This window comes from Pseudomonas sp. FW305-25 (assembly GCF_017351415.1).
Classification (GTDB): Bacteria; Pseudomonadota; Gammaproteobacteria; order Pseudomonadales; family Pseudomonadaceae; genus Aquipseudomonas; species Aquipseudomonas chlororaphis.
Window position 1 is genome coordinate 1 of record NZ_JACNDE010000047.1, and the last position, 45671, is coordinate 45671.

At 63.9% G+C, this 45671-nt stretch carries 44 protein-coding genes; 32 read left to right on the top strand and 12 right to left on the bottom strand.

What is annotated here, in order from left to right:
- Positions 1-323, bottom strand: a 323-nt coding sequence (locus tag J4E58_RS28575) for a PQQ-dependent sugar dehydrogenase (RefSeq protein WP_207255346.1), incomplete at its 3' end; no start/stop codon positions are given.
- A gap of 67 nt (positions 324-390) precedes the next feature.
- Positions 391-756, bottom strand: coding sequence for a hypothetical protein (locus J4E58_RS28580; protein ID WP_087091032.1), 366 nt, complete (start codon positions 754-756; stop codon positions 391-393).
- Between the two features lie 216 nt (positions 757-972).
- On the opposite strand from J4E58_RS28580, the gene J4E58_RS28585 reads away from it, so the two are divergent.
- Together J4E58_RS28585 and ligD are read left to right on the top strand one after the other, a co-directional pair.
- Positions 973-1857: a Ku protein gene (locus J4E58_RS28585; protein WP_087091033.1), complete on the top strand. Its 885-nt coding sequence runs from the start codon at positions 973-975 to the stop codon at positions 1855-1857.
- A gap of 31 nt (positions 1858-1888) precedes the next feature.
- Positions 1889-4420, top strand: a complete 2532-nt coding sequence (ligD, locus tag J4E58_RS28590) for a DNA ligase D (protein WP_087091034.1) — start codon at positions 1889-1891, stop codon at positions 4418-4420.
- Positions 4421-4494: 74 nt separating this feature from the next.
- Here the strand turns inward: ligD and lpxO are convergent, their stop codons facing one another.
- Positions 4495-5394, bottom strand: a complete 900-nt coding sequence (gene lpxO, locus J4E58_RS28595) for a lipid A hydroxylase LpxO (protein ID WP_087091035.1) — start codon at positions 5392-5394, stop codon at positions 4495-4497.
- Positions 5395-5928: 534 nt separating this feature from the next.
- On the opposite strand from lpxO, the gene J4E58_RS28600 reads away from it, so the two are divergent.
- Both J4E58_RS28600 and J4E58_RS28605 read left to right on the top strand, forming a co-directional pair.
- Positions 5929-7515, top strand: a complete 1587-nt coding sequence (locus J4E58_RS28600) for an ABC-F family ATPase (RefSeq protein WP_009043780.1) — start codon at positions 5929-5931, stop codon at positions 7513-7515.
- A 226-nt stretch (positions 7516-7741) separates the two neighbouring features.
- Positions 7742-8929, top strand: coding sequence for an MFS transporter (locus J4E58_RS28605; RefSeq protein WP_087091036.1), 1188 nt, complete (start codon positions 7742-7744; stop codon positions 8927-8929).
- Position 8930: 1 nt separating this feature from the next.
- Here J4E58_RS28605 and J4E58_RS28610 read toward each other — a convergent pair whose 3' ends face one another.
- Entirely contained in the window at positions 8931-9968 is a 1038-nt protein-coding gene (locus J4E58_RS28610; protein WP_087091037.1) for a dienelactone hydrolase, read from the bottom strand.
- 227 nt (positions 9969-10195) lie between these two features.
- A complete protein-coding gene (locus J4E58_RS28615) occupies positions 10196-10807 on the bottom strand; it encodes an FMN-dependent NADH-azoreductase (protein ID WP_087091038.1) in 612 nt (203 codons plus the stop codon).
- A 129-nt stretch (positions 10808-10936) separates the two neighbouring features.
- Between J4E58_RS28615 and J4E58_RS28620 the strand changes: the two genes are divergently transcribed.
- Positions 10937-11845, top strand: a complete 909-nt coding sequence (locus J4E58_RS28620; protein WP_087091039.1) for a LysR substrate-binding domain-containing protein — start codon at positions 10937-10939, stop codon at positions 11843-11845.
- Positions 11846-11871: 26 nt separating this feature from the next.
- On the top strand, positions 11872-12216 hold the full coding sequence (locus J4E58_RS28625) for an MmcQ/YjbR family DNA-binding protein (RefSeq protein ID WP_007926440.1): 345 nt from the start codon (positions 11872-11874) through the stop codon (positions 12214-12216).
- On the opposite strand, the gene J4E58_RS28630 is transcribed toward J4E58_RS28625, so the two are convergent.
- Together J4E58_RS28630 and J4E58_RS28635 are read right to left on the bottom strand one after the other, a co-directional pair.
- Complete coding sequence (locus J4E58_RS28630) at positions 12213-12638, bottom strand: DUF1294 domain-containing protein (RefSeq protein WP_009043775.1); 426 nt, start codon at positions 12636-12638, stop codon at positions 12213-12215. The genes J4E58_RS28625 and J4E58_RS28630 overlap by 4 nt on opposite strands.
- Positions 12638-13468 (bottom strand): undecaprenyl-diphosphate phosphatase, encoded by an 831-nt coding sequence (locus tag J4E58_RS28635; RefSeq protein WP_053261582.1) that lies wholly within the window; start codon positions 13466-13468, stop codon positions 12638-12640. Before J4E58_RS28635 ends, J4E58_RS28630 begins: the two co-directional genes overlap by 1 nt.
- A 284-nt stretch (positions 13469-13752) precedes the next feature.
- Between J4E58_RS28635 and J4E58_RS28640 the strand changes: the two genes are divergently transcribed.
- The 9 genes from J4E58_RS28640 (at position 13753) to J4E58_RS28680 (ending at position 21956) form a co-directional block, all read left to right on the top strand.
- On the top strand, positions 13753-15387 hold the full coding sequence (locus J4E58_RS28640) for a methyl-accepting chemotaxis protein (protein ID WP_087091040.1): 1635 nt from the start codon (positions 13753-13755) through the stop codon (positions 15385-15387).
- Between the two features lie 106 nt (positions 15388-15493).
- On the top strand, positions 15494-16060 hold the full coding sequence (gene pnuC / locus J4E58_RS28645) for a nicotinamide riboside transporter PnuC (RefSeq protein WP_053261070.1): 567 nt from the start codon (positions 15494-15496) through the stop codon (positions 16058-16060).
- The gene (locus J4E58_RS28650; protein WP_087091041.1) at positions 16057-16581 is read left to right on the top strand and encodes an AAA family ATPase; all 525 of its coding nucleotides are present in this window, start codon (positions 16057-16059) and stop codon (positions 16579-16581) included. Before pnuC ends, J4E58_RS28650 begins: the two co-directional genes overlap by 4 nt.
- Positions 16582-16935: 354 nt before the next feature.
- Positions 16936-17397: a hypothetical protein gene (locus tag J4E58_RS28655; protein WP_087091042.1), complete on the top strand. Its 462-nt coding sequence runs from the start codon at positions 16936-16938 to the stop codon at positions 17395-17397.
- Between the two features lies 1 nt (position 17398).
- Entirely contained in the window at positions 17399-17977 is a 579-nt protein-coding gene (locus J4E58_RS28660) for a hypothetical protein (protein WP_037004704.1), read from the top strand.
- Positions 17978-18039: 62 nt separating this feature from the next.
- Entirely contained in the window at positions 18040-19083 is a 1044-nt protein-coding gene (locus J4E58_RS28665) for a heme utilization protein (RefSeq protein WP_087091043.1), read from the top strand.
- Between the two features lie 63 nt (positions 19084-19146).
- Positions 19147-19827 carry a C39 family peptidase gene (locus J4E58_RS28670; RefSeq protein ID WP_087091044.1) on the top strand — a complete coding sequence of 227 codons (681 nt, stop codon included), beginning with the start codon at positions 19147-19149 and terminating at the stop codon, positions 19825-19827.
- A 44-nt stretch (positions 19828-19871) separates the two neighbouring features.
- Positions 19872-20618: a hypothetical protein gene (locus J4E58_RS28675; protein WP_172962987.1), complete on the top strand. Its 747-nt coding sequence runs from the start codon at positions 19872-19874 to the stop codon at positions 20616-20618.
- A 45-nt stretch (positions 20619-20663) separates the two neighbouring features.
- Positions 20664-21956 (top strand): transporter, encoded by a 1293-nt coding sequence (locus J4E58_RS28680; RefSeq protein WP_087091046.1) that lies wholly within the window; start codon positions 20664-20666, stop codon positions 21954-21956.
- Between the two features lie 60 nt (positions 21957-22016).
- Here J4E58_RS28680 and J4E58_RS28685 read toward each other — a convergent pair whose 3' ends face one another.
- Positions 22017-23342, bottom strand: coding sequence for a sigma-54 dependent transcriptional regulator (locus tag J4E58_RS28685; protein ID WP_087091047.1), 1326 nt, complete (start codon positions 23340-23342; stop codon positions 22017-22019).
- A gap of 351 nt (positions 23343-23693) precedes the next feature.
- Here J4E58_RS28685 and J4E58_RS28690 point away from each other — a divergent pair, with 351 nt between their 5' ends.
- Entirely contained in the window at positions 23694-23960 is a 267-nt protein-coding gene (locus J4E58_RS28690) for a hypothetical protein (protein ID WP_007926479.1), read from the top strand.
- Positions 23961-24224: 264 nt separating this feature from the next.
- On the opposite strand, the gene paaX is transcribed toward J4E58_RS28690, so the two are convergent.
- The gene (gene paaX, locus J4E58_RS28695) at positions 24225-25148 is read right to left on the bottom strand and encodes a phenylacetic acid degradation operon negative regulatory protein PaaX (RefSeq protein WP_087091048.1); all 924 of its coding nucleotides are present in this window, start codon (positions 25146-25148) and stop codon (positions 24225-24227) included.
- A gap of 87 nt (positions 25149-25235) precedes the next feature.
- Entirely contained in the window at positions 25236-25832 is a 597-nt protein-coding gene (gene paaY / locus J4E58_RS28700; protein ID WP_087091049.1) for a phenylacetic acid degradation protein PaaY, read from the bottom strand.
- 357 nt (positions 25833-26189) lie between these two features.
- Here paaY and paaF point away from each other — a divergent pair, with 357 nt between their 5' ends.
- From paaF to nhaB, 16 genes are all read left to right on the top strand, one after another.
- Complete coding sequence (paaF, locus tag J4E58_RS28705; RefSeq protein WP_087091050.1) at positions 26190-26963, top strand: 2,3-dehydroadipyl-CoA hydratase PaaF; 774 nt, start codon at positions 26190-26192, stop codon at positions 26961-26963.
- A gap of 50 nt (positions 26964-27013) precedes the next feature.
- Positions 27014-27805 (top strand): 2-(1,2-epoxy-1,2-dihydrophenyl)acetyl-CoA isomerase PaaG, encoded by a 792-nt coding sequence (paaG, locus tag J4E58_RS28710; RefSeq protein ID WP_007926486.1) that lies wholly within the window; start codon positions 27014-27016, stop codon positions 27803-27805.
- Between the two features lie 2 nt (positions 27806-27807).
- Entirely contained in the window at positions 27808-29325 is a 1518-nt protein-coding gene (gene paaH, locus J4E58_RS28715; RefSeq protein WP_087091051.1) for a 3-hydroxyacyl-CoA dehydrogenase PaaH, read from the top strand.
- Positions 29318-29767 carry a hydroxyphenylacetyl-CoA thioesterase PaaI gene (paaI, locus tag J4E58_RS28720; RefSeq protein WP_087091052.1) on the top strand — a complete coding sequence of 150 codons (450 nt, stop codon included), beginning with the start codon at positions 29318-29320 and terminating at the stop codon, positions 29765-29767. Before paaH ends, paaI begins: the two co-directional genes overlap by 8 nt.
- Positions 29760-30965: a 3-oxoadipyl-CoA thiolase gene (pcaF, locus tag J4E58_RS28725; protein ID WP_087091053.1), complete on the top strand. Its 1206-nt coding sequence runs from the start codon at positions 29760-29762 to the stop codon at positions 30963-30965. Before paaI ends, pcaF begins: the two co-directional genes overlap by 8 nt.
- A gap of 104 nt (positions 30966-31069) precedes the next feature.
- Positions 31070-32392, top strand: coding sequence for a phenylacetate--CoA ligase PaaK (gene paaK, locus J4E58_RS28730; RefSeq protein WP_087091054.1), 1323 nt, complete (start codon positions 31070-31072; stop codon positions 32390-32392).
- A gap of 178 nt (positions 32393-32570) precedes the next feature.
- The gene (gene paaA / locus J4E58_RS28735) at positions 32571-33560 is read left to right on the top strand and encodes a 1,2-phenylacetyl-CoA epoxidase subunit PaaA (protein WP_007926503.1); all 990 of its coding nucleotides are present in this window, start codon (positions 32571-32573) and stop codon (positions 33558-33560) included.
- A 135-nt stretch (positions 33561-33695) separates the two neighbouring features.
- A complete protein-coding gene (gene paaB / locus J4E58_RS28740) occupies positions 33696-33977 on the top strand; it encodes a 1,2-phenylacetyl-CoA epoxidase subunit PaaB (protein ID WP_007926505.1) in 282 nt (93 codons plus the stop codon).
- 8 nt (positions 33978-33985) lie between these two features.
- The gene (gene paaC / locus J4E58_RS28745) at positions 33986-34747 is read left to right on the top strand and encodes a 1,2-phenylacetyl-CoA epoxidase subunit PaaC (protein ID WP_087091055.1); all 762 of its coding nucleotides are present in this window, start codon (positions 33986-33988) and stop codon (positions 34745-34747) included.
- Positions 34734-35267: a 1,2-phenylacetyl-CoA epoxidase subunit PaaD gene (paaD, locus tag J4E58_RS28750; protein WP_087091056.1), complete on the top strand. Its 534-nt coding sequence runs from the start codon at positions 34734-34736 to the stop codon at positions 35265-35267. The genes paaC and paaD overlap by 14 nt, the downstream gene beginning before the upstream one ends.
- A 24-nt stretch (positions 35268-35291) precedes the next feature.
- Positions 35292-36368: a 1,2-phenylacetyl-CoA epoxidase subunit PaaE gene (gene paaE / locus J4E58_RS28755; protein WP_087091057.1), complete on the top strand. Its 1077-nt coding sequence runs from the start codon at positions 35292-35294 to the stop codon at positions 36366-36368.
- A gap of 172 nt (positions 36369-36540) precedes the next feature.
- The gene (locus J4E58_RS28760) at positions 36541-36849 is read left to right on the top strand and encodes a DUF485 domain-containing protein (RefSeq protein WP_009043750.1); all 309 of its coding nucleotides are present in this window, start codon (positions 36541-36543) and stop codon (positions 36847-36849) included.
- Positions 36846-38492: a cation acetate symporter gene (locus J4E58_RS28765; RefSeq protein ID WP_087091058.1), complete on the top strand. Its 1647-nt coding sequence runs from the start codon at positions 36846-36848 to the stop codon at positions 38490-38492. Before J4E58_RS28760 ends, J4E58_RS28765 begins: the two co-directional genes overlap by 4 nt.
- A gap of 33 nt (positions 38493-38525) precedes the next feature.
- Positions 38526-39779: an OprD family porin gene (locus J4E58_RS28770; RefSeq protein ID WP_087091059.1), complete on the top strand. Its 1254-nt coding sequence runs from the start codon at positions 38526-38528 to the stop codon at positions 39777-39779.
- Positions 39780-39837: 58 nt separating this feature from the next.
- On the top strand, positions 39838-41892 hold the full coding sequence (gene paaZ / locus J4E58_RS28775; RefSeq protein WP_087091060.1) for a phenylacetic acid degradation bifunctional protein PaaZ: 2055 nt from the start codon (positions 39838-39840) through the stop codon (positions 41890-41892).
- A gap of 212 nt (positions 41893-42104) precedes the next feature.
- Positions 42105-43607 (top strand): sodium/proton antiporter NhaB, encoded by a 1503-nt coding sequence (gene nhaB, locus J4E58_RS28780; protein WP_087091061.1) that lies wholly within the window; start codon positions 42105-42107, stop codon positions 43605-43607.
- Positions 43608-43733: 126 nt separating this feature from the next.
- On the opposite strand, the gene J4E58_RS28785 is transcribed toward nhaB, so the two are convergent.
- Both J4E58_RS28785 and zwf read right to left on the bottom strand, forming a co-directional pair.
- Complete coding sequence (locus tag J4E58_RS28785; protein ID WP_087091062.1) at positions 43734-44555, bottom strand: Cof-type HAD-IIB family hydrolase; 822 nt, start codon at positions 44553-44555, stop codon at positions 43734-43736.
- Positions 44552-45671: glucose-6-phosphate dehydrogenase (gene zwf / locus J4E58_RS28790; protein WP_207255347.1), on the bottom strand; the 1120-nt coding region annotated here is incomplete at its 5' end. The genes zwf and J4E58_RS28785, both read right to left, overlap by 4 nt.

A 45671-nucleotide genomic window follows, 5' to 3' on the forward strand; every position in this document is an offset into this window, starting at 1 on the left:
TGCTTGAAGTCCGGCGACAGCACCACATCCAGCAAGCCGCCCTGGCCCTTGGCCCAGACCTGCGGCACGCCGTCCAGGGGCGCCGAGAGCTTGCCGTCGGCGCCGACCAGCCGCAGGTTGCCTGGGCGCTCGGTCACCAGGATGCCCTGGCGGTCCGGCAGGAACGCCAGGGCCCAGGGGTGGTCCAGGCCCTCGACCAGCGGGGTCACGCTGAGGGGGCCCAGCTCGCTCTGCAACGGTTGGCTGGGGGCGGCCACGGCCGGTGGCGCACTGCTCAGAACAAGGCTGGCACAGACGGTTGCCAAGAGGGTTTTACGCAACATGCACAATTCCTTCTGTCGATAAAAAGGGTTCCGCCCGGGGTCGGCATCGGCCTCGGGCGGTCAGCGTTTATCGCTGCTGTTGGTTACGCGGTGGGGTCACGGGTGTCGGATCGATGATCCGTGGCTGGGTGATGGTGCGCGGGTAACCGTTGCCGATGCCGCCGTTCTCCAGGGTCGGAGGGCGTTGCACGGGTACTGGATTAACCCCACGAACAGCCGGTGCACTGGGCTGGGTGCCCTGCATGCTGTTGGGGTTGGCCCGGCGTATCGGGCTGTTGTAGGGGTTGTTGTTACTGCCGGGCAGGTTCTGCGCCAACAGCATGGCGGACGTTGGGCTGCTGTCCGGATGCGCCGCCTGAGGCGCGGCGAACGCCACGGCGCTGGCCCCGCTCATCAGTGCAAAAGCGACAAGAGCGCGAAGCAGATTGTTCATGGCGACCCTCTTGGATGGCGACGAGTTATCGCATTCGAGTCCAGGCTACGTCGCGCGTTCGGCCTTGTTAATTAAATAATCCGCCAGACATGTAACACGAGTTATCGGCTTGCCCTATGCAGGCCGGCACCCCGGGGAAACTTTCGCGCCGCGCCACGGGTCACCTGAAAACCAGTCGCTGCATGGCGATTCCATAGTCAATACGGGGACAGGCTCATGGCACGGGCAATCTGGAAAGGCGCGATCAGTTTCGGTCTGGTTCACATTCCGGTGGCGCTGGTCTCGGCGACCTCCTCCCAGGGCGTCGACTTCGACTGGCTGGACCAGCGCACCATGGACCCGGTGGGTTACAAGCGGGTCAACAAGGTCACCGGCAAGGAAGTCGGCAAGGAACATATCGTCAAAGGCGTGGCCTACGAAAAAGGCCGCTATGTGCTACTCAGCGAGGACGAGATCCGCTCGGCCCACCCGCTGTCGACCCAGACCATCGACATCTTCGCCTTTGTCGACAGCCAGCAGATCCCGCTGCAGAACATCGACACCCCCTACTTCCTGGCCCCCGACAAGCGTGGCGGCAAGGTCTATGCGCTGCTGCGCGAAACCCTGCAGAGCACCTCGAAAGTCGCCCTGGCCCTGGTGGTGCTGCACACCCGCCAGCATCTGGCAGCGCTGATGCCGCTGGAGTCGGCGCTGGTGCTGGTAATGCTGCGTTGGCCGGCCGAGGTGCGCAGCCTCGACGAACTGGCCCTGGGACCGGAGGTGGCCAAGCCGGACCTGACCAAGGGCGAGCGGGACATGGCCAGGCGCCTGGTGGCGGACATGAGCGCCGATTGGCAGCCGGAGGAATACCGCGACAGCTTCACCGACAAAATCATGGCCCTGGTGGAGAAAAAGGCCCGGGCCGGCAAGATCGAGGACGTGGAAAGCGCCGCAGGCGAAGAGCAACGCCAGAGCGCCGACATCATCGACCTGACCGAGATGCTCAAGCGCAGCCTGGGCGCCAAGTCCAGGAGCAAGGCGCCCGCCAGCCCGGACAAACCCGGCAAGGCCGCGGGCAAACCCGCGACAGCCAAGAAAGCCACCAAGCGATCCCGTGCCTGAACCGCCGGCTCGCCATACAAGGTAGTGGGTCATGGCCAAATCCCTGAGTGAATACCAGCGCAAGCGCAACTTCGCGATCACCTCGGAGCCGGCGGCGGACAAAGCCTCCGCCAAGTCCCTCTCGGCCCTGCGTTTCGTGATCCAGAAGCACGATGCGCGCAACCTGCATTACGACTTTCGCCTGGAACTGGGCGGCAGCCTGAAAAGCTGGGCGGTGCCCAAGGGCCCGAGCCTGGACCCCACACAAAAACGCCTGGCGGTGCATGTCGAGGACCACCCGCTGAGCTATGGCGATTTCGAGGGCAGCATCCCCGCCGGGCAATACGGCGCCGGCGACGTGATCGTCTGGGACCATGGCGTCTGGCAACCCCATGACGACCCCGAGGCCGGCTACCGGGCGGGCAAGCTCAAGTTCACCCTGATCGGTGAGAAGCTTGGCGGCGACTGGACCCTGGTGCGCACCCATATGCGCGGCAGCGGCGACAAGGAACAGTGGCTGCTGATCAAGGAGCAGGATGCCCAGGCGCGAGCGAGCGACGAGTACGACGTGGTCCAGGCCCTGCCCAGAAGCGTGCTCAGCGGTGCCACGGTGGGCGACAGCACAGCCGCCAGCGCCAAACCCCAGGCCGCAAAAAAAACCGTGAAGAAGCCATCGGGGAAAAAAGCCGTGGTCCTGCCGCAAAGCCTGGCGCCGCAGCTGGCGACCCTGGTGGACAAGGCGCCCAGCGGCGACTGGCGCTACGAGATCAAGTTCGACGGCTACCGGATCCTGGCGCGGATCCAGGACGACGAGGTGCGCCTGCTGACCCGCAACGGTCACGACTGGACCAGCCGCCTGCCCCAGCAAGCCAAGGCCCTGGCCGCCCTGAAGCTCAAGGACAGCTGGCTGGACGGCGAAATGGTGGTGCTCAACGACCAAGGCCTGCCGGACTTCCAGGCGCTGCAGAACGCCTTCGATATCGGTCGCAGCGTGGACATCATCTATTACCTGTTCGACGCACCCTTTCTGCAGGGCGAGGACTTGCGCGAAACGCCGGTGGAAGAACGCCGTCAGGCCCTCAAGCAGGCGCTCGGGCGCAAATCGAGCAAGGTCCTGCGTTTTTCCGAAGCCTTTGCCGCCCAGCACCACGACATCCTCGAAAGCGCCTGTGCCCTGTCCCTTGAGGGGGTGATCGGCAAGCGAGCCGGCAGCCCCTATGTGTCGCGCCGCAGCAGCGACTGGATCAAGCTCAAATGCCGGCTGCGCCAGGAGTTCGTGGTGCTCGGCTATACCAAGCCGCAAGGTTCGCGCAGCGGCTTTGGCGCCCTGCTGCTGGGAGTCAACGACACTAGCGGGCTGGTGTACGCCGGCCGGGTCGGCACCGGTTTCGACCAGCAGACCTTGAAGCAGCTGCATGAGCGGATGCAGGAACTTGAGCGGGACTCATCGCCCCTGGCCAAGCCCCTGACTGCGGCCCAGGCCCGCGGCGTGCACTGGGTCGAGCCGCAGCTGGTGGCCGAAGTCGAATTCGCCGAGTGGACCCGCGAGCAGGTGGTGCGCCAGGCGGCGTTCATCGCTCTGCGCAGCGATAAGCCGGCCAGGGAGATCGTTCGCGAGCAGCCGCAGACCTCCAAGGCCGTCGAGACGCGCAGCCGGGGCACGGCCTCCCGTTCGGATAAGTCGGCCGCTCACAGCGTCGCCGGGGTCAGGATCACCCACCCGGATCGGGTCATCGACCAGCAGTCTGGCACCACCAAGCTGCAACTGGCGCAGTTCTACGCCAGCATCGACGAGCAGATCCTGCCGCACCTGCGCGACCGGCCGGTGTCGTTGCTGCGGGCTCCTGAAGGGGTGGAAGGCGAGCAGTTTTTCCAGAAACATGCCGAGCACCTGGCCATCCCCCATATCCGCCACCTCGACCCGGCGCTGGACCCCGGCCACGCGCGCCTGATGGAAATCGGCAGCACTGCGGCACTGATCGGCGCGGTGCAGATGGGCACCATCGAGTTGCACACCTGGGGCGCGACCCACGACCAGATCGAAACCCCGGACCTGTTCGTGCTCGACCTCGACCCGGACCCGGCGCTGCCCTGGAAAAGCATGCTGGAGGCCACCCAGCTGACCCTTTCGGTGCTCGATGAACTGGGTTTGCAGGTCTTCCTGAAAACCAGCGGCGGCAAAGGCATGCACCTGATCGTGCCGCTGGCGCGCAAGGCCGACTGGGATACGGTCAAGGGTTTCGCCAAGGCCATCGCGCAATTCATGGCGCAGCAGTTGCCGGAGCGCATCACCGCGACCATGGGCCCGAAAAACCGGGTCGGCAAAATCTTCGTCGATTACCTGCGCAATACCCGTGGTGCCAGCACCGTGGCCGCCTATTCGGTACGGGCCCGCCCCGGGCTGCCGGTCTCGGTGCCGATCGCGCGGGATGAACTGGGCGATGTCCGGCATGCCCAGCAGTGGAACGTGGCGAACCTGAGTCAGCGCCTGGAGGCCTTGACCGAGGATCCGTGGCACGGCTACGCCCATCGGCAGCGGATCACCGCGAAGATGTGGCAGCAGTTGGGAGTGGACAAACCTTGAGGACGTGATCGCGGGCCAGCCTCGCTCCTGCGACGGGCTCGTAGGCGCGAGGCTGGCCTGCGATCAGGGGCGAATCAGATGAAGATGAACAGTAACAACAGCGCAGCGAAGATCGCCCACTTTTCCAGGTAATAAAGCTTGCGGTTGCGCTTTTTCAGCTCTTTACCACGCAGGCGGATCTTGTACAGCTTGGTGAAGGCGCGGTTCAGGCCCCCGGTGCGGTCGCCGACATCGTTGGGCGAACCGGCGGCGGCCATCACGGTGCGGCTGAACCAGCGGTTGAAGGCGGCGGCCCAGCGGTACTTCATCGGCCGCTCGACGTCACAGAACAGGATGATGCGGTTCTGCTCGGTGGTGTTTTCCGCGTAGTGGATGTAGGTCTCGTCGAACATCACCGCTTCGCCGTCGCGCCAGTGATAGTGCTCACCGTCGACATTGATGTAGCAACCGGCGCTGTTGGGCGTTTCCAGGCCCAGGTGGTAACGGTAGGAACCGGCATAAGGGTCGCGGTGGCGCACCAGCTTCGAGCCCGGCGGTAGTTCGGCGAACATCGCCGCCTTGATCGAACCGATGCTTTGCACCAGCTCGGTGGTCCGCGGGCACAGCTTCATCGCCGAAGGGTGGCTGTCGCCGTACCACTTGAGGTAGAAGCGCTTCCAGCCGGTCTTGAAGAACGAGTTGAAGCCAACGTCGTCGTACTGCTCCGAACGCTTGATCTCCCCGGCCCTGAGCAGGCTCTGGCCCTCGGCGCGGATTTCTTCCCAGTGGGCCTGCAACGGGCTCAGGTCGGGAAAGTCGGCCGGATCGAGGTACGGGCGATTGGGGATCTTCGAGAACAGATAAAGGAAGCAGTTGATCGGGGCCAGGAAGGTCGAGTGATCACTCAGCTGGCGGCCCAGTTTATGGCGCACGCGACCACGCAGGTGCACATACGCGATGGATAAAACGTAAACAGCGGCAATGATGAGTTTCACGGAAATCGTCACATGTCAGAAGAGAACATACTGCGCCCCCACGTGGGCCACCTGGGCCGGGGTCATATGCAGCGTCCGAAAGCGATAAGAGGTCCTGAAGGCACGTCCTTGAGCCCATGCCAATGATGGCATGTGGCAACTGGTCGGCATTTTAGCCACAGTTTGTAACCAAAGGTTAACTCCGATTTGTGAAAATGTGTCCGTCCGCTATGCCACAACCTAAGTCGCATTGCCCGGGACAAATCCGCAGCGGCAATTTTTACAACGCCTGACGTTTACCGGCCTGGATGAAAAATCCGTGGGTCACTGTCATACAACTGCCGGCGCACATATGCGACAATGCGCGCCAAATTCCAACATGACCTCCCACCTTTATTGCCCAGCAACTTGGCCATAGCGTCCAGATGTTGCTGTCTACTTATGCTCGCTGGCTCGACCCTGGCTCGACCCTGGCGAAATGGAAAAGCTCCAGAATGCCCCGGGAATGGCCCAAGAGCCCACACGATGCTCGCAACCCCTTGATAGGTAAAGTAATTGATCTCCACAGCTAACATCACGATGCAGTTCGGCGCCAAGCCGCTATTCGAGAACGTTTCGGTCAAGTTCAACGGCGGCAACCGCTATGGCCTGATCGGCGCCAACGGTTGCGGCAAGTCGACTTTCATGAAAATCCTCGGCGGCGACCTCGAGCCGTCCGGCGGCCAGGTCATGCTGGAGCCGAACGTTCGCCTGGGTAAACTGCGCCAGGACCAGTTCGCCTACGAAGAATTCACCGTGATCGACACCGTGATCATGGGTCACGAAGAGCTGTGGAAGGTCAAGGCCGAGCGCGATCGCATCTACTCGCTGCCGGAAATGAGCGAAGAAGACGGCATGGCCGTGGCCGAGCTGGAAACCGACTTCGCCGAGATGGATGGCTACACCGCCGAGTCCCGCGCCGGTGAACTGCTGCTGGGCCTGGGCATTCCCCTGGAACAGCATTTCGGTCCGATGACCGAAGTGGCTCCGGGCTGGAAGCTGCGGGTCTTGCTGGCCCAGGCGCTGTTCTCCGATCCGGAAGTGCTGCTGCTCGACGAACCGACCAACCACCTGGACATCAACACCATCCGCTGGCTGGAAACGATTCTGACGGCGCGTAACAGCACCATGATCATCATTTCCCACGACCGTCACTTCCTCAACAGCGTCTGCACCCACATGGCCGACCTGGACTACGGCGAGCTGCGCCTGTTCCCGGGCAACTACGACGAGTACATGACCGCGGCGACCCAGTCCCGCGAGCAACTGCTGTCGGACAACGCCAAGAAGAAAGCCCAGATCGCCGAGCTGCAGACCTTCGTCAGCCGCTTCTCGGCCAACGCCTCGAAAGCCAAGCAGGCCACCTCCCGCGCCAAGCAGATCGACAAGATCCAGCTGGCCGAGGTCAAGCCATCGAGCCGCGTCAGCCCGTTCATCCGCTTCGAACAGACCAAGAAGCTGCACCGCCAGGCCGTGACCATCGAGCAGATGTCCAAGGGCTTCGACGGCAAGACCCTGTTCAAGAACTTCAGCTTCACCGTCGAAGCCGGCGAGCGCGTGGCGATCATCGGCCCGAACGGCATCGGCAAGACCACCCTGCTGCGCACCCTGATGGGCGAGCTGACCCCGGACGCCGGTTCGGTGAAGTGGACCGAAAGCGCAGAGCTGGGCTACTACGCCCAGGACCACGCTCATGACTTCGAAGACGACGTCAGCCTGTTCGACTGGATGGGCCAGTGGACCCAGGGCGAGCAGATCATCCGTGGCACCCTGGGCCGCATGCTGTTCTCCAACGACGAGATCCTCAAGTCGGTCAAGGTCATCTCCGGTGGTGAGCAAGGTCGCATGCTGTTCGGCAAGCTGATCCTGCAAAAGCCCAACGTACTGGTGATGGACGAACCGACCAACCACCTGGACATGGAATCCATCGAGGCGCTGAACCTGGCCCTGGAAAACTACCCGGGAACGCTGATCTTCGTCAGCCACGACCGTGAGTTCGTGTCGTCCCTGGCCACTCGCATCATCGAGCTGAGCCCGAACGGCGTGACCGACTTCAGCGGCACCTACGACGACTACCTGCGCAGCCAGGGCGTGGTGTTCTAAGGAACGCCAACCAGTTGCCGGCTTGCAAGCCCCGTCCTGGTGACGGGGCTTTTTTTGTACGGCTATAAAAGCATCGCGGGCAAGCCTCGTTCCTACAGACGCAGCGATGACGTCCTCCCACCCCCTATAAATAGCAGGCCATAAAGAAATCGTTAGCCTGCTTCCTTTTATTTCCGGCCCGCGCCATGATGCAGTTCTCCAACCGCCCGCCCGCGAACGAGCCCTCATGTCTGCGCAACAACAGCCCGTGCCCAGCTCCATGGCGATCACCCTGCAGATCGTCTCTATCGTCTTCTATACCTTTATCGCGTTTCTCTGCATCGGCCTGCCGATCGCGGTGCTACCGGGTTACGTCCACGGCGAACTGGGCTTCAGCGCGGTGGTGGCCGGGCTGACCATCGGCTCGCAGTACCTGGCCACCCTCCTCAGCCGGCCCATGGCCGGGCGCCTGTCGGACAACATCGGCACCAAACGGGCAATCGTCTACGGCCTGGCGGGGATTTTCCTCAGCGGGTTGCTGACCCTGGCGTCCAGCCTCCTGCAAACATTGCCGCTGCTCAGCCTGAGCGTCCTGTTGCTGGGACGTTTGCTACTGGGGGTGGCCCAGGGCCTGATCGGCGTAGGCACCATCAGCTGGTGCATGGGCCAGGTCGGCGCCGAGCACACCGCGCGCTCGATTTCCTGGAACGGCATCGCCTCCTATGGCGCGATTGCCATCGGCGCGCCGCTGGGGGTGGTGATGGTCGCCGACTACGGTTTCGAAAGCCTGGGGCTGGCCCTGTCGCTGCTGGCGGCCCTGGCCCTACTGCTGATCCGCAACAAGCCATCGGTGCCGGTGATCCGTGGCGAGCGCCTGTCGTTTCGCGCGGTGTTCGGCCGTATCGCGCCGTACGGCGCCGGCCTGAGCCTGGCGTCCATCGGCTACGGCACCCTGACCACCTTCATTACCCTGTTCTACCTCAGCCGCGGCTGGACCGGCGCGGCCTATTGCCTGACGGTATTCGGCATCTGCTTCATCCTCTCGCGCCTGCTGTTCATCTCCAGCATCAGCCGGTTTGGCGGTTATCGCGCGGCCATCGCCTGCATGAGCATCGAGACCCTGGGCCTGATCCTGCTGTGGCTGGCGCCATCGACGGCGTTCGCCATGATCGGCGCCGGGCTCGCCGGCTTCGGCCTGTCGCTGGTGTACCCGGCGCTGGGGGTGGAAGCGATCAAGCAGGTGCCCAGCACCAGCCGCGGCGCCGGCCTGAGCGCCTACGCGGTGTTTTTCGACCTGGCGCTGGCGATTGCCGGGCCCTTGATGGGCGCGGTGGCGTTGAACCTGGGGTATTCATGGATTTTCTTCTGCGCGGCGCTGCTGTCGCTCAGCGCCCTGGGTCTGACCCTGCTGCTCAAGCGCCGGGCCGACGCCTGAGTCACTGATCCGCGGTCTGCATCCCGGCCCGGCTCGGCTTGCCCAGGGCCTGGGCAAAGAAGCGGCCGGCCTCGGCGATCAGATTGCGGTGAATGTCCTCGCGGTCGACGCCATCGGCGTCGGTGCACAAGGCCGGCATGCTCAGCAACTGCTCCTCGGTGCACGGCGCCATGAACACGAAGTGCCCGGCCCCGGCCAACAGCCTGAAGTCCGGCGCGACCGGCAGCTTGCGGGCCAACGCCGCGGCGTTCTTATCCAGAGCCACCAGCTTGTCGACGTCGCCGCTGTACAGCAGCACCGGCACGTGCACGCCGGACAGGGTCTGGCGCCCGAACTTCAGGCTCAGCGGCGCCATCAGCAGCAACGCATGGACCCGCGGGTCGGCGACCGGTTGCAGGTCGTCGCGATCGACGATCAGTTCGCCCTGGGTATTGCAGGCATCGTGATCGTCGGGGCGCTCCTGGCAGTAGCGGCGCAGGCGCTCCAGGTCGGGGGTCGCTCCAGACAGGATCAACGCCGTTTCACCACCGGCCGAGTAACCGATGACCCCGACCTGCCCGGCGTTGACGAAAGGCGACAGCATCGGGTCGGCCAGGGTCGCGGTGATGGCTTCGGAAATCTGGATCGGCCGGCCATAGAGATTGCTCAGGGTCCCCAGCCGGCTGTGATCCTTGTAGTTGTCGCCCGGATGAATCACCGCCACCACCACGAAGCCCTTGCGCGCCAGCGAGGTGGCCAGGTCGTGCAGGGCCAGCGGCGTGCCGGTATTGCCGTGGGACAGCATCAACAGCGGAAAACGGCCGATGGCGACCTTCGAATCCCGGGAGGCGGCGATCTGATAACCCTCGACCTTGCTGCTGTGTTCGATGCCGGTGGAGGGATAGAAGGCAATGGCGCGCATCGGCTGCTGGTCCAGCGGGTCGAGAAAACTCATTTCGTGGAAGCCCACGCTCCAGTGCGGATGAGGCGCGGGCGCGGCGTGCACGATAATCGGGCCGCCGAGCAGGCAGATCAGTGACATTGCCCAAAGACGCATCATGGATGCACCACCTTCCCTACCTGATGAAAACGCCGGTTCATTGCTTCACTGGCCAGGAATTCGCTGGCCTGTTGCCTGGAGCTGTCGGGCCTGGTCAAGCCACTGCATAACCCGAGCCAGAACAAATAGCACGAACACGAAAAACTCCGTATTCCGCTGCCTGGAGGGCATCAGAATACAGAGTTTAAAGGGCATTGCCTGGGGCGTAAGCGACTTTTACACAAGCCTTACGCGGCAGCGAAAAGTTGCTCGCTGATGTGCGCCTGGGCGTCGCTCAGGGCCTTGTTGCGGACCTCGTCGCCATAAGCCAGGCCGTGGGCGCGAACGAATTCGATGTCGGTGATGCCGAGGAAGCCGAACAGCACTTTCAGGTAATCCTCGTGAGCCACGCCAGTGGCTTGGCCGGCGTGCAGGCCGCCCGCGGTGGAGACCACCACGACTTTCTTGCCACCGCACAGGCCTTCAGGGCCGGCTTCGGTGTAGCGGAAGGTCTGGCCGGCGACGGCGATGCGGTCGATCCAGGCCTTGAGTTGGGTCGGGATGGTGAAGTTGTACATAGGCGCGGCGATCACTACAGCGTCGGCGGCCTGGAATTCGGCGAGGGTCGAAGCGCTCAGCTCGGCTTCGTGCTGCTGGGCAGCGTTGCGCACTTCGGCCGGGGTACCGGCGGCCACCAGGGTGGCGGAGCTGAAATGGCTGATGGCATCGGCGGCCAGGTCGCGGTAGGTCACTTCAACGCTGGTATCGGCGTTTTTCCAGGCCTTGACCACGCTTTCACTCAACTGACGGGAAGCCGAGTTGTCACCAAGGATGCTCGAATCGATATGCAACAGTTTCATCTGGAATTCTCCAAGTGAGGATCGCCACCGGGCGATCAATTGAGCACAATCCTACAGGTGAAACCAATAGCTGATTAGTCGGCATAAATGCGATAGTTTGTCCCACCAGCAGGACAGTAGAGCCAGGATATGCAAGACCTCAACGATCTTTATTACTTTGCCAAGGTGGTGGAAGCCGGTGGTTTCGCCGCCGCCGGGCGTTTACTGGGGGTGCCCAAATCCCGTTTGTCGCGGCGTATCGCCGAACTGGAAGAACGCCTGCACACCCGATTGCTGCAACGCACCACCCGCCAATTGAAGCTGACCGCAGTCGGCGAACGTTATCTGCGTCACTGCCAGGCCATGCTGCTGGAAGCGGAAATGGCCGACGAAGCCGTGGCCAGCATGTCCAGCGAACCTCGCGGGCGCCTGCGGGTGTCCTGCCCGGTGGGCCTGGCCCATCATATGTTGCCGACCGTTATCAGCTCGTTCCTCGAGCAATATCCCCAGGTCCAGCTGGACATGCAGTTGCTCAACCGCCGGGTCGACGTGGTCGCCGAAGGCATCGACGTGGCGCTGCGGGTTCGCGAGCATGGCGACGAAGACCCCTTGCTGGTGACCCGGCGCCTGCGCCAGGCGCAGACTGTGATGGTCGCCAGTCCGGGGTTCGCCCGGGAATGGCCGATCCACAGTCCCGAAGACCTGCACAAGGTGCCGGTGCTGGGAGCCCTGGAGGCCGACCGCATGGTGCATTTGCGCCTGCTCGACGCCCAGGGCGAGAAATGCGACCTGATCCTGGAGGCGCGCCTGGGCATCGACGATTTTCTGGTGCGCCGTTCCTGCGCCCTCGCCGGCCTTGGCTGTACCATCCTGCCGATGATGTATTGCGAAGAAGAACTGCAGACCGGGCAACTGGTGCAACTGCTGCCCGAGTGGTCGCTGCCTGGCGGTTGGCTGCAGGCGGTCTACCCTCACCGGCGCGGTGTATTGCCAGCGGTAAGGGCCTGGATCGAGCATGTCAGCGAAGCCTTCAAAGGCTGCGGGGACCGCACACTGTGACAGCGCGACAAAAGGAAGAAAAAACCATGACTGAAGCGGATGTGGCGCAATTCTGCCTGGACTTGCCGGGCGCGCGCGAAGACTACAAATGGGGCGGCGTGCGGGTGTTTTCCGTGGCCGGCAACAAAATGTTCGCCCTGCAGAACCTGCGGGGCGAGTCACTGGCGTTCAAGGTGGACAAGGAGCTGTTCCTCGGCCATGTCGACCGTCCCGGCATCGCGCCGGCGCCGTACCTGGCCCGGGCGCACTGGATCATCATGCAGACACCCTACCCGCTGGGCGCCGGCGAACTGCGGGACTTGCTGCGGCGTTCGCACCAGTTGGTGGTGAGCAAGCTGCCCAAGCGGGTACAGGTAGGCCTGTTGCTTTAGAACAGCGAGAACAGGCTGCCTTCGAGAAACAGCCGGTCGATCCAGAACACCTGGTGCAGCAGCACGATCAGCCAGAACACCAGTTGATAGGACAGCTTGCGGGTTTTGTGGCGAAACGCCTGTTGCGCCAGCAAGGCGCCTGGCCAGCCACCGGCCAGCTCCACGGCGTGCAGGACGTTTTCCGGGGTCCGCCAGCTGTCGCTACGGGCCTTGCGCTTGTCGCTCCAGTAGAGGAAGAACGTCAGCACGCTGACCGCGCCGTAGGCCGCCAGCGGTACCCAGGAAATCCCCTTCACGCCCAACAGCAGCGAACCGCACAGCGGCAAGGCGCAGAGCAGCAGGAAGATCACCGCCTTGAGCCTTGGCTGCTGGATCCGTGCCCCGGCGACGTTACCGGGGCGGTTCGGGTTGCGTGCGTCCATCAGGAATGGACCGCGGTCCAGTCGACCCAACCGAACTGCCAGGTGGCGAGGATCACCAGGCCGAAGGCAATGCGGTACCAGGCAAAGGCCGCGTAGCTGTGGTTGGCGATGAACTTGAGCAGGCCCCTGACCGCGATCATCGCGAAGATGAACGAGGTGATGAAGCCGATGGCAAACACCGGCAGGTCGTCCGGCTGGAACAGGTTGCGGTACTTGTAGCCCGAGTAGACCGCGGCACCGACCATGGTCGGCATCGCCAGGAAGAACGAGAACTCGGTGGCGGTCTTGCGCGACAGGCCGAACAACAGGCCGCCGATGATGGTGGAGCCCGAGCGCGAGGTGCCTGGAATCATCGCCAGGCACTGGGCGAAACCGACCTTCAAGGCATCTTTCCAGCTGATCTCGTCCACCGTGTTGGCATGTATTTCATGCTGCCGGCGTTCGGCCCAGAGCATGACCACGCCCCCCACCACCAGCGCCGTGGCGACGGTGATCGGGTTGAACAGGTATTCATGGATCAGGTCGGCGAAAATCACCCCCAGCACCACGGCGGGCAGGAAGGCGATCAGCAGGTTGATAGTGAAACGCTGGGCGTTGCGCTGGGTCGGCAGGCCGGTGACCACGTCGAGGATCTTGCGGCGAAACTCCCAGACCACCGCGAGAATGGCCCCCAGCTGAATGATGATGTTGAACGCCATGGCGCGCTCGCCACCGAAGTTGAGCAAGTCGGCAACGATAATCTGGTGGCCCGTGCTGCTGATGGGCAGAAACTCCGTCAGCCCTTCCACAATCCCTAAAATCAATGCCTGTGCGGCAGTCCAAAGCTCCATCAATCCCCCGAAGGTCATGCCATGGCATGCCTTTTAGTTTTTCTTCAATGTTCACTGACACGTGCGTCGCGACTTCGCAGCCGCAATAGGATCATCATCGCCCCTGAAAATTCCGTGAAAAATCAGCCGGATTCAGGTTTTTCGCGATGAGGCCGAAATCCTAGCAGACATACTCGATAAACGCTGTCGCGTTGAGAGAATCAGCGGGACCGGACTGCAAGGAGCGCATGACGGATGTACGGGGTGTTTCTATTACAAGAACAACAATCGGGAGTGACAGATTCATGAACAGCTTACGCAGAATGTCGATCAGCCGCCGTCTGTGGCTCATCCTGATTGTCGCGGTATTGATGCTGATGACCCTGGGCATGTTGATGCTCAAGCAGATCCACGACGACCTGTACCAGGCCAAGGCGCAGAAAACCCAGCATGTGGTGCAGACCGCCAATGGCGTGCTGGCCTATTTCCAGGGCCTGGAAAGCGCCGGCAGCCTCGATCGCGCGACGGCGCAGAAGCAGGCGCTGAGCGCCATACGCAACCTGCGCTACGACCAGAGCGACTACTTCTGGATCAACGACCTGGCCCCGGTCATGGTCATGCACCCAACCAACCCCAAGCTCGACGGCCAGAACCTCGCGGCCATTCGCGACCCGGACGGCTTTGCCGTGTTCAACGAAATGGTGGCCATCGCCAAGGCCAAGGGCGCCGGCATGGTCAACTATCGCTGGCCGAAACCGGGCGCCAGCGAGCCGGTGCAGAAGACCTCCTATGTCCAACTGTTCCAGCCCTGGGGCTGGATCATCGGTTCGGGGGTGTACATCGATGACGTGCAGGCCGAGTTCCGCAGCCAGATGGTGAAGGCCTCGGTCGTCGGTATCGCCATTGCCCTGCTCATGGCCCTGCTGGTGCTGCTGATCGCCCGCAGCATCGTCCGCCCGCTGCAGGAAACCGTGCACGCCATGGCCAATATCACCAGCGGCGAAAGCGACCTGACCCGTACCCTCGACACCCACGGCCAGGACGAAGTCACCGAACTGGCCCGGCACTTCAACGGCTTCACCGCCAAGCTGCGTCTCGTCGTCAGCCAGTTGCAGGTGTCGGCCGCAGCCCTGGCACAGTCCTCCACCGACCTGGGCAGCAATGCCAGCCAGGCCCAGGAACGCAGCCAGCAGCAGTCGCAGCAGATGGAGCTGGTGGCCACCGCCATCAACGAAGTGACCTACGGCGTACAGGACGTGGCGAAGAACGCCGAACACGCCGCCAGCGAGATGCGCGACGCCGAAGCCCAGGCCCAGCAGGGCCAGGTCAATATCGACGGCAGCCTGCAACAGATCGACCGGCTCTCGGGCACCATCGACCAGGCCGTGGAAGTGATTCGCACCCTGGCCCAGGAAAGCACCCAGATCGGCAGCGTGCTGGAGGTGATCCACTCGATCGCCGAGCAGACCAACCTGCTGGCGCTCAATGCGGCGATCGAAGCCGCCCGCGCCGGCGAACAGGGCCGTGGGTTCGCCGTGGTGGCCGATGAGGTGCGCCTGCTGGCCCAGCGGACGCAGAAGTCCACCGCCGAGATCCAGTCGATGATCGAGCGCCTGCAAGGGCACTCGGAAGCCGCGGTGAAAGTCATCGGCGACAGCAGCCGGGCTTCGCAACAGACCATCGAGCAGGCCGGGCTGGCCGGGGAAAGCCTGAACGCCATCGGCCAGGCCCTGCGCAACCTCAACGGGCTGAACGCCTCGATTGCCAGCGCCACGTTGCAACAGGCCCATGTGGTCGAAGACATCAACCAGAACGTGACCCAGGCCGCCGGCCTGTCCCACAGCACCGCCCTGGCGGCCGAGCAGTCCAGTGCCGCCAGCCTGCACCTCAAGGAGCTGAGCGAGCAGCTCAACGGCCTGTTGCGCCAGTTCCGGGTCTGAGGTCGTCCGTGGCGGGGTTCGCCCCGCCACGGTTACCGGCCTTCACTAACATGCAAGGCCGCTTCTGGTTACAATCCGCACCCTCCTCCGCTTCCAGGTAGTTTTCATGTCCGGGCTTGAACTGTTCGCCGCCGCACTCGGCGTGATCGCCGTCTGGCTGACAGTCAGACAGAACCCCTGGTGCTGGCCGATCGGCCTGGTCATGGTGCTGCTGTACAGCTGGATCTTCTTCGAGGTGAAGCTGTATTCGGACATGCTGCTGCAAGTGGTCTACGCCGCCCTGCAACTCTATGGCTGGTGGCAGTGGACCCGCGGTGGCGCCAGCCATCAGGGCCGGCCGGTCAGCCTGCTGGCGCCCCGCTCGATGCTGCTGGGCCTGAGCCTCGGGGCCATCGGCAGCCTGCTGCTGGGGGCCGCCATGGCCCATTGGACCGATGCCGCGCAACCCTGGCTGGACGCCGCGCTGACCGGCTTCAGCCTGGTGGCGCAATGGTGGATGGCGCAGAAGCGCGTGCAATGCTGGCCGCTGTGGATTGCCGTCGACGTGATTTTTGTCGGCCTGTTCATCTACAAGGACCTGTACCTGACGGCGGCCCTGTACGGGCTGTTCACCCTGTTGGCCGTGCAGGGCTGGCGCGCCTGGCGGGCCGACCCGGCGTTGCGCCCGGCATGAAGGTCCTGGTGTTGACCGGCCCCGAGTCCAGCGGCAAAAGCTGGCTCAGCGGCCACTTGCAGGCGCGCTTCGGCGGTATCCAGGTGGGCGAGTACGTTCGCCATTTCATCGAGCAGCAGCGACGCGACACCTGCCTGGCGGACATCCCGGAGATCGCCCGCGGCCAGCTGGCCTGGGAGGATCAGGCCCGGGCGCAACAGCCGCCGCTGCTGATTCTCGACACGCACCTGCTGAGCAATATGCTCTGGAGCCAGACCCTGTTCGGCGCCTGCCCGGACTGGCTGGAGCCCGAGCTGCTGGCTCGCGGCTACGATCTGCACCTGCTACTCTCCCCCGAAGATGTCGGCTGGAGCAACGACGGCCAGCGCTGCCAACCCGAACTGAGCGAGCGCCTGGCCTTCTTCAAGGCCACAGGTGATTGGCTGGTGCAACACCAGCAGCTCTTCGAAGTGATTCGCGGCGACTGGGAAGCCCGTCGGCAACGGGCATTCGAGCTGGTCGAGCGTTTGCTTCGGGGTTAACCGAATCCTTTTCCTGTCCGCTTTTTTTCTCCTCTGCTGGCGAGAAAAACGTCCATCCCTGAAACACCCGCCGCTGCGCAAAACGGCCAAATCAAAGGGCTTCTCATTGCCCTTCAGCCATCTGTTAAAACGCTGATACAACCCGCCGCGAGCCCTCCGATCCAGAGCCTCGCCCCGGCCATACCGGGCTGTCGAAGGCGGCACGGGTCTCATCGTTGAAACACCCCTGCCCCGGCAACACACCTGGTTACTCGTAACCTGTTGAATTTTTGAAACAATCAAAAAGCGGCACGGCTTCTGCTCTCTACCCTCGCAACGCTGACTAGGGCCAGCGAAAAAGAAGGGAATGCTGCCGTGGAGAATCTCAATTCAGCTCTGACCCGCCTCCTGCTGATCGGCTGTGCCATCGGCTCGCTGCTCAGCCTCCCGGTCCAGGCTGCCGGCGACATCAGGGACGGCAGGATCGTTCTCGACCGCGACGTGCAACCTCATACCGTCGGCCGCCCTCCGCTGCATCCTGACCCCTACCCGACCACCGTCAATGCCAACCCATCGGCCCGGGTCAAACAGATGACCAGCAACACCGAATTGAGCGACAGCGATTTTGCCGGGGTCAGCAGCGGTTCCACGATCAGCGGCAGCGTCATGCCCAACGGCGTCAACCTGCAGGGGCTGAACACCGTCACCAACCCCAATGGCCTGACCGGCATGAGCGCCGGCCATGGCGGCGGCAGCGGTGGCGCCATCTCCGGCACCATCAACCGCTCGCTGAATTCTGGCCTGGCTCCTTTGGGCAGAATGGCCGGAGGCCAATGAGATGACTCGTACCCTCGTATGGCTTGCACTGTTCGGCTGCGCTTCGGTGATGGCCGACCCAGGCATCCAGGCGGTGGACACCGCCACCCTTCACAACTCCGGCGCCCGCTACAACGGCAACTTCAACGTCAACCAGGCCGCCGGCGACCAGCAGCAACAGACCAACACACGCGCCATTGCCATCGGCACCGACGCCCAGGCCACCACCGTGGTCCGGCAGAAGCTCGGCACACCGGCCAGCAGCGCGATCGACGCCAGCAGCAACATCGGCGGCAACGCTTTCAGCAACGGCAACGGGGTCCTGGGCGTGAACCAGGGAGCCGGCGCCAACAACCAGATGGTCAACGCAATGCGGGTGAGCATCAGTGCCCAGCCGCAAAGCATCGACGACAGCGTCCTGTCCCAACAGAACGTGGCGCTGTTACCAGGCTCGGGAGCAACTGACGCCTCCAAAGGCAGCCGCCAGGTCGTTACCAGCGACCAGGCCTTCACCGGCAGCCGGGGAGTGATTCAGGTGAACCAGAGTGCCGGGGTGGGGAACCGAATGGCTAACACCCTGAGCATACGGGTCGCTGACTGACCCGCAGCAGTGCGATTGGAAAGTACCAACACTTAACCAACTAATAAGCACGGAGAAACACCATGAAACCTACAATGGCTCTCAAGCCACTGGTTTTTGCCCTCGCCGCAGTGATGGCAATCGCGGCACAGGCAGGTGGCAATGACGACAACCACGGCGGACACGGTGGTCACGGTGGCCATGGCGGTCACAATGGCCACCACGGCGGCCACGGTGGACATGGCGGCAACGGCGACCAAGACCTCAACACCAAGCTGCAACTCACCGCCGGTGCCGTGGCCAACGTAACCGATGAGCAGTTCAGCTCGGGCAACAGCGTCAGCAACCGTGGCACCCACAACAACGCCGACGCCAGCGACTCGATGAACAACTCCAACGGCAACATGGGCGCCAACGTGGCTGCCGGCGACGGCAACCAGCAAGACAACGCCGTCGCCCTGGCCACCGCCGATGAAAGCTTCATCTTCGGCAGCGCGGTAGCCACTTCCAACGCAACCCAGACCAACACCAACAACACGGTGAAAAACTGGTCCACGCAAAACAGCGCAACACTCGACAATGCAGGCAACAGCGGCTCCGGCAACATCGGCATCAACGTCACCGCCGGCGACTTCAACCAACAGAAAAACAACCTGGCAATCGCCGTATCCGGCGGACGCGTAGCGACTGCGTCAGCTTCGGCCGACCAGACCTCCACTGGCCTGGACGTGGACAACAAGGGTGTGCGTACCTACAAAACAGACACCCTCACCGGCGAGTTCAATGCCTCCGGCACCTACAAAGGCACCGGCTACGGCAAGATCCAGGGCGACGACGATCACCATGGTGGCGGTCATGGCTATGACGATCGTAGCGGCGGTGGCGATCACGATAATGGCAATCAGAAGTTCACCTTCAAGGAACAAGGCACGATCGAACTTTCCGGCGTCTGGACCAAGCAAGTGCTGACCAAAGACGGCTGGAAAAACCCTGTGATCAACAACGCGTCGATGTCTGGCTCGATGAACGGCTTCTCCGGCAACGGCGGTGCCAACGTCTCGGCGGGGGTCGGCAACCAACAAAGCAACTCGCTGTCCATCGCTGCCGGCTGCAGAGCCTGCCTGTAATCACGAGAGTGACGAAAGCCCCGGAAACGGGGCTTTTCCACCGTCCCACAAGGCGTAGCGATCATGCGAATGGCGACCTTCTCCCTTTTGCTTTGCCTGACTGGCCTGGCTCAGGCCGCGCAGATGCCGGTGGCCGTGTTGCCTGGCGGCAACCTGGTGTACAAGCAAGTGCAGAGCGTGCGGGAACGCAAATTCGCCGATCTGGTCGAGCAGAAAACCGACTTCAGTTGCGGCGCCGCCGCGCTGGCGACGGTGCTGCGCCAGGCCTACTGGCTCGACGTCGATGAGGAGCACGTCATCAAAGGCATGCTGGCCACCGCTGACCAGGACCTTGTGCGTACCCAGGGTTTCTCCATGCTGGACATGAAGCGCTACCTGGAAAGCATCGGCATGCGCGCCCGGGGCTACCGGATACCTCCCGACAAACTGCAGGCGGTCTCCATTCCGGTGGTGGTACTGATGGACATTCGTGGTTACAAGCACTTCGTGGTCATGCAGCGGGCGCAGAAAGACTGGGTCTATATCGGCGACCCCGTCCTCGGCCATAAACGCTACTCCCACGAAGACTTTGTCAAAGGCTGGAACGGTATCGTCTTCGCCATCGTCGGCCCCGGCTACGACAAGGCCAACGCCTTGCGCGACCCGCCCAACCCGCTGACCGCCAAGAACAAGCTGGATACCTTCAACCCGGTCAAAGACGCAGAACTGATGGAATTCGGTTTCATTCAGAGCGACTTCTTCTAGGGTCGCCCTAAGGATAAAGGGGCAGGATGCTCCGGGAGCAGCAGATGAAAAGCGCTTACTGGCTGGCCGCTGCCTGCCTGGCCACAAGTTTTCCTGCGTACGCCAACGCAGGGTTCAAGCCTATAGAAATCAAGGACCAGGAACTCTCCGAGCTCCGCGGTCGCTACGTCATGCCAGGGCGGATCATCAGCTTCGGCATTGTCATGAGCAGCACCTGGCGCAATGCCTCGGGCGATCTGATCGGCGCCACGACCTCCATGCAGATCCAGCAATCGACGATCAAGCCAGAATTCTATGTCTCCACGATCAACGAAACCGGCAACGGCTCGACGCCGACCCAGGGCTCGGGCAACGTGATCGGCGGCGCGGGCCTGGCCACCACCCAAGGGGTGACCCAGAGCGTACGCGCGGCGGGCGATGGCAACAGCGCCTATAACAACGTCTCCATCGACGTCAAGGAAGCCAGGCATGCCCCGGCGCTGGTGCCGGCGCAAGGCCAGCTGTTGATGAGCGGGCAAACCATCAGCGGCAGCAATGCCGCGGGCAGCGTGGCCGTGTCCGCCACCGGTGGCGGCATCCAGATGGCCATCCAGGCCAGCAACAACCAGGGCTCAGCCCTGCAGCAAGTGGCTCAGGGCGGCTTGCTGCAAAACACCCGCCTGCTGGGCGACAGCAACCTGGTCAGTAACCTGACCCAACTGAACGTCGTGCTCAACAATAACGGGGCGAGTACCGGCGCTTTGGACTGCAACCTGACCCAGCTCAAGGGCCTTCGTAACCTGGGATATTGAACTACGCTGATTCTCGATCATTAGGCTCAAAGGGACGGCTTATCCATGTATCGATCAGTCTCGCTGCGCGCAGTTGTATGTTTGAGCACCCTCCTCCCGACCGCACTGCTGCAGGCAGCGCCGGATGCCGACGTAGAGGCCCTGAAACAAGAATTACTGGAGCTTAAGCAACGTTACGAAGTGCAGCAGAAAGCACTGGCGGTATTGGAACAACGGGTACGCCAGGTCGAGGAGCAACCGGCGGCGCCACCACCGAAACGCCTGGCCAAGTCGCCAGCGGACATGCGTGGCAACCAGCAGGTGGCCGGGACCACGGGCCAAGGCCCGACCCCGGCCGGCGGCAGTTCCTACGGGGAATCGCTCAAGGATGATTCGCAACCGGCGCAGAGTGTGTCCAACCTGTACGACGAAGCCAGCGGCTTCTTCGGCGGCGGCAAGTTCAGTGTCGAGACCGGCCTGACCTACTCCCGTTATGACACCCGGCAGCTGATTCTCAACGGCTTCCTGGCGCTGGACTCGATCTTCCTCGGCAACATCAACCTGGACCGGATCAAGGCCGACAACTGGACCCTCGACCTCACGGCCCGCTACAACCTGGACAACCGTTGGCAGTTCGACGTCAACGTGCCGGTGGTCTACCGCGAATCGACCTACCAGTCCGGCGGCGCGCAAAACGGCGCGGCGGGCGTCACCAGCGAAAAGACCGTGTCCAAGGACCCGACCCTCGGCGATGTGAACTTCGGCATCGCCTACAAATTCCTCGACGAATCGGTCAATACCCCGGACGCAGTCTTGACCTTGCGCGTCAAGGCGCCGACCGGCGAAGAGCCGTTCGGCATCAAGCTGCGCCAGGTCCAGGACAACACCAACCTGTTCGTCCCGGATGACCTGCCGACCGGTAACGGCGTCTGGTCGATCACCCCCGGCATCTCGCTGGTCAAGACCTTCGACCCAGCGGTGCTGTTCGGCACCCTCTCCTACACCCACAACCTGGAAGAATCGTTCGACGACATCAGCTCCACGGTCAACTTGAAGACCCCGGGCAAGGTCAAGCTCGGCGACAGCTTCCAGATCGGCATGGGCATCGCCTTCGCCCTGAACGAGAAGATGAGTATGTCGTTCTCCTTCTCGGACCTGATCCAGCGCAAGAGCAAGCTCAAGGAAGATGGCCAGGACTGGCAGTCCGTGGTGTCCAGCGACGCCAACGCCGGTTACTTCAACGTCGGCATGACGGTGGCGGCCACCGACAACCTGACCATAGTGCCCAACCTGTCCATCGGCCTGACCGACGATGCGCCGGACTTCACCTTCAGCTTGAAATTCCCCTACTACTTCTAAACACCAACCAAAAAAGGCCCGCGGCGATCATCTCGCCGCGGGCCTTTTCGTCGCACCGCCCTAGCGGATCTGATGCTTGTGCAGCAACCGGTAGAAGGTCGGGCGCGATACGCCCAGCACCCTGGCCGCGACGCTCAGGTTGTCGCTGTGCCGATTCAACACATCGCACAGGGCCTGGCGCTCGGCCCGGTGCTTGTAGTCCTCCAGCGTGCCCATGGGCGCGATGCTGGCCTGCGGACTGAGCAGGCCCAGGTCCCGGGCTTCGATCTGCCGGCCCTCGGCCAGTACCAGGCCGCGCCGCACCCGGTTGGCCAGCTCGCGGACATTACCAGGCCAGTCGTGCTTGCCCATGGCCACCAGCGCGTCTTCGCTGAAACTGCGCGGCCGGCGCCCGGTTTCCTGGCTATAGAAGTGGGAAAAGTGACTGGCCAGCATGCCGATATCGCCATGCCGTTCGCGCAATGGCACGGTGACCACCTGCAACACATTCAGGCGGTAATACAGGTCTTCGCGAAAGCGCCCCTTGTCGATCGCCGCCTCGAGGTCGACGTGAGTCGCCGCCAGCACCCGTACATCCACCGGAATCGGCTGGCTGCCACCCACCCGTTCAATGTGTTTTTCCTGCAAAAAGCGCAACAGATTGGCCTGCAGTTCCAGCGGCAGGTCGCCGATTTCGTCGAGAAACAGGGTGCCGCCATGGGCCGCCTCGATACGCCCGACCTTGCGTTGATGGGCGCCGGTGAACGCGCCCTTCTCATGGCCGAACAGTTCGGACTGGATCAGGTGCTCGGGGATCGCCCCGCAGTTGATCGCCACGAAGGGTTTGCTGTGGCGCTGCGACTGGCGGTGCAGGGTCCTGGCCACCAGTTCCTTGCCCGTACCGCTTTCGCCGCGAATCAGCACCGGCGACTCGGTGGGCGCCAGCTTGCTCAAGAGTTTGCGCAAGTCGCGGATCGGTCGGCTGTCGCCCAGTAACTCATGCTCGGGCTGAGCGACATGAATATGCCCCTGGCCACGCAGGCGGGCCATGCCGAAAGCCCGTCCGAGAGTCACCTGGACCCGCGAGACATCGAACGGCAGGGTGTGGAAATCGAAAAACCACTCGCAAACAAAATCGCCGACTTTCTGCAGGCGCAGCACGTCCGGGCTGAGCACCGCGATCCACTCGGTACCGCTGCGGCTGATCAGGTCCTTGACCGCTTCCGGTCGCTCCAGGTGAAAAGCCTGCAAACGCAGCAGGCCGACGTCACAGCCGCGATCGACGGCCGATTCCAGGTCACAACTGTCGACATCCCAGCCCACCGTGCGTAATCCAGGCAGCAGACGATGGCAATCGTCGCACGGGTCAACCACTAAAAGGCGGCGTAAGGCGGTCGCTTCAAGCATGACTGTTCCTTGGCGCCAAAAAGAGGAAAAGTTATTAGAAACAGTAGTTTGGCAAACCTGGCTGTAACATTAGCAATTACTTGACGCTGTCTTGTATCGATTGTTTATAGCGCCAATCACCATTTGGACTAACCATTACATGGATCCAAAAGCCTGGTTTAATTGCCTGCGCCAATCTTTCATTCAGCTTTCAAAAGAAGGCTCTGAATCGCGGCTGTGAACAAAAGTTGTAAATTCTGGTCTTTCTATGTGACCTGATCCCTGGTTCGAGACATCAGTACAAGTAACCAGCCGAACGGTAAGCCCAACCGACGGCACATCATTTGATTGGGCACATAGAGAGAAGACCCCATGAACGCCCCGCTCCGTATCAACGAAGCACTTTTGATCGCCGACCGCGCATTCCAGCCATTCCAATGCGTCGCCTGGGCCCCACAAGACGGTAACGGCGAACTGAGCCTGACCGTCATCGACCGCACCAATACCCGTATTGGCCGCAAACAGATTCCAAGCAGCGCCTACTCCGACCCGGCGCAACTGGAAGACCTGCTGAAACAGGCCCGCGCCGAACTGAGCCAGGAAGGTTACACACTGCAATCCTGGGCCATGCCAGAGTAAGAACACGGACGCAGATTACCTTCGGGTGATCTGCGTTATTTTGTCGCAGTTGATATAGCCGCACTTTAGCCAGTTTGCAGAAAGTTCAACTTTCGCGGCCTGACTTGCCTCTCTCCCGCCTGTTTCCAGGCGAGTCTCCAGACATTCGTTAAAACCTCTTTATTACAGCCTTAGTCCGCGTCTGACATGGCGCTTTAGTATCTGCACATCAGGCATCCTCGATGCTCGAGTTGTTGCTGAGCGAGGGCTGCGCCTTGAAATGCCTTACTTCAAACCGCCAAAACGCCGATAGAAACTTTCGCCCACGTCGGGCAGCGGACCGTCGGCGTTTTCCAGTGCGTCGTTGAGCCATTCCTCGGCCTTGGCGTAGATCAGGCGATAGATGTTGCGGCAGAGCTGGCGCGCCGCCCGGCCTTCCCAGTCACCAGGGAGCAGCTCGTCTGGCAGTTGCGGATCGCGCAGCAGCAGTTTGCGGTACTCGTGAATCAGCAGCAGGCGCGCCAGGAAACAATCGGCCGGTTGCAGTTGCTCCTGCTCGCGCAGCGCTTGCCACAGCGGCCGGAACAGCTGGATGAACTCGCTGTAGTGAGCCGCCAGCTCATCGATGTTCCAGCTTTCGCGCACCTGCAGGCGCAACGCCTTGGAGGCCAGTACATCCTGGGCAGTGGTCTCGAACACAATGGTGTCTTCCTGGGCACCAAGGTCCACCAGGGTCGCGTTGATATCCGCCCGATCGCTGCGGGGACAGGCCAGCACCACCGGCGAAATCGCGCCAAAACCTTGCCATTCCAGCTCTTCGCGCACCTGCTTGCGCTTGTCCTGGCCAAGCTGCGACAGCATGACCAGGCACCAGGAACCATCCCAGGCCGGCACGCTGGCGTTATAGACACGCTTGAAGGCCTTGTCGAAACGCCGGCGACCGGTACCGGTCAGGCTGTAATAGCTGCGGCGCCCGACTTTCTCGGCGCTCAGCCAGCCTTCCTTGGTCAGGCGAAAGATCGAGGTGCGGATCAGCCGCTCATTGATGCCGATGGGTTCGAGCAACTGGATCAGGCTGCCCAGCCATACCGTACCGCCGTGGGGTTCGATGGCATCGCCGTACAGGGTAATGATCAGGGAGCTGGCGCGGATCGGCGTCTGCTCCTGGAAACGGGTCACGAGGTGATTCAACGGTGCTAGGGACGACATGGGCGTACCGGACAAAAAGGAAGAAATATACCGGGTTTCACCGGCTTGGAGTGGCCTGGAGCGCGCGACCCACTGTGCCCTGATTGTTCACTGGCCAGTATTTTTCGGGCGCAGGCCGCTGTCAGTGATGCGCGAGCGATGGGCTTCGGGCTCCGCGAGCGGCTCACAGACCTGCATCTGCTCCAGGCAGCGCCTGGCCAGCTGTTGATATTCACGGGTGCCGGCCTGCTTCCAGTGCAGCTCTTCGTCGCTGAGGCGGCGTTTGACGCTGGCCGGGGCGCCCATGACCAGCGACTGCTCCGCACACTCGAAGCCGGCCTTGACGAAGGCCGCCGCGGACACGAAGCAGCGTGGCGCGATCCGCGCGTTATCCATCACCACCGCGTTCATCCCCACCAGCGCATCGGCGCCGATCCGGCAGCCATGCAGCACCGCGCCATGGCCGATATGGCCGTTGCGCTCGACCACCGTGTCGCTGTCGGGAAAACCGTGCATCACACAGGTGTCCTGCAGGTTGGCCCCCTCCTCCAGCACGATCCGCCCGAAATCGCCGCGCAGGCTGGCCAGCGGGCCAATGTAGCAATGGGCACCGACTATCACGTCGCCGATCAGCACGGCGGACGGATGCACATAAGCACTGGGATGGACCACCGGGGTCAGGCCGTCGAGGCTGTAGCAGGTCATGAGGTACTCCTTGGCTAGGGCAGCAAGTCGAAACATTACGCAAAGCGATGCCGATCAGGATTTATTTTGTATCACATAAAGCTTAAACGAAAAAGCGAAAAACAGTATCGCGTCTTTGCTCAGCGAAGGCCACTAATCAAAGGCCATAACCCCAGTAAAATCCAGAAAATCACGACTTGATCGACCCTCTCCGTCCTGGCGCAACCGATTCAAACCCTCAACATAAAGACACAGCAATCGTATTTTAATATTGCTTTTATGTATCGTATTGGCGATATACTCGGCGAAAACCGGCTTCCCAGCCGATCCAATAATGACCCGGCCCTGCGCCGAGCGTGCACCGTGAGGGCATCCGCCATGCCTCAAACCCTTGCTGTCGAAAACCTCGACGACGGCGTTCGACTGATTACCCTGCAACGCCCCACCGCCCTGAATGCCCTGACCAGCGAATTGCTCGGCGAACTGGCGGCCGCCATGGACGCCGCCCAGGCCGATGACACTGTCCAGGTCGTGGTGCTGACCGGCAGCCGCAAGGCCTTCGCCGCCGGTGCCGACATCAATGAAATGGCCGAGCGCGATCTCACCGGCATCCTCAATGACCCGCGCCAGGCTTCCTGGCAGCGGATCACCGCCTTCAACAAGCCACTGATCGCCGCGGTCAACGGTTTCGCCCTCGGCGGCGGCTGCGAGCTGGCCATGCACGCCGACATCCTGATCGCCGGCGAGGACGCCCGTTTTGGCCAGCCGGAAATCAACCTCGGGATCATGCCCGGCGCCGGCGGCACCCAGCGCCTGCTGCGGGCGGTCGGCAAGTCCCTGGCCATGCAGATGGTCCTCGGCGGCGAGTCGATCGATGCCCGCCATGCCTTGCGCGCCGGTCTGGTCAGCGAAGTCACCCAACCGGAATTCACGGTCGAGCGTGCCCTGCAGTTGGCGCGGCTGATCGCCGGCAAGGCGCCGCTGGCCCTGCGCCTGGCCAAGGAGGCGCTGCTCAAGGCGCTGGACACCGACCTCGCCAGCGGCCTGCGCTTCGAGCGCCATGCCTTCACGGTACTGGCCGGCACCCGCGACCGCGAAGAAGGCATCCGTGCTTTCCAGGAAAAACGCCGGCCCCGCTTCACCGGCCACTAGGCCGCCGCAGCGGCCAACGACTCACACGACCTGTCAGAGAGCGCCAGAACATGAACTTCGAACACATCCTGTTTTCCGTCGAGGCAGGCGTCGCCCTCCTCAGCCTGAACCGCCCCGAGCAGCTCAACAGCTTCAATGCGCAGATGCATGGCGAGGTCCGCGAAGCGCTCAAGCAACTGCGCGCCAATCCCGAGGCCCGGGTGCTGCTGTTGACCGGCGAAGGCCGGGGTTTCTGCGCCGGTCAGGACCTGAGTGACCGCAACGTCGCCCCCGGCGCGGAGGTGCCGGACCTGGGCGAATCCATCGAACGTTTCTACAACCCGCTGATCCGCCAGTTGCGCGACCTGCCGCTGCCGGTGATCTGCGCGGTGAACGGCGTGGCCGCCGGGGCCGGGGCCAACATTCCCCTGGCCTGCGACCTGGTACTGGCCGGTCGTTCGGCGAGCTTTATCCAGGCGTTCTGCAAGATCGGCCTGATCCCCGACTCCGGCGGCACCTGGACCTTGCCGCGCCTGGTCGGCATGGCGCGGGCCAAGGCCCTGGCTCTGCTGGGCAATCGCCTGACGGCCGAACAGGCCGAGCAATGGGGCCTGATCTATCGCTGCGTCGAAGATGCCGAATTGCGTGATGAGGCCCTCAAGCTTGCGCGCCACCTGGCCACCCAACCGACCTATGGCCTGGCACTGATCAAGCGCAGCCTCAACGCCAGCCTGAACAACAGCTTCGACGAACAGCTGGAACTGGAAAAAGACCTGCAACGCCTGGCCGGACGCAGCGAGGACTACCGCGAAGGCGTGAGCGCCTTCATGGACAAACGCACACCGACCTTCAAGGGGCGTTGAACATGAACGCACTGACACCCCAGGCCCGCGTCGCGGTGATCGGCGCCGGCGCGATGGGCGCCGGCATTGCCCAGGTCGCGGCCCAGGCCGGCCACCCGGTATGGCTGCTGGACAACCGTCCGGGCGCCGCGGCGCAAGCCATCGCCGGCATCGACCGGCAACTCGCCAGGCGCGTGACCAATGGCAAGCTCGATGCTCAGGCGCACAGGGCGACCATGGCCCGACTGCAGGCGGCCGAAGCCATCGAGCAACTGGCCGACAGCGAGCTGATCATCGAAGCCATCGCCGAGAACCTCGAGGCCAAGCGCGAGCTGTTTCGCCAGCTGGAAAGCCTGTGCCGCGACAGCTGCATCCTCGCCAGCAACACCTCTTCGCTATCGATCACCCGCATCGCCGCCGGCCTGAAACGACCCGAACGCCTGCTGGGCCTGCACTTTTTCAACCCGGCGCCGGCCATGCCGCTGGTCGAGGTCGTCTCGGGACTGGCCAGCGACCGGCAACTGGCGCAGTGCCTGTACGACACCGCCACGAACTGGGGCAAACAGCCGGTGCACACCCGCTCCACCCCGGGCTTTATCGTCAACCGCGTGGCCCGGCCGTTCTACGCCGAAAGCCTGCGCCTGCTGCAGGAAGGCGCAGGCGACTGCGCCACGCTCGACGCCCTGCTGCGCGAGGCCGGTGGTTTTGCCATGGGCGCCTTCGAACTGACGGACCTGATCGGGCATGACGTCAACTACGCGGTGACCTGCTCGGTATTCGAGGCCTATTACGGCGACATGCGCTTTCAGCCATCGCTGATTCAGCAGGAGCTGGTGGATGCCGGGCACTTCGGACGCAAGACCGGCCAGGGTTTCTATGCCTATGCCGAGGGCGCCGAACGCCCCGCCCCCGTGGAGTTGCACAGCGAGCAGAACATCGAGCACTGCGTGGTCGAGGGCGACCTGGGGGTTGCCCAAGGTTTGCTGCAACGCCTGCGCGAGTCCGGTGTGCGTCTGGTCGAGCGTGATGGCCCTGGCCTGTTGCGGGTCGGCGATGCGGTACTGGCCGTCAGCGACGGGCGCCTGGCCAGCCAGCGCGCCCGCGACCACGGCTTGAGCAACCTGATCCTGCTGGACCTGGCGCATGACTACGCCAGCGCCGGTCGCCTGGCCATCGGTTGCTGCGCCGGCACCGACCCACTGGCCCGCGACCAGGCGGTGGCACTGTTGCAACGCGCCGGGTTCAAGGTCAGCCAGCTCAGCGACAGCCCGGGGCTGCTGGTCCTGCGCACCGTGGCGATGCTCGCCAACGAGGCCGCCGACGCCTTGCTGCAAGGCGTGGCCTCGGCGGCGGACATCGACCTGGCGATGCGCGCCGGGGTCAATTACCCCGAAGGCCCCCTGGCGTGGGCCGACCGCCTGGGCCTGCCAAGGGTGCTCGAGGCTCTGCAAAACCTGCAGGCCGCCTACGGCGAGGAACGTTATCGACCCTCCCTGCTGCTGCGTCGGCGGGTCACCGAAGGGAGAAACCTGCATGATTGACCACCCCGCCATGAGCCTGGCCAGCGCCTGCGCGCAGAGCCTGTTCAAACGCGACAACGCCAGCCAGGCCCTGGGCATGCGCCTATTGTCGGTAGCGCCCGGCACCGCCCGGCTGGGCATGAGCGTGCGCGAAGACATGCTGCAGGGCCACGGCACCTGCCACGGCGGCTTCCTGTTCGCCCTGGCGGACTCGGCCTTCGCCCTGGCCTGCAATACCTACGACGAAGCCACGGTGGCCATCGGCTGCAGCATCGACTACATCGCCCCGGCCCGCCTGGGCGACACCCTGACCGCCGATTGCATCGAGCAAAGCCGCAGCGGCCGCACCGGCAACTACGACGTGCGGATCGAAAACCAGCATGGCGTGCTGATCGCCCTGTTCCACGGCAAGTCCTACAAAGTGCGCGGCCCGGTGCTGGCGCAGGAGGCCCCCAATGAATGACGCCCTGATCATCGATGCAGTCCGCACCCCCATCGGCCGTTACGGCGGCGCCCTGAGCAGCGTGCGCGCCGACGACCTGGGCGCGGTGCCGTTGCGCGCACTGGTGCAGCGCAACCCCGGAGTCGACTGGAGCCGGGTCGATGAAGTGATCTACGGCTGCGCCAACCAGGCCGGCGAAGACAATCGCAACGTGGCACGCATGTCGGCGCTGCTGGCCGGGTTGCCGGTGGAGGTCCCCGGCACCACCCTCAACCGCTTGTGCGGCTCCGGCCTGGACGCCATTGGCAGCGCCGCCCGCGCCCTGCGTTGTGGCGAGGCCGGGCTGGTGCTGGCCGGCGGCGTCGAATCGATGTCCCGCGCGCCGCTGGTGATGGGCAAGGCGCAGACCGCGTTTTCGCGCCAGGCCGAGCTGTTCGACACCACCATTGGCTGGCGCTTCGTCAACCCGTTGATGGAACAAAGCTTCGGTATCGACTCGATGCCGGAGACCGCGGAAAACGTCGCCGCGCAGTTCGGCATTTCCCGCGCCGACCAGGACGCCTTCGCCCTGCGCAGCCAGCAGCGGGCCGCGGCGGCGCAAGCCAGCGGACGCCTGGCCAGGGAAATAGTCGCGGTGCCCATCCCCCAGCGCAAAGGCCCGCCGACCCTGGTCGAACACGACGAGCACCCAAGGGGCGACACCACCCTCGAACAATTGCAGAAGCTCGGCACGCCGTTCCGCCAGGGCGGCAGCGTCACCGCGGGCAACGCCTCGGGGGTCAACGACGGCGCCTGCGCCCTGTTGCTGGCCGACGCGATAACCGCGCAACGCTACGGCCTCAAGGCACGCGGCCGGGTGGTCGCCATGGCCACCGCCGGGGTCGAACCGCGGATCATGGGCATCGGCCCGGTGCCGGCCACGCGCAAGGTGCTGGAACTGGCCCGGCTGAGCCTGGCGGACATGGACGTGATCGAGCTCAACGAGGCGTTCGCCGCCCAGGGCCTGGCGGTGCTGCGCGAGCTGGGCCTGGCGGACGACGACGGGCGGGTCAACCCCAACGGCGGCGCCATCGCCCTGGGCCACCCCCTGGGCATGAGCGGCGCGCGCCTGGTGACCACCGCGCTGCACGAGCTGGAGCAGCGCCAGGGTCGCTACGCCTTGTGCACCATGTGCATCGGCGTGGGCCAGGGCATCGCGCTGATCATCGAACGACTTTAAGACGGGATACACCCGCGCCCGGAGCCCCCACGGGTATCCTGGGCGCAGGCACTCAGGAGCCGCCCGCCGGCGGCTCGATACACAACAATAATTCGAGTGAAGCCATGAACATGCCAATTGCCAAAGCCGTGCTTGATCCCCTGCTGGACCCGCTGGAGACCGCCAGCGTCGACCAGTTGCGCCAGCATCAACTGGAACGCCTGCGCTGGAGCCTGAACCACGCCTACCGCAATGTGCCGCTGTACCGCCAGCGCTTCGACAAGCTGGGCGTGCACCCGGACGACGTGCGCAGCCTGGAGGACCTGGCGCAGTTCCCGTTCACCAGCAAGTCCGACCTGCGCGACAACTATCCCTACGGCATGTTCGCCGTGCCGGTCCAGGACGTGGTGCGCCTGCACGCCTCCAGCGGCACCACCGGCAAGCCGACGGTGGTCGGTTACACCCAGAACGACATCGACACCTGGGCCAGGGTGGTCGCGCGCTCGATTCGCGCGGCCGGCGGCCGACGTGGCGACAAGGTCCATGTGTCCTACGGCTATGGCCTGTTCACCGGTGGCCTGGGAGCCCACTACGGCGCCGAACGCCTGGGCTGCACGGTGATTCCGATGTCCGGCGGCCAGACCGAAAAACAGGTGCATCTGATCAAGGACTTCCAGCCGGACATCATCATGGTCACGCCCTCCTACATGCTCAACATCGCCGACGAGATCGAGCGCCAGGGCATCGATCCGCAAAAACTCGCCCTGCGCCTGGGGATCTTCGGCGCCGAACCCTGGACCGCCGAACTGCGCAGCGCCATCGAACAGCGCCTGGGCATCACCGCGCTGGATATCTACGGGCTCTCGGAAATCATGGGCCCAGGCGTGGCCATGGAATGCGCCGAGACCAAGGACGGGCCGACCATCTGGGAGGACCACTTCTACCCCGAGATCATCGACCCGGTGACCGGCCAGGTGTTGCCGGACGGCCAGATGGGCGAGCTGGTGTTCACCTCGCTGAGCAAGGAAGCCCTGCCGATGATCCGCTACCGCACCCGCGACCTGACCCGCCTGCTGCCCGGTACCGCGCGACCCATGCGGCGTATCGACAAGATCACCGGGCGCAGCGACGACATGCTGATCATTCGCGGAGTCAACGTGTTCCCGACACAGATCGAGGAGCAGGTGCTCAAGGTCCGGCAACTCTGCGAATGCTACGAGATCCACCTGTACCGCAACGGCAACCTCGACAGCGTCGAGGTGCATGTGGAACTCAAGAACGAGCATCAACAGCTGGGCGACGAGCAGCAGAAAGCCATCTGCGACGAACTAAGCCGGCACATCAAGACCTACATCGGCATCAGCTCGCGTATCGTTTTGCGCCCGGCCTTTTCCCTCAAGCGCTCCGAGGGCAAGGCCAGCCACGTGATGGATAACCGGCAGAAATAAGCCATTCCAAGCTTAAAGCCCCGCTTCGGCGGGGCTTTTTTTTGCCCAAGGGAAAGCCTTCAATGAGCAAAGCGATACAAAACTATATACGACACGTTATTTTGTGTTTGATATTTACTTTTGTATCACATATAAAGTTCTCCATGCCCAGGCAATCCTTCACGGCAGGAGACGCACCATGTACGCACAGCTGGTAGAGACCGGAGTCAAAAGCATCAAGCCGCGTTCGGAGATGTCCGAACAGGAACGCGCCTTCCAGGACAAAATCGATTCGGAAATCAAGATCGAAGCCAAGAACTGGATGCCGGATGCCTATCGGCAAACCCTGATCCGGCAGATTTCCCAGCACGCCCATTCGGAAATCGTCGGCATGCTGCCCGAAGGCAACTGGGTGACCCGCGCCCCGACCCTCAAGCGCAAGCTGCAACTGATGGCCAAGATCCAGGATGAAGCCGGCCACGGCCTATACCTGTACAGCGCGATGGAAACCCTGGGCGCCGACCGCGACGAGGAAATCGCCAAGCTGCACAGCGGCCGCGCCAAGTACTCGAGCATCTTCAACTACCCGACGCTGAACTGGGCCGACATGGGCGCGGTGGGCTGGCTGGTGGACGGCGCGGCGATCGTCAACCAGGTGGTGCTGCAGCGCACCTCCTACGGCCCCTACTCCCGGGCCATGGTGCGCATCTGCAAGGAAGAGAGCTTCCACCAGCGCCAGGGCTACGAAATCCTCCTGACCATGATGCGCGAGGGCAACCAGGCGCAGAAGGACATGGTCCAGGACGCCATCAACCGCCTGTGGTGGCCGGCACTGATGATGTTCGGCCCCAGCGACGAACACTCGCCCAACAGCGCGCAGTCCATGGCCTGGAAGATCAAGCGCCAGAGCAACGACGAACTGCGCCAGCGCTTCATCGACCAGACCATCCCGCAGCTGGAACTGCTCGGCTGCACCTGCCCGGACCCGGACCTTAGGTGGAACGCCGAACGCGGCCACTACGACTTCGGCGAGATCCAGTGGGACGAATTCTACGAAGTGCTCAAGGGCAACGGTCCTTGCAACCAGGAACGCGTCGCTACCCGGCGCAAGGCCATCGAGGACGGCGCCTGGGTGCGCGAAGCCGCGGTCGCCCACGCCCGCAAGAAAACCAATAAAAACGCCGCGTGAACCGTAGCCGCTGCCGAAGGTTGCAATAAGGCCCGAAGGGCCTTCGAGGGCCTCAAGAGCGCGCCCCCTTCGGGGCCGATCGCAGCCTGCGGCAGCGGCTACATGAATTCAGCCCCCTGATGTGGAGTCACCGATATGTCCGAATGGACCCTCTTCGAAGTCTTCGTGCGCAGCAAGCACGGGCTCAACCACAAGCACGTCGGCAGCGTGCATGCCGCCGACAGCGCCATGGCCATCGAGAACGCCCGCGAGCTCTACACCCGCCGCAGCGAAGGCGTGAGCCTGTGGGTGGTGCCCTCGGCGCTGATCGTCGCCTCGTCCCCGGATGAAAAGGACCCGCTGTTCGACCCGGCGGACGACAAGGTCTATCGCCACGCCAGCTTCTACGAGCTGCCGGCCGAAGTCGGGCACATGTGAGGTCGACCATGAACACGCGAAGCGAATTGATCCAATACTTGCTGCGCCTGGGCGACAGCGCCCTGGTCCAGGGCCAGCGCCTGTGCCAGTGGTGCGGCCGCGCGCCGGCCCTGGAAGAAGAACTGGCGCTGATGAACGTCGGCCTCGACCTGGTGGGCCAGGCCCGCAACTGGCTGGACTACGCCGCCGAACTGCTGGACGACGGCCGCGATGCCGACCACCTGGCGTTCAGCCGCGACGAGCGGGCCTATCGCAACCTGCTGCTGGTGGAACAGCCCAACGGCGATTTCGCCGTGACCATGCTCAAGCAGTTTCTCTACGATGCCTGGCACCTGGAAGTGCTCAAGGGCCTGGCCCAGTCCAGCGACGAACGCATCGCCGGGATCGCCGCCAAGGCGGTGAAGGAAGTCACCTATCACCTGCGCCGCTCCAGCGAATGGGTCGAGCGCCTGGGCGACGGCACCGAGCACAGCCACCAGCGCATGCTGGAGGCGATTCCCCTGCTCTGGCGCTTCACCGTCGAGCTGATCGGCGGCGACGACAGCGAAAACCACCTGCACGGCGCCGGCATCATTGCCGACCCCGCGCAGGTCGCCAGCGCCTGGCAGGCGACGGTGGCGCGAATCTTCGCCAGCGCCACCCTGCCCCTGCCGCCGGCCCCCAGCCATTTCTACCTGGACGCCCGCCGCGGCCTGCACAGCGAACACCTGGGCATTCTGCTGGCGGAAATGCAGGCGCTGCCACGAGCGTACCCCGATGCGACCTGGTGAGCTGATTTCCAGCGACCGCGGCGCCCGTGCCCAGCAGCCGGGCGACCTGGAGGCGGCCTGGAACATCCTGGGCGCGGTCATGGACCCGGAGGTGCCGGTGGTCAGCGTGGTGGAGCTGGGCATCGTCCGCGACCTCGACTGGCACGACGGCCACCTGCAGGTGGTGGTCACCCCGACCTACTCCGGCTGCCCGGCCACCGAGGTGATCGAGGGCGATATCCGCGCGGCCCTGGAACTCGCCGGGTTTTCCGCGCCCCGACTGCAACGCCGGCTGACCCCGACCTGGAGCACCGACTGGATCACCGCCAGCGGCCGCGAACGGCTGCGGGCCTACGGTATCGCCCCGCCCGTGGGCAGTAGCAGCAAGCGCAGCCTGCTGGGCGAAAGCGCCGCCATCTGCTGCCCGCAATGTGGCAGCAGCCACACCGAACAGCTCAGCGAGTTCGGCTCGACCGCCTGCAAGGCGCTGTATCGCTGCCGGGACTGCTTGGAGCCGTTCGACTATTTCAAGTGCATCTGACGCCGTGTCAGTGGGAGAACAACCATGAGCAAATTCCACAGCCTGACCATCAAGGATGTGCGCAGCGAAACCCGCGACGCGGTGTCCATCGCCTTCGAGATTCCGCAGCACCTGCAGGACAGCTTTCATTTCACCCAGGGCCAGCATCTGGTGATGCGCACCCAGCTGGATGGCGAGGAAGTACGCCGTTCCTATTCGATCTGCGCCGGGGTCAACGACGGCGAGTTGCGCATTGCCGTCAAGCGCGTGGCCGGCGGGCGTTTTTCGGCGTTCGCCAATGAGCGACTCAAGCCCGGGCACTGCCTGGACGTGATGCCGCCCGCCGGGCACTTCCATGTCGAACTCGACCCCGCGCGCCATGGCCAGTACCTGGCGGTGGCGGCCGGCAGCGGCATCACACCGATCCTGTCGATCATCAAGAGCACCCTGGAAACCGAGCCCCACAGCCGCGTCACCCTGCTGTACGGCAACCGCGCAAGCTCCGCCGCCCTGTTTCGCGAACAGCTGGAAGACCTGAAGAACCGCTACCTGCAACGCCTGAACCTGATCTTCGTGTTCAGCCGCGAACAGCAGGACGTCGACCTCTACAACGGCCGGATCGACGCCGGCAAATGCGCCCGGTTGTTCTCCCGCTGGCTCGACGTCAAGGCCCTGGACGCCGCCTTCATCTGCGGCCCGCAGGCGATGACCGAAACCGTGCGCGACAGCCTGAAAGCCCATGGCATGGCCGCCGAGCGCATTCACTTCGAGCTGTTCGCCGCCGCGGGCAGCCCGCACAAGCGCGAGGCGCGCGAGGCGGCCCGGCAGCACAACGCGGCGATCAGCCAGATCACCGTGATCAGCGACGGTCGCGCCCTGGCCTTCGACCTGCCGCGCAACAGCCAGAGCATCCTCGACGCCGGCAATGCCCAGGGCGCCGAGCTGCCCTATTCGTGCCGCGCCGGGGTGTGCTCCACCTGCAAGTGCAAGGTGATCGAGGGCGAAGTGGAGATGGACAGCAACCACACCCTCGAGGACTACGAAGTGGCCGCCGGGTACGTACTGTCGTGCCAGTCGTTCCCGGTCAGCGACAAGGTGGTGCTGGACTTCGACCAGCTCTGACCTGTGGCCGCTGCCGGAGGCGGCGATCGACTTGGGCGGCACTCCGACGAAGCGGGTGCACGGTCTTGAGATCGCTGAAGGCCTTCGGCCTTATCGCAGCCTCCGGCAGCGGCTACAGAAAAAATTCACCGCGTTTCAAGCAAAACAAAAACAACATCAAGAGAGCGCTCCCATGACCCCGCAAGACATCGAACAGATCCGCCAGCACCCCGACTTCATCCAGCTGGTGCGGCGCAAACAGAACCTCTACTGGTCCCTGACCCTGGCCATGCTGGTGATCTACTACGGCTTCGTGCTGCTGGTGGCGTTTTCCCCCAGCACCCTGGGGCGCTCGCTCAGTGGCGGGGTGACCACGGTGGGCATGCTGGTGGGCGTGGCGATCGTGCTGCTGGCCTTCGCCCTCACTGGCTTTTACGTCTATCGCGCCAATAACGTGATCGACCCGCTGAACGAAAAGCTCAAGCAGGAGTGCGCCCAATGAAGCGCTTGTTGGCGTTGTTCGCCCTGCCGTGCCTGTTCGCCACCGACCTGGCGCTGGCCGCCGAAGGCAGCGCGCGCCCCTTGAACTGGAACGCCATCGGCATGTTCCTGGTGTTTGTCCTGTTCACCCTCGGCGTCACCCGCTGGGCCGCCCTGCGCACCCGCTCGGCCAGCGACTTCTATACCGCCGGCGGCGGCATGAGCGGCTTGCAGAACGGCCTGGCGATCGCCGGCGACATGATCTCCGCGGCGTCCTTCCTGGGCATCTCGGCGATGATGTTCCTCAACGGCTACGACGGTTTGCTATACGCCCTGGGCGTGCTCGCTGGCTGGCCGATCATCCTGTTCCTGATCGCCGAACGCCTACGCAACCTGGGCCAGTACACCTTCGCCGACGTGGTGTCCTACCGCCTGGAACAGACCCCGGTGCGCCTGACCTCGGCCTTCGGCACCCTGACCGTGGCCCTGATGTACCTGGTGGCGCAGATGGTCGGCGCCGGCAAGCTGATCGAGTTGCTGTTCGGCATCAGCTACCTCTATGCAGTGATGCTGGTCGGGGTGCTGATGGTGTTCTACGTGACCTTCGGCGGCATGCTCGCCACCACCTGGGTGCAGATCATCAAGGCGGTGATGCTGCTGTTCGGCACCAGCTTCATGGCGTTCATGGTGCTCAGGCATTTCGGCTTCAGCACCGAGGCGATGTTCGCCGGGGCCAGCGCCGTGCACGCCAAGGGCAGCGCGATCATGGCCCCGGGCGGGCTGCTGTCGAACCCCATCGACGCCATTTCCCTGGGCCTGGGCATGATGTTCGGCACCGCCGGCCTGCCGCATATCCTGATGCGTTTCTTTACCGTCAGCGACGCCAAGGAAGCACGCAAGAGCGTGTTCTACGCCACCGGTTTCATCGGCTACTTCTATCTGTTGCTGATCGTGGTCGGCTTCGGCGCGATCGTCATGGTCGGCACCGATCCTTCGTTCCGCGACGCCAGCGGCGCGATCATCGGCGGCGGCAACATGATCGCCGTGCACCTGGCCCAGGCGGTGGGCGGCAACCTGTTCCTCGGCTTCATCTCAGCGGTGGCCTTCGCCACCATCCTCGCGGTGGTCGCCGGCCTGGCGCTGTCCGGGGCCTCGGCGGTGTCCCACGACCTGTACGCCTGCGTGCTGCGCAAGGGCCAGGCCAGCGAGCGGCAGGAAATGCGCGTGTCGCGCATCGCCACCCTGTGCATCGGCGTGCTGGCGATCGTCCTCGGCCTGCTGTTCGAGTCGCAGAACATCGCCTTCCTCTCCGGGCTGGTGCTGGCCATCGCCGCCTCGGTGAATTTCCCGGTGCTGTTCCTTTCGATGTTCTGGAAAGGCCTGACCACCCGCGGCGCGGTGACCGGCAGCCTGGCCGGACTGGTGTCGGCGATCGTGCTGCTGGTGCTGAGCCCGGCGGTCTGGGTCAACGTGCTGCATCACGAACGGGCGCTGTTCCCCTATTCCAACCCGGCGCTGTTTTCCATGAGCCTGGCGTTCCTCAGTGCCTGGCTGTTCTCGGTGACCGACACCTCGGCGCGGGCCGAACTGGAGCGTGGCCGCTACCTCGCGCAGTTCATCCGCTCGATGACCGGCATTGGCGCTTCCGGCGCCAGCAAACACTGAACCCGTTCCGATCGATGACAGGGAATAACAACAATGAACCCCGTTTCCATCGCCTCACCGAAACACCTGCTGCCGGCCATAGCCTCGCTGGGCCTGGGCCTGTTCACCTGCAGCGTACAAGCCGACTTCATCAGCGACAGCAAGGCACGGATCGAAATGCGCAACCACTACATCAACCGTGACTTCCGCCAGGCCAACGCCGCGCAGTCCAAGGCCGAGGAATGGGCCCAGGGCTTCACCGCGCGGATCGAGTCCGGCTACACCGAGGGCACCCTGGGTTTCGGCCTGGACGCCCTCGGCGAGCTCGGGCTCAAGCTCGACTCCAGCGCGGATCGCCGCGGCACTGGCCTGCTGCCGTTCGGCCCCAACAGCCACGAACCTGCGGACGAGTTCAGCGAACTGGGCCTGACCGGCAAGCTGCGCCTGTCGAAAAGCGTCTTGAAGATCGGCACCCTGCAACCGCTGCTGCCCGTGGCGACTTACAACGACACCCGCCTGCTCGGCTCGACCTTCCAGGGCGGCCTGCTGACCAGCCAGGAAATCAGCGGCCTGACCCTGAATGCCGGGCGCCTGACCGAAGCCAACCTGCGGGACTCCTCGAGCAACGACGACATCGGTTATGGCGCCGCCCGCAGCGATCATTTCGACTTCGCCGGTGGCAGCTACGCCTTCAACCCGCAACTGAGCCTCAGCTACTACTACGGCAAGCTCGAACAGATCTATCGCCAGCAGTACCTCGGCCTGCTGCATACCCAGCCCCTGGGCGGCGGCTTCAGCCTGCGCAGCGACCTGCGCTACTTCGACAGCCGTGGCGACGGCGCCGAGCGCGCCGGGCGGATCGACAACCGCAACTTCAACAGCATGTTCAGCCTGATCAAGGGAGCGCACAAAATCAGCGCCACCTGGCAGCAGCTGTCCGGTGACAGCGCCTTCCCGTTCCTCAACGGCGGCGATCCTTATGTGGTCAACCTGGTGACCTACAACACCTACACCCGTGCCGAGGAAGACTCCTGGCAGCTGCGCTACGACTACGACTTCGCGGCCATGGGCCTGCCCGGCCTGACCTTCATGACCCGCTACACCGACGGCCGCCACGTCAAGGCGGGCAACATCGACAACGGCCGCGAGACCGAACGCGACACCGACATCACCTACGTGATCCAGAGCGGACCGCTGAAGGACCTGAGCATCCGCTGGCGCAACGTGACCTTTCGTTCGGGCAACGGCCTGACCACCGACCTCGACGAGAACCGCCTGATCCTCGGCTACACCCTGGCTCTTTGGTAAACCCCGCCGGCGCGGTCGCTGGCCGCGCCGGCCTCATTCATCATCCGGAGGAATCGTGATGCCTCACGCCCCTACCCTGCAAAGCTTCATCGCCGGCCGCTGGATTGGCCAACACGGCGCCCAGGTGCTGCGCAGCGCCATCGACGGCCACGAACTGGCCCGCACCCACGAAGAGCGCCTGGATTTCGCCGAGGCGCTCGACCATGGCCGGCGCCAGGGCATCGCCTCCCTCATGGCCCTGGACTTCCAGCAGCGTGCCCAGCGGCTCAAGGCGCTGGCGCTGTACCTGAGCGAACGCAAGGAACAGCTGTACGCCATCTCCCACCACAGCGGCGCCACCCGCGCCGACAGCTGGATCGACATCGAGGGCGGCAACAGCACCCTGTTCACCTATGCCAGCCTGGGTTCGCGGGAACTGCCCTCGGGCAATATCGTCCACGAAGGCCCGGCGCTGCAGTTGAGCAAGCTCGGCAGTTTCGCCGGCACCCATATCCTGGTGCCCCGCGGCGGCCTGGCGGTGCATATCAACGCCTTCAACTTCCCGATCTGGGGCATGCTGGAAAAATTCGCCCCCAGCTTCCTCGCCGGCATGCCGTGCATCGTCAAGCCGGCCACCGCCACCAGCTACCTGACCGAAGCCGTGGTGCGCCTGATGGATGAATCGGGGCTGTTGCCCGCCGGCAGCCTGCAATTGGTGATTGGCGACACCGGCGACCTGCTCGATCGCCTGCAGGGCCAGGACGTGCTGACCTTCACCGGCTCGGCCGACACCGCGGCCAGGCTGCGCGCCAACCCGCAGCTGATTCGCAACTCGGTGCCGTTCAATGCCGAGGCCGACTCGCTGAACTGCGCAATCCTCGCCCCGGACGTGAGCCCGGACGACGAAGAGTTCGAGCTGTTCATCAAGGAAGTGGCCCGGGAAATGACCACCAAGGCCGGGCAGAAATGCACCGCCATTCGCCGCGCCATAGTGCCGACCCGGCACCTCGACGCGGTTGCCAGCCGCCTGCGTGACAGGCTGGCCAAGGTGGTGGTCGGCGATCCGGCGGTGGAAGGCGTGCGCATGGGCGCGCTGGCCTCCCACGACCAGCAACGGGACGTGGCCGAACGCCTGGAGAGCTTGTTGCAGAGCAGCGACCTGTTGTTCGGCGCCCGCGACGGCTTCGAGCCGCGCGGGGCAAACACCCGAGAGGGCGCGTTCTTCGCCCCGACCCTGCTGCAGGCCCGCGACCCGCATGCCGAAGGCGGCGCCCACGATATCGAGGCCTTCGGCCCGGTCAGCACGCTGATGGCCTATGACGACCTCGACGAAGCCCTGGCCCTGGCCGCGCGAGGCAAAGGCAGCCTGGTGGCCAGCCTGGTGACCCGCGATCCACGCATCGCCGCCAAGGCCATCCCGGTGGCCGCGGCCTGGCACGGTCGCCTGCTGGTGCTGGACCGCGAATCCGCCGCCGAATCCACCGGCCATGGCTCGCCGCTGCCGCAGCTCAAGCATGGCGGCCCGGGCCGCGCCGGCGGCGGTGAAGAACTCGGTGGCCTGCGCGCGGTGAAGCACTACCTGCAACGGGCGGCGGTGCAAGGCTCGCCGACCATGCTGGCGGCGGTCACCGGCGAATACGTGCGTGGCGCCAAGGTCATCGAGACCGAGGTGCATCCGTTCCGCCGGTTCTTCCAGGACCTGCAGATCGGCGAGTCGTTGCTGACCCACAGACGCACGGTGACCGAGGCCGACCTGGTGAACTTCGGCTGCCTGTCCGGCGACCACTTCTATATGCACTTCGACGAGATCGCGGCCAAGGAGTCGCAGTTCGGCAAGCGCATCGCCCATGGTTACTTCGTGCTGTCGGCGGCGGCCGGGCTGTTCGTGTCCCCGGCGCCGGGCCCGGTGCTGGCCAACTATGGCCTGGACACCCTGCGTTTCATCAACCCGGTGGGCATCGGCGACACCATCCAGGCGCGCCTGACCTGCAAACGCAAGATCGACCAGGGCAAGCAGAGCCCGCAAGGCATCCCCCAGGGTGTGGTGGCCTGGGACGTGGAGGTCAGCAACCAGCTGGGTGAACTGGTGGCCAGCTACGACATCCTGACCCTGGTGGTCAAACGCGAAGACTGACCGCGCGCCCAGATCGCCGACACACCTCAAACTTGTAGGAGCGAGCTTGCTCGCGATGACGGCCTGCAGAACGACATCGAAGGGCCTCATCGCCAGCAAGCTGGCTCCTACAAAAGCCCAGGTCAGTATTTGTGGCAAAAGATTTCAGAGTTTCTTGATCTTCACCGGTGCTTGCGGCAAGTTGCGCGCTTCTTCAATACAAGGAGCAGCCAATGTCCGGTTCACTGGCCCAGGCTTTCACCCACAACTTTCTCGGCCATTCACCGCGCTGGTACAAAGCCAGCATCCTCGCCTTCCTGCTGCTCAATCCCTTGCTGCTGTTCACGGTCGGCCCGGTGGCGGCCGGCTGGATGCTGGTGGCCGAGTTCATCTTCGCCCTGGCCATGGCCCTCAAGTGCTACCCGTTGATGCCCGGCGGCCTGCTGGTGCTGGAAGCCGTGGCGCTGGGCATGACCACGCCCCAGGCGCTGTACGACGAACTGGTGCATAACTTCCCGGTGATCCTGCTGCTGATGTTCATGGTGGCCGGCATCTATTTCATGAAGGAGCTGCTGCTGTTCCTGTTCTCCCGGCTATTGCTGGGGGTACGTTCCAAAGCGCTGCTGGGTCTGCTGTTCTGCTTTCTCTCGGCCTTCCTCTCGGCGTTTCTCGATGCCCTGACGGTGACCGCGGTGATCATCAGCGCCGCGGTGGGCTTCTATTCGGTGTATCACCGGGTGGCGTCCGGCAACGACCCGCGCCAGGACAGCGAATTCAACGACGACCGGCACTTGCCGCAACTGCATCACCAGGACCTGGAACAGTTCCGCGCCTTCCTGCGCAGCCTGCTGATGCATGGCGCGGTGGGCACCGCCCTGGGTGGCGTCTGCACCCTGGTGGGCGAGCCGCAGAACCTGCTGATCGGCCATGAAATGGGTTGGCACTTCGCCGACTTCTTCCTCAAGGTCGCCCCGGTGTCCCTGCCAGTGCTGGTGGCCGGGCTGGTGACCTGCGTGCTGCTGGAGAAACTGCGCTGGTTCGGCTACGGCACCCTGCTGCCGGACAACGTGCGCGCGGTGCTGGCCAACTACGCCGCCGAAGACAACGCCGAACGCACCGACCGGCAACGCGCGGCGCTGCTGGTACAGGGCGTGGCGGCGCTGATCCTGATTGCCGCGCTGGCCCTGCACATCGCCGAGGTCGGCCTGATCGGCCTGATGGTGATCGTGCTGATTACCGCGTTCACCGGCATCACCGACGAGCACCGCCTGGGCAGCGCGTTCAAGGATGCGATGCCGTTCACCGCCCTGCTGGTGGTGTTTTTCGCGGTGGTGGCGGTGATTCACGACCAGCAGCTGTTCACCCCGCTGATCCAGTGGGTGCTGGCGCTGCCGGCGAGCCAGCAGCCGGGCATGCTGTTTATCGCCAACGGGCTGTTGTCGGCCATCAGCGATAACGTGTTCGTCGCCACCATCTACATCACCGAAGTGAAACAGGCCTTCGCTTCCGGACTGATGAGCCGCGAACACTTCGAAACCCTGGCGGTGGCGATCAACACCGGCACCAACCTGCCGAGCGTGGCCACGCCCAACGGCCAGGCGGCGTTCCTGTTCCTGCTGACCTCGGCGATCGCGCCGCTGGTGCGCCTGTCGTATGGACGCATGGTGTGGATGGCGTTGCCCTACACCGTGGTGATGGGGGTGCTGGGCTGGTATGCGGTGAGCTACTGGCTGTAAGGATGTAGCCGCTGCCGTAGGCTGCGATCGACCCGCAGGGTCGCGGCGGTCTCCAGATCGCTGAAGGCCTTCGGCCTTATCGTCCGAACGCGGCCCGAGCCTGCGGCAGCGGCTACAGGTTTTGCATTAGCGCGGCAGGATAAATCGTTCGATCGCCTCGGCGGCGCCATCCACGACATTGCTGCCCGTCACCAGGTCGGCCTGGCGTTTCACCGCCGCTTCGGCCTGGCCCATGGCAATCGACAACCCGGCCTGCTGGAACATCGCCGGGTCGTTGCCGCCATCGCCCAGCGCCGCGGTGCGCGCAAGTGGCACCCCGAGAAACTCCGCCAGGGTGATCAGCGCCTGCCCCTTGTTGGCCTGCAGCGCCGTCACATCCAGGTACACCGGCTGCGAACGGGAGACCTGCGCCTGCCCACCGACCTGTTCCAGCAAACGCGCCTCCAGTTCCACCAACAGTTCAGTGTCGGCACTGGCGGCGACTATCTTGTCGATGCGCGGCAGGTAGTCCTCGAAGCTCTCCACCACCACCGGCGGATAACCCAGGCCATGCTGCTCGCGCGGCACCATCGGCCCGTGGGGATTGCGCAGCAGCCATTCACCGTCGGCAAACACCCAGACTTCGACTTCCGGCTGCGGCGACAACAGCGCCAGGACAGTGTTGGCGACCGCTACCGGCACATGGTGACGCACCAGGAAACTGCCATCGGGGTTGACGAGGGTGCCGCCATTGAACGCCGCGGTCGGCAGGTCGACGCCCAGGGCTTCGATCTGCTGCAACATGGCCCGCGGCGGCCGCCCGGTGGCGAGGCTGAAGAACACCCCGGCTTCGCGCAGCGCGCGCACCGCGGCGATGGTGCGCTGGCTCAGGCTGTGATCGGGCAGCAGCAAGGTGCCGTCCATGTCGCTGAGCAGGAACTGGATGGGATGCTGCCCCTCGCCCCTCATCCGAGGCTGTGCCATTCACGGCCGTCGCGGGTCAGCAACTCGTCGCCGGCCGCCGGTCCGTCTTCACCGGCCCGGTAGATATGCACCTTGGCCTTTTCCTTCCAGGCATCGAGGAACGGCTGCACCGCGCGCCAGCCGTTTTCGATGTTGTCGGCGCGCTGGAACAGGGTCTGGTCGCCAGTCAGGCAATCGTAGATCAGCGTCTCGTAGCCGGTGGAAGGCTGCATCTCGAAGAAGTTCTTGTAGGCGAACCCCAGCTCGATATTGGCCATCTCCAGGGTCGGCCCGGGCTTTTTCGCCAGCAGGTCGAACCACATGCCTTCATTGGGCTGGATCTGGATGCGCAGGTAGGTCGGCTGCAAGTGGTCGACCTCGGTATCGCGGAACTGCGCGTACGGCGCAGGCTTGAAGCAGATGGCGATCTCGGTGTCGCGCACGCTCATGCGCTTGCCGGTGCGCAGGTAGAACGGCACGCCGACCCAGCGCCAGTTGTCGATCATCACCTTGAGGGCGACGTAGGTTTCGGTGTTGCTGTCCGGGGCTACGTTGGCCTCTTCGCGGTAGCCGGCCACCGGCTTGTCGCCCGCCTTGCCCGCCACGTACTGGCCACGCACTGAGTTGGCCAGGGCCTCTTCGGTGCTCCAGGGACGAATCGCCCCCACCACCTTGGCCTTTTCGCCGCGCACCGCGTCGGCGCCGAAGGCTGCCGGCGGTTCCATGGCGACCATCGCCAACAGCTGGAACAGGTGATTGGGCACCATGTCGCGCAGGGCGCCGGTGTTTTCATAAAAGCTGCCACGGGTTTCCACCCCGACGGTTTCCGCCGCGGTGATCTGCACGTGGTCGATGTAATGGTTGTTCCAGAAAGCCTCGAACAGGCTGTTGGAGAAGCGGCTGACCAGAATGTTCTGCACCGTCTCCTTGCCCAGGTAATGGTCGATCCGATAGATCTGCTTCTCGCTCATCACCTTGAGCAGGCATTCGTTCAGCGCTTGCGCGGTGTGCAGGTCGGAGCCGAACGGCTTCTCCACCACCACCCGGCGAAACGCGTTGTCCCCTTCGACCAGCAACCCCGACGCCCCCAGGCGCTGCACCACTTCACTGAAGAAGCGCGGT

What these genes read in the sequence shown, in the direction of transcription:
- paaF (WP_087091050.1), top strand. Translation starts at nt 26,190, where the DNA reads ATGCCTCAAACCCTTGCTGTCGAAAACCTCGACGACGGCGTTCGACTG.
- J4E58_RS28765 (WP_087091058.1), top strand. Translation starts at nt 36,846, where the DNA reads ATGAAGCGCTTGTTGGCGTTGTTCGCCCTGCCGTGCCTGTTCGCCACC.
- J4E58_RS28785 (WP_087091062.1), bottom strand. Translation starts at nt 44,555, where the DNA reads ATGAGGGGCGAGGGGCAGCATCCCATCCAGTTCCTGCTCAGCGACATG.
- J4E58_RS28760 (WP_009043750.1), top strand. Translation starts at nt 36,541, where the DNA reads ATGACCCCGCAAGACATCGAACAGATCCGCCAGCACCCCGACTTCATC.
- nhaB (WP_087091061.1), top strand. Translation starts at nt 42,105, where the DNA reads ATGTCCGGTTCACTGGCCCAGGCTTTCACCCACAACTTTCTCGGCCAT.
- J4E58_RS28615 (WP_087091038.1), bottom strand. Translation starts at nt 10,807, where the DNA reads ATGAAACTGTTGCATATCGATTCGAGCATCCTTGGTGACAACTCGGCT.
- paaD (WP_087091056.1), top strand. Translation starts at nt 34,734, where the DNA reads ATGCGACCTGGTGAGCTGATTTCCAGCGACCGCGGCGCCCGTGCCCAG.
- J4E58_RS28580 (WP_087091032.1), bottom strand. Translation starts at nt 756, where the DNA reads ATGAACAATCTGCTTCGCGCTCTTGTCGCTTTTGCACTGATGAGCGGG.
- J4E58_RS28635 (WP_053261582.1), bottom strand. Translation starts at nt 13,468, where the DNA reads ATGGAGCTTTGGACTGCCGCACAGGCATTGATTTTAGGGATTGTGGAA.
- J4E58_RS28665 (WP_087091043.1), top strand. Translation starts at nt 18,040, where the DNA reads ATGAAACCTACAATGGCTCTCAAGCCACTGGTTTTTGCCCTCGCCGCA.
- pnuC (WP_053261070.1), top strand. Translation starts at nt 15,494, where the DNA reads ATGTCCGGGCTTGAACTGTTCGCCGCCGCACTCGGCGTGATCGCCGTC.
- J4E58_RS28660 (WP_037004704.1), top strand. Translation starts at nt 17,399, where the DNA reads ATGACTCGTACCCTCGTATGGCTTGCACTGTTCGGCTGCGCTTCGGTG.
- paaE (WP_087091057.1), top strand. Translation starts at nt 35,292, where the DNA reads ATGAGCAAATTCCACAGCCTGACCATCAAGGATGTGCGCAGCGAAACC.
- J4E58_RS28640 (WP_087091040.1), top strand. Translation starts at nt 13,753, where the DNA reads ATGAACAGCTTACGCAGAATGTCGATCAGCCGCCGTCTGTGGCTCATC.
- paaZ (WP_087091060.1), top strand. Translation starts at nt 39,838, where the DNA reads ATGCCTCACGCCCCTACCCTGCAAAGCTTCATCGCCGGCCGCTGGATT.
- paaK (WP_087091054.1), top strand. Translation starts at nt 31,070, where the DNA reads ATGAACATGCCAATTGCCAAAGCCGTGCTTGATCCCCTGCTGGACCCG.
- paaG (WP_007926486.1), top strand. Translation starts at nt 27,014, where the DNA reads ATGAACTTCGAACACATCCTGTTTTCCGTCGAGGCAGGCGTCGCCCTC.
- J4E58_RS28610 (WP_087091037.1), bottom strand. Translation starts at nt 9,968, where the DNA reads ATGATGCGTCTTTGGGCAATGTCACTGATCTGCCTGCTCGGCGGCCCG.
- paaH (WP_087091051.1), top strand. Translation starts at nt 27,808, where the DNA reads ATGAACGCACTGACACCCCAGGCCCGCGTCGCGGTGATCGGCGCCGGC.
- J4E58_RS28670 (WP_087091044.1), top strand. Translation starts at nt 19,147, where the DNA reads ATGCGAATGGCGACCTTCTCCCTTTTGCTTTGCCTGACTGGCCTGGCT.
- J4E58_RS28685 (WP_087091047.1), bottom strand. Translation starts at nt 23,342, where the DNA reads ATGCTTGAAGCGACCGCCTTACGCCGCCTTTTAGTGGTTGACCCGTGC.
- pcaF (WP_087091053.1), top strand. Translation starts at nt 29,760, where the DNA reads ATGAATGACGCCCTGATCATCGATGCAGTCCGCACCCCCATCGGCCGT.
- J4E58_RS28585 (WP_087091033.1), top strand. Translation starts at nt 973, where the DNA reads ATGGCACGGGCAATCTGGAAAGGCGCGATCAGTTTCGGTCTGGTTCAC.
- J4E58_RS28605 (WP_087091036.1), top strand. Translation starts at nt 7,742, where the DNA reads ATGTCTGCGCAACAACAGCCCGTGCCCAGCTCCATGGCGATCACCCTG.
- paaX (WP_087091048.1), bottom strand. Translation starts at nt 25,148, where the DNA reads ATGTCGTCCCTAGCACCGTTGAATCACCTCGTGACCCGTTTCCAGGAG.
- J4E58_RS28650 (WP_087091041.1), top strand. Translation starts at nt 16,057, where the DNA reads ATGAAGGTCCTGGTGTTGACCGGCCCCGAGTCCAGCGGCAAAAGCTGG.
- J4E58_RS28625 (WP_007926440.1), top strand. Translation starts at nt 11,872, where the DNA reads ATGACTGAAGCGGATGTGGCGCAATTCTGCCTGGACTTGCCGGGCGCG.
- paaY (WP_087091049.1), bottom strand. Translation starts at nt 25,832, where the DNA reads ATGACCTGCTACAGCCTCGACGGCCTGACCCCGGTGGTCCATCCCAGT.
- J4E58_RS28630 (WP_009043775.1), bottom strand. Translation starts at nt 12,638, where the DNA reads ATGGACGCACGCAACCCGAACCGCCCCGGTAACGTCGCCGGGGCACGG.
- J4E58_RS28770 (WP_087091059.1), top strand. Translation starts at nt 38,526, where the DNA reads ATGAACCCCGTTTCCATCGCCTCACCGAAACACCTGCTGCCGGCCATA.
- J4E58_RS28680 (WP_087091046.1), top strand. Translation starts at nt 20,664, where the DNA reads ATGTATCGATCAGTCTCGCTGCGCGCAGTTGTATGTTTGAGCACCCTC.
- paaC (WP_087091055.1), top strand. Translation starts at nt 33,986, where the DNA reads ATGAACACGCGAAGCGAATTGATCCAATACTTGCTGCGCCTGGGCGAC.
- J4E58_RS28675 (WP_172962987.1), top strand. Translation starts at nt 19,872, where the DNA reads ATGAAAAGCGCTTACTGGCTGGCCGCTGCCTGCCTGGCCACAAGTTTT.
- ligD (WP_087091034.1), top strand. Translation starts at nt 1,889, where the DNA reads ATGGCCAAATCCCTGAGTGAATACCAGCGCAAGCGCAACTTCGCGATC.
- paaI (WP_087091052.1), top strand. Translation starts at nt 29,318, where the DNA reads ATGATTGACCACCCCGCCATGAGCCTGGCCAGCGCCTGCGCGCAGAGC.
- paaB (WP_007926505.1), top strand. Translation starts at nt 33,696, where the DNA reads ATGTCCGAATGGACCCTCTTCGAAGTCTTCGTGCGCAGCAAGCACGGG.
- J4E58_RS28690 (WP_007926479.1), top strand. Translation starts at nt 23,694, where the DNA reads ATGAACGCCCCGCTCCGTATCAACGAAGCACTTTTGATCGCCGACCGC.
- J4E58_RS28620 (WP_087091039.1), top strand. Translation starts at nt 10,937, where the DNA reads ATGCAAGACCTCAACGATCTTTATTACTTTGCCAAGGTGGTGGAAGCC.
- paaA (WP_007926503.1), top strand. Translation starts at nt 32,571, where the DNA reads ATGTACGCACAGCTGGTAGAGACCGGAGTCAAAAGCATCAAGCCGCGT.